The organism is Streptomyces sp. URMC 126 (assembly GCF_051386555.1).
Lineage (GTDB): Bacteria > Actinomycetota > Actinomycetes > Streptomycetales > Streptomycetaceae > Streptomyces.
Genome location: NZ_JBPQTX010000010.1, coordinates 1 through 50,395, shown reverse-complemented (window position 1 = coordinate 50,395; position 50,395 = coordinate 1). Strand labels below are relative to the sequence as shown.

27 protein-coding genes and 1 pseudogene are annotated in these 50,395 nt (G+C 74.4%); 8 read left to right on the top strand and 20 right to left on the bottom strand.

The window, feature by feature from the left end; translation table 11 throughout:
- The 3 genes from ACSNOK_RS02715 to ACSNOK_RS02705 form a co-directional block, all read right to left on the bottom strand.
- Positions 1-1,249 (bottom strand): polyketide synthase (locus ACSNOK_RS02715; RefSeq protein ID WP_436778905.1); only part of this gene is annotated, 1,249 nt, incomplete at its 3' end.
- Positions 1,246-1,500 carry an MbtH family protein gene (locus ACSNOK_RS02710; protein ID WP_436778904.1) on the bottom strand — a complete coding sequence of 85 codons (255 nt, stop codon included), beginning with the start codon at positions 1,498-1,500 and terminating at the stop codon, positions 1,246-1,248. The genes ACSNOK_RS02710 and ACSNOK_RS02715, both read right to left, overlap by 4 nt.
- A 75-nt stretch (positions 1,501-1,575) precedes the next feature.
- Positions 1,576-2,982, bottom strand: coding sequence for a hypothetical protein (locus ACSNOK_RS02705; RefSeq protein ID WP_436778903.1), 1,407 nt, complete (start codon positions 2,980-2,982; stop codon positions 1,576-1,578).
- 281 nt (positions 2,983-3,263) lie between these two features.
- Between ACSNOK_RS02705 and ACSNOK_RS02700 the strand changes: the two genes are divergently transcribed.
- A complete protein-coding gene (locus ACSNOK_RS02700; protein WP_436778902.1) occupies positions 3,264-4,502 on the top strand; it encodes a cytochrome P450 in 1,239 nt (412 codons plus the stop codon).
- On the opposite strand, the gene ACSNOK_RS02695 is transcribed toward ACSNOK_RS02700, so the two are convergent.
- Positions 4,442-5,302, bottom strand: coding sequence for a YqcI/YcgG family protein (locus ACSNOK_RS02695; RefSeq protein ID WP_436778901.1), 861 nt, complete (start codon positions 5,300-5,302; stop codon positions 4,442-4,444). The two genes, ACSNOK_RS02700 and ACSNOK_RS02695, sit on opposite strands and share 61 nt — an antisense overlap.
- Positions 5,303-5,595: 293 nt before the next feature.
- Here ACSNOK_RS02695 and ACSNOK_RS02690 point away from each other — a divergent pair, with 293 nt between their 5' ends.
- Together ACSNOK_RS02690 and ACSNOK_RS02685 are read left to right on the top strand one after the other, a co-directional pair.
- On the top strand, positions 5,596-7,188 hold the full coding sequence (locus tag ACSNOK_RS02690; protein WP_436778900.1) for a methyltransferase: 1,593 nt from the start codon (positions 5,596-5,598) through the stop codon (positions 7,186-7,188).
- Between the two features lie 472 nt (positions 7,189-7,660).
- A complete protein-coding gene (locus ACSNOK_RS02685; RefSeq protein WP_436778899.1) occupies positions 7,661-8,455 on the top strand; it encodes a LuxR C-terminal-related transcriptional regulator in 795 nt (264 codons plus the stop codon).
- Positions 8,456-8,505: 50 nt separating this feature from the next.
- Here the strand turns inward: ACSNOK_RS02685 and ACSNOK_RS02680 are convergent, their stop codons facing one another.
- Positions 8,506-9,279: a thioesterase II family protein gene (locus ACSNOK_RS02680; RefSeq protein ID WP_436778898.1), complete on the bottom strand. Its 774-nt coding sequence runs from the start codon at positions 9,277-9,279 to the stop codon at positions 8,506-8,508.
- Between the two features lie 341 nt (positions 9,280-9,620).
- On the opposite strand from ACSNOK_RS02680, the gene ACSNOK_RS02675 reads away from it, so the two are divergent.
- From ACSNOK_RS02675 to ACSNOK_RS02665, 3 genes are read left to right on the top strand one after another with little or no spacing between them, the layout of a single operon-like run.
- The gene (locus tag ACSNOK_RS02675; protein WP_436778897.1) at positions 9,621-13,088 is read left to right on the top strand and encodes a non-ribosomal peptide synthetase; all 3,468 of its coding nucleotides are present in this window, start codon (positions 9,621-9,623) and stop codon (positions 13,086-13,088) included.
- Positions 13,085-17,326 carry a type I polyketide synthase gene (locus ACSNOK_RS02670; protein WP_436778896.1) on the top strand — a complete coding sequence of 1,414 codons (4,242 nt, stop codon included), beginning with the start codon at positions 13,085-13,087 and terminating at the stop codon, positions 17,324-17,326. The genes ACSNOK_RS02675 and ACSNOK_RS02670 overlap by 4 nt, the downstream gene beginning before the upstream one ends.
- Positions 17,327-17,328: 2 nt before the next feature.
- Positions 17,329-24,960 carry an SDR family NAD(P)-dependent oxidoreductase gene (locus ACSNOK_RS02665; protein WP_436778895.1) on the top strand — a complete coding sequence of 2,544 codons (7,632 nt, stop codon included), beginning with the start codon at positions 17,329-17,331 and terminating at the stop codon, positions 24,958-24,960.
- A 271-nt stretch (positions 24,961-25,231) separates the two neighbouring features.
- Here ACSNOK_RS02665 and ACSNOK_RS02660 read toward each other — a convergent pair whose 3' ends face one another.
- The 9 genes and pseudogenes from ACSNOK_RS02660 to ACSNOK_RS02620 form a co-directional block, all read right to left on the bottom strand.
- Complete coding sequence (locus tag ACSNOK_RS02660) at positions 25,232-25,978, bottom strand: HNH endonuclease family protein (protein ID WP_436778894.1); 747 nt, start codon at positions 25,976-25,978, stop codon at positions 25,232-25,234.
- A 58-nt stretch (positions 25,979-26,036) separates the two neighbouring features.
- Complete coding sequence (locus ACSNOK_RS02655) at positions 26,037-26,423, bottom strand: hypothetical protein (RefSeq protein ID WP_436778893.1); 387 nt, start codon at positions 26,421-26,423, stop codon at positions 26,037-26,039.
- Positions 26,424-26,572: 149 nt separating this feature from the next.
- Positions 26,573-26,803 carry a hypothetical protein gene (locus ACSNOK_RS02650; RefSeq protein ID WP_436778892.1) on the bottom strand — a complete coding sequence of 77 codons (231 nt, stop codon included), beginning with the start codon at positions 26,801-26,803 and terminating at the stop codon, positions 26,573-26,575.
- A gap of 708 nt (positions 26,804-27,511) precedes the next feature.
- Positions 27,512-28,075, bottom strand: a pseudogene (locus ACSNOK_RS02645) (TerD family protein); the annotation flags it as partial.
- A 315-nt stretch (positions 28,076-28,390) separates the two neighbouring features.
- Positions 28,391-28,678 carry a YciI-like protein gene (locus tag ACSNOK_RS02640; RefSeq protein ID WP_436778891.1) on the bottom strand — a complete coding sequence of 96 codons (288 nt, stop codon included), beginning with the start codon at positions 28,676-28,678 and terminating at the stop codon, positions 28,391-28,393.
- A 41-nt stretch (positions 28,679-28,719) separates the two neighbouring features.
- Positions 28,720-29,280, bottom strand: coding sequence for a hypothetical protein (locus ACSNOK_RS02635; RefSeq protein WP_436778890.1), 561 nt, complete (start codon positions 29,278-29,280; stop codon positions 28,720-28,722).
- 259 nt (positions 29,281-29,539) lie between these two features.
- The gene (locus ACSNOK_RS02630; protein ID WP_436778889.1) at positions 29,540-33,862 is read right to left on the bottom strand and encodes a hypothetical protein; all 4,323 of its coding nucleotides are present in this window, start codon (positions 33,860-33,862) and stop codon (positions 29,540-29,542) included.
- Between the two features lie 368 nt (positions 33,863-34,230).
- On the bottom strand, positions 34,231-34,755 hold the full coding sequence (locus ACSNOK_RS02625; RefSeq protein ID WP_436778888.1) for a cupin domain-containing protein: 525 nt from the start codon (positions 34,753-34,755) through the stop codon (positions 34,231-34,233).
- Between the two features lie 40 nt (positions 34,756-34,795).
- Positions 34,796-36,991, bottom strand: coding sequence for an MMPL family transporter (locus tag ACSNOK_RS02620; protein WP_436778887.1), 2,196 nt, complete (start codon positions 36,989-36,991; stop codon positions 34,796-34,798).
- 226 nt (positions 36,992-37,217) lie between these two features.
- On the opposite strand from ACSNOK_RS02620, the gene ACSNOK_RS02615 reads away from it, so the two are divergent.
- On the top strand, positions 37,218-37,754 hold the full coding sequence (locus tag ACSNOK_RS02615) for an ester cyclase (RefSeq protein WP_436778886.1): 537 nt from the start codon (positions 37,218-37,220) through the stop codon (positions 37,752-37,754).
- Here ACSNOK_RS02615 and ACSNOK_RS02610 read toward each other — a convergent pair.
- The 5 genes from ACSNOK_RS02610 to ACSNOK_RS02590 are packed head-to-tail and all read right to left on the bottom strand — an operon-like array spanning position 37,695 to position 47,754.
- Positions 37,695-38,501, bottom strand: coding sequence for a thioesterase II family protein (locus ACSNOK_RS02610; RefSeq protein ID WP_436778885.1), 807 nt, complete (start codon positions 38,499-38,501; stop codon positions 37,695-37,697). The genes ACSNOK_RS02615 and ACSNOK_RS02610 overlap by 60 nt on opposite strands.
- A complete protein-coding gene (locus ACSNOK_RS02605) occupies positions 38,498-39,934 on the bottom strand; it encodes a flavin monoamine oxidase family protein (protein WP_436778884.1) in 1,437 nt (478 codons plus the stop codon). Before ACSNOK_RS02605 ends, ACSNOK_RS02610 begins: the two co-directional genes overlap by 4 nt.
- Positions 39,931-41,703 (bottom strand): AMP-binding protein, encoded by a 1,773-nt coding sequence (locus ACSNOK_RS02600; RefSeq protein WP_436778883.1) that lies wholly within the window; start codon positions 41,701-41,703, stop codon positions 39,931-39,933. The genes ACSNOK_RS02605 and ACSNOK_RS02600 overlap by 4 nt, the downstream gene beginning before the upstream one ends.
- Complete coding sequence (locus ACSNOK_RS02595; protein ID WP_436778882.1) at positions 41,690-43,036, bottom strand: flavin-containing monooxygenase; 1,347 nt, start codon at positions 43,034-43,036, stop codon at positions 41,690-41,692. The genes ACSNOK_RS02600 and ACSNOK_RS02595 overlap by 14 nt, the downstream gene beginning before the upstream one ends.
- Positions 43,030-47,754: an amino acid adenylation domain-containing protein gene (locus ACSNOK_RS02590; protein WP_436778881.1), complete on the bottom strand. Its 4,725-nt coding sequence runs from the start codon at positions 47,752-47,754 to the stop codon at positions 43,030-43,032. Before ACSNOK_RS02590 ends, ACSNOK_RS02595 begins: the two co-directional genes overlap by 7 nt.
- A gap of 509 nt (positions 47,755-48,263) precedes the next feature.
- Here ACSNOK_RS02590 and ACSNOK_RS02585 point away from each other — a divergent pair.
- Entirely contained in the window at positions 48,264-49,136 is an 873-nt protein-coding gene (locus ACSNOK_RS02585) for an alpha/beta fold hydrolase (protein WP_436778880.1), read from the top strand.
- Between the two features lie 96 nt (positions 49,137-49,232).
- On the opposite strand, the gene ACSNOK_RS02580 is transcribed toward ACSNOK_RS02585, so the two are convergent.
- The gene (locus ACSNOK_RS02580; RefSeq protein ID WP_436778879.1) at positions 49,233-50,363 is read right to left on the bottom strand and encodes a SagB/ThcOx family dehydrogenase; all 1,131 of its coding nucleotides are present in this window, start codon (positions 50,361-50,363) and stop codon (positions 49,233-49,235) included.
- Positions 50,364-50,395 lie beyond the last annotated feature (32 nt).

Below are 50,395 nucleotides of genomic sequence, written 5' to 3'. Positions count from 1 at the left end.
CCCGGGGGCTGATGCGGAAGGGGGTGGAGGGGAAGTCGATGTCGGGGTGCGGGGTGTCGCTGTGCAGGGCCGGCGGGATCTCCTCGTGGTGGAAGGCCAGGAGCACCTTGATCAGGCCGAGCACGCCGGCCGCGGTGTCGGTGTGGCCGATGTTGGGCTTGAGGGTGCCGAGGGTGCAGTAGCCACGCCGCTCGGTGCCGAACGCCTCGGTGAGGGCGGCGACCTCGATGCCGTCGCCGAGCGGGGTGCCCGTGCCGTGGGTCTCGACGTAGGAGACGGTCTCGGGCTCGGCGCCGGCCACGGTGAGGGCCTCGGTGATCACGTCGGCCTGGCCGCGCACGCTGGGCGCGGTGAAGCCGGCCTTCAGGGCACCGTCGTTGTTGACGGCCGTGCCCAGCAGCACCCCGTACACCCGGTCGCCGTCGGCGAGGGCGTCCTCCAGCCGCTTGAGCAGCACCACGCCGGCGCCGTCGCCGGGCACGGTCCCGGCCGCGTCCGCGGCGAACGCCCGGCAGTGCCCGTCGGGCGAGTTGACGCCGCCGGGGGTGTGGACGTACCCGGCGTGCTGCGGGAAGTAGACGGTGGCGCCGCCGGCCAGGGCCATGTCGGACTCGCCGTCGAGCAGGCTCTGCGCGGCGAGGTGGACGGCGACGAGCGAGGACGAGCAGCCGCTGAGCACGCTGACGCTGGGGCCGCGCAGGTCGAGCTTGTACGAGACCCGGGGGGCCGTGAAGTCCTTCTCGTTGCCGAGCAGCGCCTGGAACTCCCCCACTTCGCGCAGGTAGCGGGGGTTGGCGGACAGGTGGCGCTGCCAGTACGAGGTGGGGCCGCCGCCGCCGAAGACGCCGATGGAGCCGTCGAAGCGGGAGGCGTCCCAGCCGGCCGACTCCAGCGCCTCCCACGAGCACTCCAGGAACAACCGCTGCTGCGGGTCGAGGAGTTCGGCCTCGCGGGGGGTGTAGCCGAAGAAGGCGGCGTCGAACAGCTCGACGCCGTCGAGTACGGGCCGGCGGCGGACGAGCCGGGGGTCGGCGAGCAGGTCCTCGGGGACGCCCGCCGCCGTGAGCCGCTCCGGGGTGAACGTGGTGTGCGCCTCGCGCCCGGCGGTGAGCAGCTCCCAGAACTCCCGCGCGGAGGCGGCGCCGGGGAAACGGCCGGCGAAGCCGATGACGGCGATCCGGTCGCGGTCCGGGCCGGGAGCGGTGTCGGCGGCGGGTGCGGTGCCGGGGACGGTGTCGGGCCGGGTCACGGGGCGTCCGTCCCGTCCGGCGCCGGGGCGCCCGCCGGAGCGCCCGCCGGGCCGTCCATGCGCCGGCGCAGCGACGCCGGGCGCATGTCGGTCCAGACCTCCTCGACGCGGCGCAGGCAGTCCTCCCGGCTGCCGGTGGTGCCCTCGTCGCGCCAGCCGGGCGCGTTGTCGCGGTCCGCCGGCCAGAGCGCGTACTGCTCCTCGTCGTTGACGACCACGCGGAAGCGGTCGCCGCCTTGTTCTTCTGTCACCGGAAGTGTCACCGGAAGTCCTTCGCGCAGTGCCGGGCGGGCGTTCGGAGGGCGGTTCGAGGGGGTGAGCTCTCGTCAGACCTGGGCCAGCAAGTCCTCGGAGATGACGGGCTGGTGGTAGGTGCAGGTGCCGGAGAGGACCATCGAGCCGTGCAGCCGCTCGGCGGGGATGAGCAGTTTGTCGCCCTCGTTCATGGGGATCTGCTGGTCGACGTTGTTCCAGAAGTGCATCTGCCCGACCTCGACGACGACGAGCCGGTGGTCGTCGTGGACGTGGGTGGTGGAGGTCTCCTCGTGGGACTCGACGAAGGTCTCCAGGTCGACCTCGATGTTCCGCTCGCGGATGAGGGCGTCGAGCTTCTCGGCCTTGACCCGGTACTCGTCGAGGCGGTCGGCCCAGTCGAGCTGGACGGCCAGGTCCTCGTCGTGGACGGCGGCGAGCCGGCGGGCGTCCTCGAAGCCGCGGTGGAAGGCGGTGACGGCCTCCTCCCCGAACCGCTCCGCGAGCGGGCCCACCAGGGCGGTGACCAGGGTGGCGAGCTCGTCGGCGGACGGGCGGGGGGCGTCGGCGAAGTAGGCGGGGTGCTCGATGCCGAGGCCCTCGCGGACCAGGCCGGCGCGGGCCGGGGCGGTGACCGCCTCGTCGAGCCGGTGGTGGGTCCAGGCGCCCAGGAACTCGCCGAACCGCGCGTGGTCGTGGGCGACCCGGTGGAGGTGGTTGGCGGTGCCCAGGGACGAGGAGAGGAGGAACTGCCAGTAGGCGTACGGCTCGGCGCTGAGGCCCGCCGCCGTCAGCAGCCGCCGGTAGAGGGGGGCGCGGCCGGCGCGGTCGCGGTAGTCGTCGAGGAGCAGTCCGCGCAGGGCGGGGTGGGCGGTGTCGTAGTCGCCGAGCAGGTTGCGGCCGACGGCGCTGAGCGCGGCGGGGTGCGACGCGGTGAGCTGGACGACGGAGAACAGCGCGGCCTCGCGCCGGTGCCGGCAGCCCGCCGCGACCTCCAGGGCCCGGCCGGGGCGGGCCAGCCGCTCCTCCAGGGTGGCCTGGACGTGCCGGACGAGGGCGTCGACGCCGGTGCCGGCGGGCTCGGGCCGGTCCTCGTCCAGCCAGGTGAAGAGGTGGTCCTCCAGGACCACGGCCGCCTTGCGGCCGAGGATCCGGTTCTCCGCGCTGCGGAACGCGGCGGCGTCCTGCCGGCTGGGGTGGTCGTCGCCGCCGGCCGGGAAGAAGAGGAGGTCGGCGTCGTAGATCGTGCGCAGCATGCGGTGGCCGAGCAGTCCGCGCAGGCGCAGCGCCTCGTCGGCGGGCAGCGGCTCGCCGTAGTCGAGGAATCCGAGGTCGTGCGGCCGGACCGGGCGCCGGAAGGGATTGTCGTGGTTGACCATTTCCGCCGCCGTCGCGCTGCGGAAGGGAGCGTTCGCCGCGTATTGGCGGACAATTCCGTTGGGGTCGTCCGGCGTGCTCCTGATGCGCGAGACGGGGCTCATGCGTTTCCCTTTCCTGGGACTTCCCTGGGACTTCGGCACTTCGTGGGACATCGGCACCGGTGGGTGGCGCACTGCTCGCGCGCGACCTCAAGCGCTGGGAATTCAACCAGCGTCGTGGATTGGCGTCGTCCAACCAGGGTTGGAAACCCCTTCCTCCACCCGGAGTTGACGCCCTGCGGTGGTGTGCCGGGGACCGGCCGCCGGTTATGGTGGCTGCGCCGCCGGGATGCGAACCGGGCGCGCGAAATCCGAGGGGCGACAAGGGGAAAGGTGTGGAACGCATGACCGAGACCGTGACCGGACCACCGCCCGGTACGGCGGACGGCGGACGCGCGCTGCGCGACTGGCTGGCCGCGCGGCGCCGGGAGAATGTGGTGCTGCGGGACGAGGCGACGGGGACCTACCAGGTTTTCGGTTTCGCCGAGACGCAGCGGATGCTGAAGGACGCGGAAACCTTTTCCTCGGATTTCGGCCGGCTGGTCCCGGCCACCCCGGTCACCGTACGGACGCCGGAGGGCGAGCGGACGGTGCCCAGCCTGCTCCAGGGGCACCTGAGCGTGACCGACCCGCCGCGCCACGGCAAGCTGCGGAAGCTGGTCTCGCAGGCGCTGACGCCGCGGGCGGTGCTGGCGCTGGAGGGCAAGATCGAGGAGATCACGGCGGGGCTGCTGGACGCCATGGCGGGCCGTGACGAGGTCGAGATGGTGGAGGCGTTCTTCAACCCGCTGCCGGTGACCGTGATCGCGGAGCTGCTGGGCGTACCGGCGGAGGATCACGCCATGTTCCGCGGCTGGGCCGACGCGCTGGTCTCGGCCCACCACGACACCGGCGCGGTGGACTCGGCGCGGCTCCAGGTGCCGGACGCGATGAACCACCTGCTGCTGGAGATGGAGTCGTACATCCTCGACCACGCGGCCCGCCGGCGCCGGCACCCGTCGGACGACGTGCTCAGCCGGCTGGTGGCCGCCGAGGTGGAGGGTGAACGGCTGAGCGAGAGCGAGGTGTTCACCATCACGCTGATGCTGCTGCTCGCCGGGCACATCAGCACCACCCTGCTCCTGGGCAACAGCCTGATCTGTCTGAACGACAACCCCGAGGCCCTCGCCGCGCTCCGGGCGGACCCCAAGCGGGTGCCCGCCGCCCTGGAGGAGGTGCTCCGCTTCAGCCCGCCGGCCCCGCTGGCGTACCGGCTGACCACCCGGGAGACCACCCTGGGCGGGGTGGACATCCCGGCGGACACCATGGTCGCCTCCTGGGTCCTGTCGGCCAACCACGACGAGCGGCAGTTCGCGGACCCGGAGACCTTCGACATCTCGCGCAGCCCCAACCCCCACCTGTCCTTCGGCCACGGCATCCACTTCTGCATCGGGGCGCCGCTGGGCCGGATGGAGGCCAGGATCGCGCTGACCAGGCTGCTGGAGCGCTGCCCGGAGCCCCGGTTCGCCGAGGCCCCGGTGCCCTACGAGTCGCCGACCATCTTCGGCGTCAAGCGGCTGGTGCTGTCGAAGCCGGTGGCCTGACCGGCGGGGATCTCGGGCCCGCTGCCGTGCCGGAAGGGGCAGCGGGCCGCGGGGGCGCCCGGCCCGGGCTCCGGCTCGGGCTCGTCGGGGAGGAAGTACTGCCGCCACTCGCGGTTGTCGGGGTCGCCGTACGAGCCGAGTTCGGGCGCCGCCTCGACGGCGTCGTAGCGGCTCAGCCGCTTGCGGATGGTCCGCCGCGCCGCCGCGCCGGGCGGGGTGTCGGCGCCCAGCTCCTCGAAGACCCAGCGCGGCTGGAAGGTGATGAAGAAGGCGGGGCTGTGCCGGCTGCGGCGCAGCACGTGCGCCGGGGTGTTGCAGACGACGAAGATGGACGTGCCGCCGAAGGCGAACTCCCACCAGGGGTCGTCGGTGTCCCGCGGCACCTCCGCGGGCCAGGGCTCGTGGTCGTGGTCGTGCAGGTACTGCAGAACCGCCCAGAACCGCTCGCGGTACTGCTCCAGCGTCCGGGTCACGCCGTCCGGCCGGAAGAAGACGATCAGGGAGGTCTCCCGGCCGAGTTCGCGGTACCTCTTCAGGTATTCGGTGAGCAGGCCGGTCATCGGCGCCCAGGCGTCCTCGTCGTCCAGCGATTCGACGAATCCGTACCGCAGGCTGTCCCTCTTCGTTCCGGCCACGGCGAAGGTGCACGGAAAGGGAGAGGTTTCCGAGAGCAGCGTCCGCTGCAATTCCTCTATGTGTGCGGGACCCCATGCCGGGGTTTCACCAATGACGTTGTCCGACAATTCAGTCTCACCCCGACGGTTATGGTTCCGCGGCAGGCTGCCCCTCACCCAGGGCATCGGTCGGCGAGGACGCTACCAGCGCCGTCGGGGCCCGGTCGTCCAACCTGGGTACGCATTGTCCCGTGCAACCAGGAGTGGACAAAGGGGTGTTGACCGCGTTCCGGCCGGACGCGGAACACCGTCCTCGACGCCTTCCGGGCGGGAAATCCGCCGGTTAGCATGTGCGCCGATCCTCTCGGCCGGGCTTTTTACCGGTCCGGTTACCGGTCCGTCCGGCCGGGAACACACCGCCATCTGTTATCCGCCGGCGCACCCGCAGCGGGCGCGCCCGGCCGGAAAAGGAGAAGCACATGTCCGCTCCCGTCCCGGCGACGCCCGCCGCCCCGCGCACCGAAGGCCCCGTAGCCGAGATCACCGAGGAGAGCCTGCGCGCGCTGGAGCGGGCCCTGGAGGCCCACCCCGGTGTCGAGCGCTCGGTGGTCCTGGCCGACGAGCACGCCGACGGGACCCGGACCCGCACCGCCTATGTGCTGCCGCGCCGCAACGAGGCGGTGGCCGCCGACGGCACGGAGCTCGGCCGGCAGTACGTGGCGGAGTGGCAGGGGGTCTACGACCACGTGTACGCGCAGCCGGAACCGGAGGACCCGACGTTCGACATCCGCGGCTGGCTGAGCAGTTACACCGGCGCCGAGCTGTCCGAGGAGGACATGCGCGACTGGGTCGACGGCACGGTCCGCAGGATCCGCGGGCTGGGCGCCCGCCGGCTGCTCGAAGTGGGCTGCGGTACGGGCCTGTTGCTGCACCGGCTGGTCGGCGGGACCGACCGGTACCTGGCGAGCGACATCTCGGCCGGCGCCGTCGAGCGCATCCGCGCCTCGTTCGGGGGGCGCCCGCCGGAGGGTCTGGAGCTGTTCCAGGCGCCCGCCGACGACCTGTCGGCGGTGCCGCCGGGCTCGGTGGACGGCTTCGTCGTCAACTCCGTCTCGCAGTACTTCCCGGACGAGGAGTACCTGGACCGCGTGGTGCGCGGGGCGGTGGACGCCGTCGCCGAGGGCGGGTTCCTCTTCGTCGGCGACATCCGCTCGCCCGCCGTGAACCGGGCGTTCGCCGCCGGCCTGGAGCTCTCCCGGGCGCCGGAGCGGGCTCCGGCCGAGAAGGTGCAGGTCCTCGTCGAGCGGCGGTGCTGCACCGGTACCGAACTCCTCATCGATCCGGTGTACTTCGCCGGTCTGGCCGGCCGGCTGCCGCGGGTCGCGCACGTGGCGGTGCTGCCCCGGCGCGGGCGGCGGGCCACCGAGATGAACCGGTACCGCTACGACGCGGTGATCCGGCTGGACGCGGTCCCGGGCGGCGAGCCGGTGGAGCCGGCGTGGGAGCCGTGGTCCGCCGTGGGGAGCGTGGCGGAGCTGCGGCGGCGGCTGGCGGAGGAGCGGCCGGCGGCGCTGGGCCTGCTGGGCGTGCCCAACGCCCGTATCCTCGCCGACCGGATGGCCGCCGAGCTGCTGGCGCGGCCCGGGCGCCCGGCGACGGCCGGCGAGGTGGTCCGGGCTGCGGCGGAGGCGGCCCGCGGCGCGGTGGAGCCGGAGGACCTGTGGGAGCTCGGCGAGGACGCCGGCGCGCCGCCCTACACCGTCCGTCTGAGCTGGGCCCGTTCGCTGCCCGACGGCGCGTTCGACGTCGCGCTGGTGCGGACGCCGGACGGCGGCGGCCCCGCGCCGGAGGTGCGGTTCCCGGCCGAGCCCGCTCCCCCGCGCCGGCCGGTGAGCCGGCCGTGGTACGGCAGGGTGGAGAACCTGCACCCGGCGAAGCTGCGCGCCCATGTGCGGGAGCGCCTGGCCGACGAGGCGGCCGGGCCCGGCCGTCTCGTGCTGCTGGAGGACCTCCCGCTCACCGCGGACGGCGCGCCGGACCTCGGGGCGCTGCGGTCCCTGCACTGGGCGTGAACCGGCCGTTCCCGGACGGCCGTCGGCCGCTTCCCACCGCGCGCCGGCGCATTGTGCACACGGGCCCGCGGCTCGTCAACGCACTTTACGCACTTGTGGGCATCCGGGGTGGCGATCGCCCTTTGCGGACATCTGTCCCGGTCGCCCTCCTGGGGGTGGTTCGTCGGCCGGGACAGCGGGAACGGCTTCTCCGCCGGTGGCCGAATATCGATTGCATGTAGCGGCCATTGGCAATGGTTATCATCTCGTAAAGCCCGTTCAAAGACAGCGTTCCGGCCAAAAGTCGGCCATGCGACTCAGCGACCCCCCGCCAAGAGCAAATGGAATTCACGCCAATCTATGACCGCAATGATCCGGCCCCTTGGAACCCGCACAAGCTCGCCTACGCTGTCACCGGTAATGGGTTTTCCCGGCTCCGCGCGGTGACGCGCCGGTTTACCTGCGACGACTCGTCTGATGGGGGAACGTGACAATGGGGGGCGTTGGTGCCGTACGCGGTGTGGCCGGACGGGTGGAGAGGTGCACGGCGCGGCCGGCCGACCGCGGTCCCGGCGGCGGAAGCGGAGGCGGCGGCAGGCGCTTCGGGCTGCTGCTGGGCGACGAACAGCCGCTGGTCCGCCGCGGCCTGCGCGCCCTCTTCGAGGCCGACCCCGCGTTCCATGTACAGGGCGAGGCCGGCAACGGCGACACGCTGCTGGAACAGGCCCGGATCCACCGGCCCGACGTCGTGCTGATGGACGCTGACCTGCCCGGTCCCGACGTCCTCGGGGTGGCCCGCCGCCTCGTCGAGGACCACACCGGCCGCTGCGCCGGCGTCGTCCTCCTCACCTCCGCGACCGGGCTGACCGAGAGCCGGATCCTGGGGGCCGCGCGGGCGGGCGTCCGGGGGTTCCTGCACAAGCGCGAGTCGTCGGAGGAGATCGTCGCCGGGGTGCGGTCCGTGGCCCGCGGCGGCGTGGCGATGAGCGAGCACATCGTCGGCCAGGTGCTGGCGGCGCTGCGCTGCGACCATCCCGCCGCGGCGCTCCGCCCGGCCGGTGAACTCGCCTTACTCACACCGCGCGAGCTGCAGATCTTCCGGCTGGTCGCCCAGGGGCTGACCAACCAGCAGATCGCGGACGTGCTGGTGCTTTCCGAGGCCACGGTGAAGTCGCACTTCAACCGCATCTGCCGCAAACTCGCCCTGCGCAACCGGGTGGACGCGGTCATCCTCGCGTACGAGATCGGCGTCGCCGGCGGCGTGGCCGAGCAGCGCTCCACGGCCTGACCGCCGACGGCCGCCGCACGGGTCCCGCCGCCCGGGTCCCGTCGGCGGGGTCAGCCCGCCAGGGCCGCGCCCGCCGGCCCGAGGAGGCCCGCCACCTCGGCGACGATCTCGTCCAGCCGGTCCTGGAGGTAGAAGTGACCGCCGGGGAAGGCGCGCAGGGTGAACGCGCCGGAGGTCACCTCCCGCCAGCGCGGCATCTCCTCCGGCCGGACGTGCGGGTCCTCGGTGCCGCAGAACGCCGACACGGGCGCCGTGATCCGCGCGCCCGGCACCGGCCGGTACGTCTCGATCAGCCGGTAGTCGTTGCGCACGACGGGCAGGAACAGGGCGCGGAAATCCGGGTCGTCGAGGATCGCGTCGGACGTTCCGGCGAGCGCGCGCAGGTCTTCCACCAGGTCCTCGTCGGGCAGCAGATGCGCCCGGGACTCCGGTGCCGCGTGTGGGGCGGGGCGGCCGGAGACGCACAGCCGCGCCAGCCCGCCCGGGCAGGCGGCCTCGATCCGCCGTGCCACCTCGAAGGCGACGGCCGCGCCCATGCTGTGGCCGAAAAGGGTCAGCGGGCGTTCGGCCGACAGCGGCAGCGCCGCGGTGACGCTGTCCGCCAGCGTCGCCATGTCGGGCACCAGCGGGTCCTCGAACCGGTCCTCGCGGCCCGGGTAGCGCACCACCAGCAGCTCGGCCTCCGGCGACAGCCGCTCGACCCAGCCCCGGTAGGCGCTCGCTCCCCCGCCGGCGTGCGGGAAGCAGACCAGGCGCGGGGCGCCGGGCCGGGCCGGGTGCCGTCGCGTCCACCGTCCGTCCGCCGTGGTGGTCCGGTCCGTCATGCTCGCTCTCCCGCGCTCCCGTGGCCGGGCGCCGCGGTGCGTACCGCCCGGCGGCCGCGGCCGTGCGTACCCCGTACTCCGAAAGCGCGAGCGTACAGATCGCGCCGAGCCGGCGGCAAGCTCCGCGGGAAGAGGGGAAACCACGGTTGGAGGCCGTAATGGCTACCGGGGTTGGACGACGTCCGCGCGGTCCGCTGTTACGTTCGGCCGAGGCCACAGGAGTGGTACCGGAACCCCGGTGACCGCCTTTTCCCCGGAATTCCCCCGGAAATTCGCCCCGCGTCCGTCCGCGGGGTCCGGCCCGCCGTGCCGCGGCCCGGAGCGAGAAACAGAGGACCGCAGTGACGCGTACCGAGGACCAGTCCGACCCCACTGCCGAGACCCGACGACGGGAACTCGCCGCACTGCTGCTCGCCGAGGCCGGACTGGCCGGCCCGGACCCGTCGTTCGCCCCGGTCGCCGGGCGCGCCGAGGACGGTCGGGACGACGCCGACGGGAGCACGGCGCCCCTGTCGTCGGCCGAGCGGCGCATGTGGTTCCTGCGGCGGTTGCGGCCCGACGGCGTCGCCTACAACCTGTGCGGCGGCATCCGTCTGACCGGGCCGCTGGACCGGGCCGCCCTCGGCGCCGCCCTCACCGCCCTGTCGGCCGCCCACGACGTCCTGCGGACCGTCTACCCGGCGGACGCCGACGGCTCCCCCGGCCGCCGGGTGCTGCCCCCGGCGCCCGTCCCGCTGCCGCTGACCGACCTCGGCGAGGTGCCCGCCGGCGAGCGGGCGGACCGGGCCCGGGCGGCCGTGTCCGAGGAGGGGCGCCGCCCCTTCGACCTGGACGGCGAACTGCCGGTGCGCTTCCGGCTGTTCCGGTTCGCCGACGACGACCACCTGCTGTCCCTGACGGTGCATCACATCGCCTTCGACGACCTGTCGTGGGGCAGGGTGCTCGACGAGCTCGCCCACCGCTACGCCGAGGCCGCGGGCGCCGGGCCCGCGTCCGCCGCCCGGCCCCGCGTCCAGTACGCCGACTACGCCCGCTGGGAGGCGCGCCGGCTGGCCGAGGGCGCCTGGGAGGACCAGCTCGCCCACTGGCGCGAGCGGCTGCTGCCCCACCCGCCGGCCCTCGCCCTCCCCGCCGACGGGGCCCGCGGCGACGCGCCCGGCCCGGCGGACGCCGGTACGGACGGCGTACGGCGTGACGCCCGGCTCGGCCCCGAGGCCGCCGGGGCGCTGCGCGCCCTCGCCCGGGAGTCCGGCGTCACCCTGTACACCGCGCTGCTGGCCGCGTACCAGACGGTGCTGCACCGCTGGACCGGCGAGGACGACATCGCCGTCGGATCACCGGTGGTCAACCGAAGCAGGGCCGAATTCGAGGACGTCGTCGGCAACTTCGGCAACACCGTGGTGCTCCGCACCGACCTCTCCGGCGACCCGGCGTTCCGTACGCTGCTCGGCCGCGTCCGGGACGTGTGCGCCGACGCCTTCGCCCACCAGGACGTGCCGTTCGACCGCGTCACGGAGGCGCTGCGGCCCGCCGGTGCGGTGGGCCGGACCTCCCTGTTCGACGCGGTGTTCTCGTTCGTCGCGGCGGAGCCGAGCCGGACTCGCGCCGCCGGCGTGCTGTTCGAGGAGCTGCCGCACCACAACGGCACGGCCCGGTTCCCGCTGGTGCTGGAGGCCCGGGAGGCCGGCGGGGACATCGTCCTCGGGCTGACCGCCCGCGCCGGACTGTTCTCCCCGGCCGCCGTCGAACGGCTCCTCGGTCACCTGGTGGAGCTGACCCGGGGCGCGGCGCTCGGCCCGGACCGCCGGCTGAGCGAACTTCCCCTGCTCACAGCGGAGGAGCGGCGTCTGGCCCTGACCGTGTGGAGCGGGACGGGGACCGAGCCGGCCGAGTCCCGGCCCCTGCACCGGCTGGTCGAGGAGCAGGCCGCCCGGACCCCGGACCTCGTCGCGGTGGTCGCCCGGGACGCCCGGCTCACGTACCGCGAGCTCGACGATCGGGCGGAGGAACTCTCCCTGCGGCTGCGGGCGTCGGGCGCCGGGCCGGAGCGCGTGGTGGGCGTGCACCTGACCCGCTCGCCCACCCTGGTGGTGGCGCTGCTGGCGGTGCTCAAGGCGGGTGCCGCGTTCATGCCGCTGGAGCCGTCCTGGCCGGCGCTGCGGCGGACGGAGGTGGCCCGCGCCGCCCGGCCCGTCCTGGTGCTGACCGACGCGGCGACCACCCCGGCCCCGCCGCCGTTGGACGTTCCCGTCCTCGACCTGGCCGAGCCGTGGGTGCCCGCCGCGCCGATGCCCGAGGCGGTGGTCGACATGGAGAACGTGGCGTACGTCATCCACACCTCGGGCTCCACCGGCGCCCCCAAGGGGGTGATGATCCGTCATCAGGCCATCTCCAACCGGATGGTGTGGCAGTCCCGGCTGCTCGGCATGACCCCGGACGACCGGGTGCTGCACAAGGCCCCGATGGGCTTCGACATCTCCGTCAACGAGATCTTCCTGCCGCTGGTCAACGGCGCCCGCCTGGTCCTGGCCGACCCGGACGCGCACGGTGACATCGGCCACCTCGCGGAGGTGATCGAGCGGGAGGGCGTGACCTTCCTCTACATCGTCGCGTCCATGCTGGACGTCCTGCTGGAGCGGGACGACATCTCCCGCACCGCCCGCTCCATCCGCCACCTGTGGTGCGGCGGCGAGGCGCTCACCCCGGCGTTGTACCGGCGGTTCCGGGAGCGGCTGGACGCCACCATGTACCACGGCTACGGGCCCGCCGAGGCCACCATCGGCGTGAGCTGCCGGGTGTTCGACGAGCGGGCGGACGGCGCGTCCGTCTCCCTCGGGCGCCCCAATCCCAACGCCCGGCTGTACCTGCTCGACCGGGCGCTGCGCCCGGTCCCGGTGGGCGTTCCCGGCGAGCTGTACATCGGTGGCATGCCGCTGGCCCGGGGCTATCTCGACGACCCGCGCAGGACGGCCGAGGCGTTCGTCCCCGACCCGTTCGCCGTCACCCCTGGCCAACGGCTCTACCGCACCGGCGACTTGGGCCGCTACCGTCCGGACGGCGAGATCGAGTTCCTGGGCCGGGCCGACGACCAGGTCAAGGTGCGCGGTTTCCGCGTCGAGCTCGGCGAGGTGGAGGCGGCGCTCACCGCCCATCCCGCCGTGCGGCAGAGCGCGGTGCTGCTGCGGACGGGCGCGCCGGGCGGCGACCGGCTGGCCGCCTGGTGCGTCCCGGAGGCGGGGGCGGCGGCGCCGACCGTCGCCGCGCTGCGCGACTGGCTGGCCGCCCGGCTCCCGCACTACGCGGTCCCCGGCGAGCTCCGTGTGCTGCCGGCCCTGCCGCTGACGGCCGCGGGCAAGACCGACCGCAAGGCGCTGCTCGCCCTGGCCCCGGCGGTCCCGGACGAGTCGGCGGCCACGCCGTTCGTCGGGCCGCGCGACGCCCTGGAGCGGGACGTCGCCGCCGTCTGGGCCGAGCTGCTGGGCCGGGACGACATCGGCGTCCGGCACAACTTCTTCGACCTGGGCGGGCACTCCCTGCTCCTGGTACGGGCCCAGGCCCTGTACCGGAACCGGCTCGGCCACGACATCCCCCTCGTCGAGCTCTACGACCACCCCACGGTCGCCTCGCTCGCCGCCCGCATGTCCCGCGGGACGACGGCGGGGGACGAGACGGGGGACGGCGACGGGCCGGAACTGGACCGGATCCGGGCGCAGGCCGAGCGCCGGCGGCAGACAGCGGCACGGCGCGCGGCGGCGGCCGGCCGGACGGCGCGACAGCGGGCGCAGGCGCCCGGCGAAAGGACGCGGTGACCACCGTGAACAGCGACGTGGCAGCGGACGGACTCGACGAAGGCGCCGGCACCGACATCGCCGTCGTCGGCATGGCCGGGCGTTTCCCGGGCGCCCGGGACCTGGACGCGTTCTGGACGAACCTGACGGAGGGCCGGGAGGCGGTCGCGCCCCTCGACGACGCGACGTACCTGGCGGCGGGCGGCGACCCCGCGCGGCTGGACGACCCGTACCTGGTGAAGGTGGCGTCGGTCGTGGACGGCATCGACGAGTTCGACGCCGAGTTCTTCGGCTACCCGCCGGCGGAGGCCGAACTCCTCGATCCGCAGCAGCGGTTGTTCCTCCAGTGCGCCCACCACGCCCTGGAGCGCGCCGGGTACGGGCCGGGCACCACCACGGGCCCGGTCGGCGTGTACGCCGGGGCCGTGCAGAGCCGCTACTTCCTCGACCACGTCCACCCCCGGCTGCGCGGCGCGGACAGCGTCACCCTGCACCACGCCCAGCTCGGCAACGTCAACAGCACGCTGGCCACCCGCGTCTCGTACGAGCTGGGGCTGACCGGGCCCAGCCTGTCGGTGCAGACCACCTGCTCCACCTCGCTGGTGGCGGTGCACCTGGCCTGCCAGGACCTGCTGTCCCACCAGTGCGACACGGCCCTGGCGGGTGGCGTCTCCCTCAACCCGGCGCTGCGGCAGGGCTACCGGTACGTCAAGGACGGCCCGTTCTCGCACGACGGGCACTGCCGGCCCTTCGACGCCGACGCCACCGGCATGCTCGCGGGCGAGGGGCTGGGCGTCGTGGTGCTCAAGCGGCTGGCGGACGCCCTGGCCGACGGCGACCACATCCACGCCGTGATCAAGGGCAGCGCGGTCAACAACGACGGCGACCGCAAGGTGGGCTTCGCCGCGCCCAGCGCCGCCGGGCAGGCGGAGGTGATCGTCGCCGCCCAGGCGGTGGCCGGGGTCGACGCGGATTCCATCGGCTACGTCGAGGCGCACGGCACCGGCACGCCGGTCGGCGACCCCATCGAAGTGGCCGCGCTCACCCGCGCGTTCGCGTCCTCGACCGACCGCCGGGGCTTCTGCGCGCTCGGCTCGGTCAAGGGCAACATCGGGCACACGGACGCGGCGGCGGGCATCGCCGGGTTCATCAAGGCCGTCCTGACCCTCGAACACCGCACGATCCCGCCGACCTTGCACTTCCGCTCCCCCAACCCGCTGCTCGGCCTGGAGGACGGCCCGTTCCACGTCCCCACCACCACCCGGGCGTGGGAGAGCGACGGCCGGCCGCGCCGGGCGGGCGTCAGCTCGCTGGGCATCGGCGGCACCAACGCCCACGTCGTCCTGGAGGAGGCGCCCGCGCCGCCGCCCCGGCCCGCGCCGGCGCCGGCGGACGGGGACGCGCTGCTGACGCTCTCCGCCCGCACCCCCGAGGACCTGGCCGCCCTCGCCGAGGACCTCGGCCGGCACCTCCGGGACCGCCCCGGGCTGCCGCTCGCCGATGTCGCGCACACCCTCGCCGCCGGCCGCCGCGCCCGCCCGCACCGGCTCGCGCTGACCGCGTCGGACACCGCCGAGGCGGCCCGCCGGCTGCTCGCCGCGCCTCCGGCGGCCGGGCCCGCCGGCGCCGACCGTCCGGTCGTCTTCCTGTTCCCGGGCGCCGGCTCCCAGCATCCCGGCATGGGCCGCGGCCTGTACGAGGCCGAGCCCGTCTACCGGCGGGAGATCGACCGCTGCGCCGGCGTCCTGCGCCCGCTGCTCGGCCGCGACCTGCGGGACATGCTGTACGGCGAGGCCGCCCCGCCCGCGCCCGGCGCGCCCGAGGGCGTCTTCCCCACGCTCGTCGCGACCGAATACGCCCTGGCCGTGCTGCTGATGTCGTGGGGGATCCGGCCCGCCGCGCTGCTCGGGCACAGCCTCGGCGAGTACACGGCCGCCTGTGTGGCCGGCGTACTGGCCCCCGAGGACCTGCTGCCGCTGGTGGTCCGCCGCGAGGAGCTGTTCGCCCGGGCGGCCGGGACCGGCGGCATGCTGGGCGTCTCCCTCGGTGAGGACGCGGTCCGGCCGTACCTGGCCGGCGGCCTCTCGCTCGCCGCCGTCAACGGGCCCGCGGCCTGCGCGCTGGCCGGTCCCGAGGAGGCACTGGCCCGCGCCGAGGAGCGGCTGACCCGCGACGGCGTACGGCACCGCCGCATCCGCTTCGCCGCCGCCGCACACTCCGCCCTGCTCGACCCGGTGCTCGGCACCTACGCCGAGGCCGTCGCCCAAGTGCCGCTCAAAGCACCGGAGATACCGTACGTATCCAACCTCACCGGCACCTGGATCACGCCCGGGCAGGCCACCGACCCGGCCGCCTGGGTGCGGCACACCCGCGAGCCCGTCCGCTTCGGCGCCGGCCTCGACACCCTCCTCGCCGAGGGGAACCCGGTGCTGCTGGAGGTGGGCCCCGGCCGGGCCCTCACCGGGCTGGTCCGCGCCCGGGGCGGCGACGACGCCGTCGTGCCCGCCATGCGCCACCCGCAGGCGGCGGAGCCCGACCACCGCACGCTGCTGGACGCGGTCGGGCGGCTGTGGACCCTCGGCGTCCCGGCCGACGTCGCGGCCGTGCACGCCCGCCGGTCCCCGCGCCGCGTACCGCTGCCCGGCTACCCGTTCCGCCGCTCCCGGCACTGGATCGACGTCCACCGGCCGGACGGCGAGGCGGCCCCCGGGCTCCGGCCGGCCGCCCCGGCGCCGTTCCCCGTCCCGCTGGCGGCGGAGCTGCCCCGGATGGTCCTCGCCGAACAGCGGCTGCGGGCCGAACACCCGCCGCTGCGCGACCCGGAGGACCTCACCGCCGGCCTCGACCGGCTGGCAGCCGCCCACGTCTGCGCGGTGCTCCGCGACGCCGGGGTGCCGCTCGCCCCCGGCGCCGTCCTGGACCGGGAGGACGTCCACCGGGCGTTCCGCACCGTCCCCGCCTACCGGCGGTTCCTCGACGCCCTGCTGGCGATGCTCACCGACGACGGGATCCTGCGGGAGGACGGCGGACGGCTGCGCGTCACCCCCGCCGTCGCCGACGTGCCCGAACCGGCCGCGCTCTCCCGCGAGATCCTCGCCGGCCACCCCGGGCGGGCCGAGGACCTGGCGTTCCTGGAGCACTGCGTCCGGCACTACCCCCGGGTGCTCGACGGCACCACGGCCGGCACCGAGGTGCTGCTCCCCGACGGCGACGACGCCCGCCAGCGCGCCCTCATCGACCGGCGCCTCGCCTACAGCGACATTCCCCTCTTCCGCCGCCTGATCGCCGAGACCGTCGCCCGGCTCGCCGCCGAGGCGGGCCGGCCGGTGCGGATCCTGGAGATCGGCGCCGGACGCGGCTACCTCACCTGGGAGGTCGCCGAGGCGCTGCGCGGCCTTCCGGACGTCACGTACCACTTCACCGACCTGGGCCGCTCGTTCGTCCTCGACGGGCAGCGGCGGGCGAAGGAGGACGGGTTCACCGGCATGGAGTTCGGCGTCCTCGACATCACCAAGGACCCGGCCGCGCAAGGTCTCCCGCCCGGCGGCTTCGACGTCGTCCTCGCGTTCAACGTCCTGCACGCCACCCCCGACCTGCGGCGGGCCGTGCGCAACGCGGGCGAACTGCTGGTGCAGGACGGCGTGTTGATGCTGCTGGAGGCGTCCCGGCAGCAGCGCTGGTCGCTGATGACGACCGGCCTCTACGAGGGCTGGTGGTACTTCGACGACGACCTGCGCGACGGCTCGCCGCTCGTCACGGCGGACCGGTGGACCGGGCTGCTCGACACGGAGGGCTTCGCCGACGTCACCGCCCTCCCCCGGGACGGCGGGGCGGACCACACCTTCGTCGCCGCCCGCCGCGCCCGGAAAACCGCCTCCCCGGCCCCCGCTCCCCCCGCGAGCCGGGCCTTCAACCGGCGGCCCGCCCTCTCCGTGCCCTACACCCCGCCCGGCACCGACCGGGAGAAGGACGTCGTCCGGCTGTGGGAGGACGTCCTGGGCATCGACGGCATCGGCGTGCACGACAACTTCTTCGACCTCGGCGGGGAGTCGCTGCTGGCCATGCAGCTGTTCGCCCGGCTGCGCGACTCCACGGGCGTCGAACTGTCGCTGCAACGGATCTTCGACGCGCCGACCGTCGCCGAGCTCGTCCCGCTGCTCGACGCGGCGGCCCCCGCGAGCGCGGCACCCCGCATCCGGCCCAGCGCCCGCCGCGCCCGGACCGCCGCCGGCACCACCCGCGACCACAGGACGGAGTAGCCGTGCCCCCGGCCGAGACCAGCCAGCCCAGCCAGCCCAGCACCGCCCCCACCACGCCGGAGGGCCCGGACACCCTGCTCTTCCCGGCCTCCTACGCCCAGCAGCGGATGTGGTTCTTCCACCACCTCGACCGCGGCAACCCGTACTACAACATCCCGCTGGCGCTGCGGCTGACCGGCGAGGCGGACCCCGCCGCGCTCCAGGCCGCGCTGGACGGCGTCGTGGCCCGCCACGAGATTCTGCGCACGACGTTCACGGAGCGCGACGGCGAGCCGCGGCAGCTGGTGGCGCCGGCCGGACGCGTCCGGCTGGAGACGGCGGAGTGCGCGCCCGAGGACGAGCACCCGTGGGCCCTGGAGTGGGTGGGCCGGCCGTTCGACCTGACCACCGGCCCGCTGTTCCGCGCCGCCCTGCTCACCACCGCGCCCGACCGCCACCTGCTGCTGCTCTGCCTCCACCACATCGTCACCGACGGCTGGTCGCTCAACGTCCTCACCCGCGAACTCGCGGCGTTCTACCGGGAGTACCGCACGGGGGAACCGGCCGGCCTCGCCCCGCTGGAGATCCAGTACGCGGACTTCGCCGAGTGGCAGCGCGAACAGCTCGACGGTGCGGCCCTGGAACGCCGCCTGGACTACTGGCGGCGGCAACTGCGCGACGCCCCGGCGGCGTTGGACCTCCCCACGGACCACCCCCGGCCGCCCGTACAGTCCTTCCGCGGCGCCCGCGTCGACTTCGAGCTGCCCGACGACCTCGCCCGCGCGCTGCGCGCCACCGGCCGGGCCCACGGCACGACGCTGTTCATGACGCTGCTGGCCGGGGTGACCGCGCTGCTGCACCGCTGGACCGGGCAGGACGACATCCTCGTCGGCTCCCCCATCGCGGGCCGCGACGTACCGGAGACCGAGCCGCTGCTCGGCCTGTTCGTCAACACCCTTGTACTGCGCGGCGACCTGTCGGGCTCGCCGACCTTCGCCGACCTGCTGGCCCGCACGCGGCGCGCCTGCACCGGCGCCTACGACCACCAGGACGTACCGCTGGACAAGCTCGTCGAGGTGCTGCGGCCGGAGCGCGACCCGGGCCGCAACCCCTTGTTCCAGGTGATGTTCGCCCTCCAGAACCCGCCGCGCATGGATTTCCCCCTGCCCGGCGCCCGCCTGCGCGCCGAGCCGCTGCCGCGCCACTCCACCCGTTTCGACCTGGAGTTCCACCTCTGGGAGGACGGCGACCGGCTGCACGGCTCCCTGGTGTACGGCACCGACCTGTTCGACCCCGAGACGGCCGCGCGCACGCCGGACCGGCTGCGCCGCCTGCTGGCCGCCGCCGTCCGGGCCCCGGAGACGCCCGTCGCGGACCTCCCCTTCGCGGACACGGAACCGACGACTCCGGTACGCGCCCCCGCCGATCCGGACACGACCGTGCCCGCCGCCTTCGCCGAGCGGGTCCGGCGCGCGCCGGATGGTATCGCTGTGACGGGGGGCGCGGCTGAGCGCGCCGGGGCCGGCGCCCTCGGGGGCGCCGCCGAGGAAGACTCGGGCGAACGGGATGCCGTCGTCGACACGGGCGATGCGCTCGTGCGCTCCGCCGCCGAGGAAAGCCGGTACGCCCAGGGCGCCCACGCCACGGCCGAGGCGCTCGCGCGCCCCGCCGAACGGGACCGGCGTGCCGCCGCCGTCACGGACGGGGCACGCGCCGGGTCCGCCGCCGAGGGCGACCGGAACGCGCCGGGCGCCGCCGCCCCGGCCGGCACGCTGACGGCCGCCGGGCTCGCCGAGCGCGCCGACGTCCTGGCCGGACGGCTGGCGGCCCGGGGCATCACCCGCGGCACGCGCGTCGGCCTGCGCCTGCCACCGGGCGCCGACGCCGCGGCGGCCACGCTCGCGCTGCTGACCCTGGGCGCGGTCTGCGTGCCCGTCGAACCGGAGTCGCCGGACGGACCGGCCTGCGACTGGCTCGTCGCGGCGGGCGCGAGGACACTCCTGACCGACCGCGCGTGGACGCTCCCGACGCAGGTGACGGCCGTCGAACTCGCCGCGCTCAAGACCGACGCCCCGGAGACACCGCAGGACCGACCCGCCGGACCGAACGACGACCACCCGCCGACCACACCGGAGCCCGGCCTCACGACGCCCGACGTGCCGACGACCGTACCGGCCGACGTCTCCACGCCCCCCGCAGACGACGACCCCGAGACCCCCTCGACCTCAACGGCCGGGCCGGACCGGGACGCCCCGGCGTCCGCGCCGGCCGCCACACCCCCGACCGCCGGGACGGGCGGCAGCCATCCGGCGGCCGCGCCGGAGACCGGTCCCCTCACGCTCGGCGCCGCCGGGCCGGGGGTGCCGCGGCACCCGGCGACCGCACCGGTCGGCGTCTCCACGACCGCCGCCGGCGACGACCCCGAGACCCCCTCGTCCTCAACGGCCGGGCCGAACGGGGACGCCCTAACGTCCGAGACGAACGACGGTCACCCGGCGACCGCACGGGCCGATGTCTCCACGAGCGCCACCGGCGACAGCCCCGAGACCCCCTCGACCTCAACGGCCGGACCGAACGGGGACACCCCGGCGTCCGCGCCGACCGCCACTCCCCCGACCGCCGGGACGGGCGGCAGCCACCCGCCGGCCACACCGGAGACCGGCCTCACCACGCCCAACGTGCCGAATGACCCGGCAACCGTACCGGCCGACGTCTCCGCGATCACCGCGCCCCCCGGTCCCGAGGCCCCCGCTTCCCCGGCCGCCGCCCACCGCGCCGAAGCCGCCCCTCGCCCGTTCTCCGGGCCGCGCGGCGCCGACCCCGCGTTCGTCCTGCGCGGTGCCGCCGGGCCGGTGGAGTACGGCCACGCCGCGTTGTGCGCGACGCTGGACCGGCTCCAGGATCTCGGTCGGCTCGGGGCCGGCGACGCCGTGCTGTACCACCGCACCGCGCCGCTGCCCGACGCCGTGCACGCCCTGCTGTGGCCGCTGCTGTACGGCGCGGCCGTGTACGCCGCGCCCGGTGTCGGGCCGGGGCGGGTGGCGGCGGCCGTCGCGGGTGGCGGGGTGTCCGTCGCGCTGCTGCCGCCCGCCGCGCTGGACGAAGCGGCCCGTGCCGAGCGGCCGTCGGACGACCGGCTGCGGCTGGTGCTGGTCGACGGCGGGCGGCTCACCGCCCGGCTCGCGGACCGGTTCCTCGCCGCCCGCCCGGAGACCGTCCTGCACCGGCTGTGGGTGCTGCCCGAGGCCGCCGGCTGCGTGGCGGCCCTGCGCTGCCGCCCCGGCCTCACCGACGCCGAACTCGCCGCCGGGCGGGACGACCACCGGCCCGTCGTCGTCACCGACGAGCGCGGCCGGCCGCTGCCGAGCGGCGTCCCCGGCCGGCTGTCCGTCCACCGGCCGGGCGCCGCCGCCCCCGCGCCCACGCCGTGGCGCGGGCGCCGGCTCCACGACGGGCGGCTCGCCGTCGCCGACGACGCGCCGCCGCGCGTGGACGGGTACGCCGTCGACCTCGCGGCGGTCGAGAACGCCCTGCTCGCCGACGAGACCCTGGCCGGCTGCGCGGTCCTGCCCCGGACCACCGCCGACGGGGTCGAGGAGCTCGTCGCGTACGCCGTGCCCACCGGACCGTTCTCCGCCCGCCGGGCGCGCGAGCGGGCCGCCGCCCTGCTGCCCGCTGCCCTCGTACCGCGCGCCGTGGTGCCCGTCACCTCGCTGCCCCGCGACCGTTCCGGCCGCCTCGACGCCGCCGCGCTGGCCGCGCTGCCCGTCGTGGACGAGGACGCCGCCCGGGCATGGGAGCGGGAGCTGACGGCGTCCGGCGGCCCGGCCGTCGCCGTCCTGGTGGAGGAGGCGGCCCCGGAGCCGGAGGAGCGCGTCCACGTCCCGTTGCCCACCCCCGAGGACCCGCGGGAACCGGCCGGCGACGGGGAGGAGCCGCGCCCGGCCGCGCCGGCGGACGGCGGGCGCCCGGCCGTGGCCGCGGGCCCGCCGGCCGTGACGCCGTCCGTCCGCACCCTGCCGGAGGCCCTGCGCCGCGCGGCCCGCGAGAACCGGGGCGGCATCGTGATCGTCGACCGGCGCGGCGCCGAACAGGAGCTCTCCTACCCCGACTTGGCGGCGGACGCGGCCCGGGTCCTGGGCGGCCTGCGCGCCATCGGGCTCCGCCCCGGCGACCGCGCCGTCCTGCAGTGCCCCGGCCACCGCGATTTCCTGACCGCCTTCTGGGCCTGCCTCCTCGGCGGCTTCGTGCCCGTCCCGCTCGCCCCCGCCGAGAGCTACGCCGAGGACACGTCGGCCGTCGAACGTCTGGCGGGCGCTTGGGAGTTGCTCGGCCGCCCCCTCGTCCTGGCCGGGGACGAGACGGCCGACGGGCTGCGCGGGCTGGCCGCCCGCCGGGGCTGGGGGACCGCCCTGCGCGTCGGCGTCCTGGACGAGCTGCGCCGCCACGCGCCCGACCCGGACGAGCACCCCTGCGCACCCGACGACGTCGCCCTGCTGCTGCTCACCTCCGGCAGCACCGGCACCCCCAAGGCCGTCCCGCTGCGCCACCGCAACGTCCTGGCGCGCTGCGCCGGCACGGCCGCCGCCAACGGATTCGGGGCCGGGGACGTCACGTTCAACTGGATGCCGCTCGACCACGTCGGCGGGATCGTCATGTTCCACGTACGCGACGTCTACCTGACGTGCCGTCAAGTGCACGCGCCCACCGGCTGGGTGCTGGAGGACCCGCCGCGCTGGCTCGACGTCGTCCACCGGCACCGGGTGACGCTCACCTGGGCGCCGAACTTCGCGTTCGGCCTCGTCAACGACCGGGTGGCGGACGCGGCGGGGCGCGGCTGGGACCTGTCCTGCCTGCGCTTCATCCAGAACGCGGGCGAGGCCATCATGCCGCGCGTCGCCCGCCGCTTCCTCCAGGCGCTCGCGCCGTACGGCCTGCCGGCCACCGCCATGCGGCCCTCCTGGGGCATGTCCGAGACGTCCTCGGCGGTCACCTACTCGGACGCCTTCACCCTGGCGACGACCTCCGACGCCGACCCGTTCACCGAGGTCGGCCGCCCGCTGCCGGGCACCACCCTGCGCATCGTCGACGACGCCGGGGAGACCGTGCCGGAGGGCGTCCCCGGCCGCCTCCAGGTCAGCGGCCCGACGGTGACCTCCGGCTACCACGACAACGAGGAGGAGAACCGGGCCTCCTTCACCCCCGACGGCTGGTTCGAGACCGGCGACCTGGGGGTGATCCGGGACGGCGCGGTCACCATCACCGGCCGGGCCAAGGACGTCCTCATCATCAACGGCGTCAACCACTACTGCCACGAGATCGAGTCGGTGGTGGAGGAACTGGACCGGGTGGAGAACTCGTTCACCGCGGCCTGCGCGGTCCGGGACGCGGGGGCGACCACGGACGGCCTCGCCGTCTTCTTCCACCCGGCGCCCGGCGCGGACGTCGCCGCCACGGTCCGCGAGATCCGCTCCCTGCTGGTCCGGCGGACCGGCCTCAACCCGCGCCATATCGTACCCGTCCGCAAGGAGGACGTGCCCAAGACCGAGATCGGCAAGATCCAGCGGGCCGCGCTGCGCCGCCGCTTCCACTCCGGCGGCTTCGACGCCGCCCTCGCCGAGGTGGACCTGCTGCTGGGCGACGAGCGCACCACCCTGCCCAACTGGTTCCACGAGCGCGTCTGGCGGCCGGCCCGCCCACTGCCCGGCCCCACCCCGCAGAGCGCGGGCGGCACGGGCGGCACGCTGCTGGTACTGGCCGACGACGCGGGCCTGGCCGACCGCCTGCTGCCGGAGCTCGCCTCCCGAGACCGCCGCACCGTCCGCGTCGACCGCGCGGAGCCCGGGACGGAGTTCGCGCGCCTCACGCCTGACCGTTTCCGCGTCCGCCTCGACCACGCCGAGGACCACGGCCGCCTCCTGGACGCCCTGGCGGCGGACGGCCATACGGTGACGGACGTCCTCGACCTCACCACGTACGCCCCATCGGCCACCGACGCCACCACACCGGTCCCGGCGGAGACCGCGGCCCTCGTCCACCTCGTCCAGGCGCTCGCCGCGCGGCGCGCCGAGGACGCGCGGACGCGCCTGCGCGTCGTCGGCCGCCACACCCAGCACGCCGCGCCCGGCGACGTGGTGGACGCCGACCGGGCGGCCCGGCTGGGCCTGCTGACCAGCCTCGCGCAGGAACTGCCGTGGCTCGACTGCGCGCACCTGGACCTGCCGGAGGCCCCGCCGGAGACTCATGTGCCGGACATCCTCGCCGAATTGGCTGCCCGCCGGGGCGACACGGAGGCCGCCGTCCGCGACGGCGTCCGTCTCGTGCCGCGCCTGGCGGCCCTGTCGCCACCGGCCGGCCCGCCGGCCCCGGGGCCGTTCCGACGCGGCGGGCTCGTCGTCGTCACCGGCGGGCTGGGCGGCCTCGGCACGGAGATCTGCGCGCACCTCCTGGACGCGTACGACTCCCGCCTGTTGATCCTCGGCCGCACCGAACTCCCGCCGGAGGACGCGTCGGACGCCACCGCCGCGTCGGACACCACCGGCGCCCGGCGCCTGGCGGCGTACCGCGCGCTGCGGGCACGCAGCGAGCACGTGCTCTACGCGACGGCCGACATCACCCGCGCCGACGAGGTACGGGCCGCCCTCGGTGAGGCGGCCACCCGCTGGTCCCTGGCCCCGACGGCGGTGCTGCACCTGGCCGGCACGTTCCGCCAACGCCCGTTCCCCGAGCAGACCGTCGAGGAACTGGCCGAGGTCCTGGCCCCCAAGACACTCGGCACCCGCGCCCTGCTCGACGCGCTGGGCGACGCGGCGGACGACACGGCTCTCATCGCCTTCTCCTCCGTGAACGGCACCTTCGGCGGCGCCATGGTCAGCGCCTACGCGGCGGCCAACGCCCACCTGGACGCCCTGGTCCGCACCGGCCGGGAGCGGGGCCGGCGCTTCGCCTCCGTCGCCTGGAGCCTGTGGGACGAGACCGGTATGAGCGCCGGCCGCGACCTGGCCGAGCCCGGCCGGGCCCGCGGTTACCGCCCGATCGGCCGCGCCGAGGGCGTACGGTCGTTCGTCCACGCGCTGCGCCTGGACCGGCCGCACGTCCTGGTCGGCCTGGACCCGGCCCGCCCGTGGATCCGCGGCGCGCTGGACGCCCCGGCCCGCCCGGCCACCACCCTGACCGCCTACACGGAACCCGAGCCCGCCACAGCCCCCACTCCCACCGACCGGTACGGAACGCCGGTCCCCGTACGCCGGGTGACCCTCGACCGCCTGCCCCGCACCCCGGACGGCACGGTGGACCGCGCCGCGCTCCGACGCGCCGACCGCCCGGGCCCGGAGACGGCCCCGGCGGGGAAGACACAGCTGCTGGTCGCCCGGGTGTGGTGCGAGGTACTGGGCGTGGACCGGGTGGGCCCGGACGAGAACTTCTTCGACCTCGGCGGCCACTCGCTCCTCATGGCCCGCGTCCACGGCACACTCCAGACCGCTCTGGACCGCGAGTTCTCCATGGTCGACCTCTTCCGCCACCCCACCGTAGCCACCCTCTCCGCCTTCCTCGACGCCCCGGTCGCGGCACCGCCCGAAGCCTCCCGGAATCCGGCCCGGGACCGGGCCGCCCGCCGCCGCGCGGCCCGGACGACGGGACGCGGACGGCGCTGATCCCGTGCCGCCGGCAAGGGAGCGCGCCCGTGGCACGGCGGCGCGCTCCCCGTGGCGAACACGGGCGCGGTCACGTCTGCTTCGCCCTTCAGAACGCTCCCGGCCTCACGGCTCTGCGGACGCACGGCGAACTCGCGCGGGTGCCGACCGCAGGGCCGTCCTGGCCCTGTTCGTCACCGGGCTCGGGCCGGAGGACGCACGGTCGCTGAGCGAGCCGCTGGAGGCGCGGGACGGATGCGGGCGCCCGTAGCGCACCGCCACCGCCACGCGGCTAGTGCTTCAGCGCGACCCCGGGGCTCTTGGCGGTGGGCACCTCGTGGGCCGGGCAGGTTGTGAGGACCCTGCTCATGGCGGCGTGCTCCTTGGGGGTCACCCACAGCTTGTACTGCCGCTTCACGGCGATCTGCCGGGCGACGTAGTCGCAGGTGTAGGCCGTGTTCGCGGGGAGCCAGTCGGCGGCGTCCTTGTCGCCCTTGCCCATGTTGGCCGGCCCGTCGGCGGCGACCAGGTTCAGCGGGTCGTTGGCCAGGGCCTCGCGGCGGGCCCGGGACAGCTTGCGCGCCCCCGTTCGCCAGGCGTCGGAAAGCGCCACGACGTGGTCGATCTGCACGTCCGAGGACCGCGCGCCGCGCCGGAAACGGATGGTCTTGCCCGTGTAGGGGTCCGCGAGGGTGCCGGAGGTGACGGTGCACTTGGCGGGGCCGTCGAGCTTCGGGTCGCGCAGGTCCCGTCGGAGGATGTCGTTGCGGGTGTCGCAGCCGTTGCCGGAGCCGGGCGCGTCGGTGCGGTCCGACCACGCCCGGCCGAACTTTCCGCGGTCGTACCCGGCTTTCGACTCCGCTTTTTTGACCGGCAGTTCGGCCAGCGCCGCCCGCACGGAGCCCGGCTTGGCGTCATCGGGCCCGCCGTCCCCGTCCCGCGAACACGCCGTCAGCAGCACGGGCAGCAGCAGGAGCGCGGCGACGGCGCCGCGGCGACGGGGGTGGGGGTAAGGGCAGGGGCGGGGCTGGGACGGCACCGAGGCCTCTTTTCGTACGTCGAGTGGTGTGCCATGGGCAGGCCGGCTTCGCGCCCGCTCAGGAAGCGCGCTTCCCGGATGACGGGTTCCTCGGCCTCCTCGGTCCGGACGGGGACCCGGTTCCCGCCTCGCGGCGGAGGAGCCGCTTGCGTCGTCCGCCGCCCATGGCGAAGGTCAGCCAGCGGTCGGCGCCCCGGGCCGCCAGGAAGCGCCGGCGCTCCCGGCGTGAGCGCGGGCGCCTCGTCTCGCCGCGCGGCGCGTTCTGCGACGCGTGCGCGGTGGAGGCGAGGCGCCGGCCCGCCCGTGCGAGGTCGGCGAGGACGTGGTCGCGGTCCCGTTCGCCGCGTCCGGCGAGCAACTCCGTGTAGAGACCTTCGATTTCCGCCACGGCCGCGCCGATGAGCAGGTCACCGCCGCCCGCCGGTGCCGTTCTGTCCCGCGCCATCCGCAGCCCCCTTCGGACGAGTGGTCGCGACGCATCACGGCGACGAGCGGTCGCCGGGTCGCGCCCAGGACTTGCCCGGCTGCGCAACCGGGCAACCACACGTACCGGAGATCGTCTCGCCGCCCGTCTACCCCGCGGAGGCGTGGGGGTCAGGGGCTGACCGGGTCGAACCCGTAGCGCAGGGGCTCGTCTTCCACGCGAATGTCGCGCCGGTAGACATACAGCGCGTCCACGCGGACGTCATCCGCGGCATGCTCGACGACGCACGGACGGGTGACCTGCACCACCGCCGGCCGCCCCGCCACCTTGATCCGCACGCCGTCGGCCGGCCCGCCGGCCAGCACCGCCGTCTCCGGTCCCCACACACCGTCTCCCGCCATGGGGATACTTTACGCATTGCGCAAGTATCGGAGAAAGGGCCGTCAGTCCTCGTAGTAGTTGTTGACGATCACGTCCGGCTCGTCGTCGTCGAACGCCTCGTTCAGCAGCGCGCCGCCGACGAGACCCGCCGCGCCGGCCCCGATGAGCGCGCCGGTGCCGAACCGCCGGCCGCCCTGCTGTCCGCCGCCCTGCTGCGGCTGCGCGTCACCGTGCGGAACGGGATAGCCCTGCTGGTGCGGCTGGGGGTATCCCTGCTGCACCGGCTGCGGGTACCCCGCCTGCGGCTCGGTGTAGTACGGGGGCGGCGTGGTCTGCACGCGGTGGGCGCAGCCGCCGCACGCCTGGACCGGCCGGGGCACGCCCCACTGCGGCGACCAGGAGACCGTCGTCATGCCGGGGCCGTGGGCGGGGTCGAAGAAACACGTCACGGAAGGACTCCCTGTCGGTGGCTGGGGTGCCGCGATGGTCGGCGCGGTGTGCGCCGACGGCGGCGTGGAGACGAGCGTCGGGGTCGGTGCGGGTGGTGGGGTGGGGGTGACCGGGGGGACGGTCGGCGGAACGGTCGGTGGAGCGGTCGGTGCGGCCGTCGGCAGGTCTTCGGCGGTCTTCCGCTCCCGCGCGTGGCCGGCGGGCGCGGAAGCCCCAGCGGGCCCAGCGGGCCCGGCAGGCCCGGCAGGCCCGGTGGGCTCCGCCGAGGTGTCCCGCAGTACGTCCACGCCGTAGTCCGAGGCGATGCCCGCGAGGCCCGACGCGTACCCCTGCCCCACCGCCCGGAACTTCCACTCCGCGCCGTGCCGGTACAGCTCGCCGAAGACCATCGCGGTCTCGTCCCCGGCGTCCCCGGCCCCGAGCTCGTAGCGGGCCAGTTCCGCGCCGCCCTCGCGGTCGGTCACCCGGATGTGGGCGCCGTGGACCTGCCGGAAGTCCTGGCCCCGGGCGTCGGCCTCGTAGAGGGACACCGGGAAGACGATCTTCATCACGTCGGCGGGCACCCGGCCGAGGTCGACGTGGATCCGCTGGACGTCACCCGCCGGACCGGCGTCCCCGCCGTCCCCGGCGTGCCGGACCGCACCGTCCGGGCTGGTGAGGTTGTTGAAGAAGACGAAATGCCGGTCGGAGAGCACCTTCCCGGACCCGTCGCACAGCAGCGCGCTGGCGTCCAGGTCGCAGCCCGGCGCCGCCCGCCAGCCCAGTCCGACCGTGACCGCGGTCAGGCCGGGGGCCCGCGCGCTCAGCGAGACGTTGCCGCCCTTGGTCAGGGGCACACCCATCTCCGTTCCCTCCACCACCGCCCCGGGGCCCGCGCGTTCGCCGCGGCGGGCCTGCCCGGGGCTCATCCGGTTTCCCTGTTGGCACGATGTGTGACGGGCGGTTCCGGAACGGCTCCGGCGCGGCGCACGGCGACGCGGACAGGACGTCTCACCTGGGGGTACGCCTCACCTGTGGGTACGTCATATCGCCCCGGGCCGACGCCTTGTCACCACCCGACGCGCATACTTTAGCGCTTGCGCAATAGGGCAACTTACGGGGTGGCCGGTGCCCGCCGTTCTCCCCTCCCAGGGGCGGCCACGAGCCGCCCCGCCACCTCACCCCGCCGTGCCGCCCACGACGACGGTCCACGGCCGCACGGACCACCCGGTGACCAGCCCGTGCCGCACGTACGGGTCCCGTTCCGCGAACTCCTCGACGACCGACGGGTCGTCGACCCGCCACACCAGCAGCGCCCGGTCCACGGGCCCGTCCAGGGCGCCGCCCAGGATCAGCGCGCCCTTGTCGTGCGCCTCCCGCGCGAGCCCGAGGTGCTCCTCCCGAAGGGGTGCCCTGCGCTCGACGTAGTCGTCGACGAGCGAGTACTCCAGCACGTAGTACGCCATGGTCGTCCTCCGCCGTTCGGTGGCCGGTCCCCCGCCGCAGCCTACGTCGCGGGCGGGACCCGCCGGTCGTCCGTACGACCGGATCCGGCTGCTCCGCGCTCCGCCGCCAGCCGGCTCGCGAGCAGCGCCACCGCCAGGGCGATGAAAGTCCAGAACACAGGTGTCCAGAAAACGTCGTCGACGGGCCCCCAGAAGGCCAGTGCCGCACCGGCCGCGGCGAGGGCCGTCTGGATAACCGTCCCGGCCCGCCGGCCCCGGAGGACGAGGGCGTGGCCGAGCCAGGCCAGCCCGCACAGCGGCGCGCCGAGCACGAGTGTGAAGACGGCCAGGAACAGCGACGCGGGCACGCCCACCAGCCAGATGACGGTGATCAGCCAGGCGAAGAAGCAGGACGCGACGGCGGGGCCGGGGACCGCCCGGCCGGCCCGCCGCCGGAGGACGAGATGGCCCCAGGCGGCCAGGGCGGCCACGGACAGCACGCCCAGCAGGACGGCGGCGACGCGGGCCGGGTGGCCCCCGGCGTCCCAGAGCAGCGCCGGGACGGCCACCAGCATCGTGATCGCGAGGACCGGTACCAGTCCCGCCAGCCCGTTCTTCCCCATCGCCCCACCACGCCTTTCCGCGTTCCCGCGTTGCCGGTCCCCGCGTCGCCATTCCCGCGCCGCCGGCCCCCGCGTCGCCGTTCTCACGCAGCCGTTCCCGCGCCGCCGGTGCCGGACGCGGTCCGGGTGCCGCGGGAGTCCGTGAGCTCCGGACTTCGCGGCACCCGGCCGCCGTTCGGCCCCCGGAGCGAACCGCCCTGGGTCATGTCACCGATGCCGGACGCGCCCTGTCGGACTGTCGGCCTCTCGGCCTATCGGACTAGTCGAACACGTCCTCGTGGGCCTTGTTGTCACAGTAGATGCCGGCGCCCGGCCGCTTGGACGGCGGGTCGCCGATCACCGGCAGCGGCTCCTTGATCGCCCAGGGGTTGCCGCCCCGTCCCCGGGTGGTGATGTCGCAGATGCCGAACGCGTTGTCGTACTTCAGGTCCGGGACGTTGGAGAACTTCTTCCAGTCGCCGCTGTGCACCGGACCGCCGGACGGCCGGCCCTCGTTGTCGACGACCTTGCCGTCGAGGTACAGCCACAGGTCGGGCATGAAGCTGCTGTACACCAGGCCGCGCTGGGGCGCGGTGCCGGCGCCGTCCGCCCGCTGGGTGGACCGGACCGAACCGTCGGCGCAGAAGGCCATGCTGACGTTCTGCCAGATCGGCGGGGCGTTGCCGATCTGGGAGCCGGCGACGTTGCTGGGGCCGCGGTACCGGAAGAACATGCTGTAGATGTCACCGGCCATCCGGCCGACTTCCTCGGGCACGTTGCCGTTGCCCTTCACCGCGTCCACCCAGGCCGACGCGTTGGTGTCGACGGACGACTGGGCGATCATGGCGCGGAAGCCGTGGACGCCACCCATGACGCTGCGCGTCTCGACGCACTTGCCGTCCTCGACGATCTTCGGCGCGCGGACGTTCGAGATGTACGCCTGGCCGGGGACGTTCCCCGTGCCGATCGGGTCCACCCGCGTCTTGTCGCCGCTGTAGACGTTGGCGTCGATCTCGTCGAAGCGGAGGTCGGGCGGCGCGATGCCGTAGTCCTTCTGGACGGCCAGCATGAAGTCGCGGACGAACGGCGCGATGTGCGCGTCACCGACGATCTGCTGGGTGCCGACGTCCTCGGACCCCTCGATGACCTTCCCGTCGTCGCCGACGAGGAACGCGACGTCCATGTGCGTCTTCAGCTTGTAGTCGTGCTTGCTGGCGAACGCCTTGTCCGGGTCCACGGAGGGGTTCGGGCGCGGGTTGGCCATCGCCATCCAGATGGGCTGGGACATCGACGGCGCGCCGCTGCCGGGGACCGGGCCCTTGCCGCCGGCGGCGACCTGGTCCCGCCACCGGCGGGCGGCGGCCTCGGTCTCGGGCATGACGCAGCCCTTGTTCGCGGTCGAGCACTTCGGCAGCTGCAGGATGCCGCGCTGGGTCTTGTCGGGGTCGTCCCAGACCTTGCCGCCCTCGGTGAGGCCCATCGCCCAGTCGTACATCGTGGTCATCGTCCGCAGCGGTGTGTTCATCAGCCAGGGGAGGTTGGTGTTGGTCTCCTGGTTGGGGTCGAAGATGGACACCGCGTCGAAGCGGCGCTCCTTGTAGGTGGCCTTGATCGGCGCGATGGCGACGGCGTCGAAGGCGATGTCCTGTTCGCCCTTGCCGTCGTCGGTGACCGAGCTCAGCCGCACCTTGGGGGCGCCGTTGAAGAGGAACGCGCCGATGGTGACCCACCGGTTGCCGTCGCCGGGCTGGCTGACGATCCGGGTCCTGGTGCCCTTGGCCGTCTCGATCTCGTACCGCGCCCTCTTGGTCTGCGCGCCGTGGTCCGGGAGGTGGACGAGGACCTTGGCCGCGCCGTTCACCGTCTGGTCGAACGCCCAGGTGCCGACGACCTTGAGCCGGCCGCGCTCGTCACCGGCCTTGCGGGTGTGCGCGAACCAGAAGTGCCCGGCGTAACCCGCCCCGAGCTGCTGGAAGTCCATCCTTCCGGCCGGGGTGTCGAAGTCGAGGGTGAAGGTTCCGTTGGTCTTCCGCGGCGTCGGGCAGTCGGGGCGTACCACCGGGGTGCCCGGCGGGACGTCGTCGACGACCATGGCGTTGTCCGGCAGCCCCTCGGTGGTGCACCTCGGCGGGTAGGCGGTGCCGTCGGCCTCCTCCTTGTAGGTGTCGTCGAAGCGCAGGATCTCGTTGCCGCACTGCTTCTTGTCGCAGTCCTTCCACGAGACCTTCTGGTTCCACCAGCACTTGAGGTCCACGCGGTTGCAGGCTCCCAGGCCGGGCTGGTTCTTGTCGTCGGGCCCGATCCTGCTGGGATCGCACTCGTTGGCCGTGGTGCAGAACAGGTTCTCCGGCGGCTTGACCTGGGTGCGGTAGGCGGGGATGGTCCACCAGGCGGGACGGAAGCCGTGCACCAGCTTGCCGGGCGACTCCAGGGCCTCCAGCGGGCGCGCCGCCCAGCCGAGGACCTTCTCCTGGTACGGCCAGTCCTGCGGGTGCGCGGCCTGCGAGTAGTCGTCGCCGCCCGCCCCGTTCTCCAGGAAAGGGGTGCGGTTGGCCTTCCACAGCGGGTTGGCGGGGTTGTTGGTGAAGCCGACGCCCCACAGGCCGCCGTTGTCGCCCGCCTTGGCGCGGGGGTAGTAGCCGGAGTTGTAGGCCCAGAGGGCGAAGAACCAGTTTTCCAGCCACTTGGGGTCGCCGTTGTTGACGGTGAGGCCGTCCGCGCGGGTGGCGTTCCACTTCTCGACCAGGATGTTGACGCCGGCGGCGATGTTCGCCGTGTAGTCCAGCGCGACGGCCTCCTGCTGGAGCGTGGACAGCGGCTTCTCGTCCTTCTTCTCCTTGCCGTGCATGCGCATGCCGTCGGTCACCTGGGTGATGCCGTAGCCGCAGTCGGCCTCGGACCAGTTGATCCACCACGGGTCGTTCTGCTGGCCGTCGGGCGAGTACTGGACGCCGTAGTAGTTGCCGATGAGCGGGTTGCCGGTGACGCCCGGCACCACGACCCGGGAGGCCTGCCACATGTTGGACTCCTGCGCGGTGATGCCGAGCATCACCTGCGCGGGTATCCGCCCGCCGCCGTCCAGCCCCCTCAGGGGGAAGAGGCTCTGCGGCTGGTAGGCGCCCATGCCGAGGTTCTTCCAGTTGGCGGGGCGCGAGATGTGCTTGTTCAGGTTGTTGGTGATGGCCTGGTCCACCGCCCACTCGACCTGCCGCGGCTTGGGCTGCATGGCCTGCTTGGCGGGGTCGTTGCGCGGCACCGAGCAGTAGCGCTCGGGTTCGGCGGTGCCGGCGAAGGAGTTGCGCGCCTTGGCGCCCTTCGGCTTCCCGCCGCCGGGGCCTCCCAGGACGGGCGACGGGGCGCTGCCCTGACCGGGCCGGCCGATGACGGTCCGCTCGGGGGCCACCCGGAACCCGGCCTTCTTGCCCGTGCCGTTGACGGTCAGGCCGATGTCGACCGGGCGGGGCGCGGACGCTTCCTCGGGGCTGACGCGGGAGTCCTTGCCGTCGGCCCAGCGGACGTCGGTGACCAGGGCCTCGCCGCGGGTGGTGGCGTGGGCGTCCTTCGGGACGTCGGCGCGCCACACCGGGCGGGGCAGTTCGCCGGCGGCCTGTGTGGCACCGGTGATGAAGACCTTCCCGTCGGCGCTGCGGGTGACGTCCATCTTCGTCAGCGGGCCGCGGGCGAGGACCGGCGGGCGGGTCCGCGCGCCGTCCGCGGCGGCGATCTCCTTCGCCGTGACGCGCTTGACGACGCCCTGCGTCCGGTCGTCCGGTGTGCCGGTGGCGGACCGCGGGCCGGCGGCGGTGCGGTCGAGGTAGACCACGCCGCCCTCGGCGTCCGGCTTGAGCTGGAACGGGACGCGGTCCGTGCGGGCGATCACCCGGCGCGCTCCGGACCCGTCGATCCGTACCAGGCGGGCCGCGTCGGCGGCGACGATGCTCCCGCCGACCGGAACGGCCGATGTCACCTGTCCCTTGACCTCGATGGTCCGGCCGCGCTTGCCGGCCGCCGCGTCGACCTCCACGAGGCGGGTGGCGTTCTTCTTCTCGCCGCCGGCCTGGGTGAGCACCGCCGTCTCGCCGGTGCCGCAGCCGGGGCTGAAGTAGGCCAGCGACGCCTGGCGGTCGAGCTTGGTCACCCGGCCGGTGGTGAGGTCCACGACGGCGGTGAACGCGCCGCGGGCCATCAGCTCGGACTTGTTGGTGAAGGTGCGCGGCGCGTAGGCGACGACCGCCCGCCGCCCCGAGCCCGTCACGCAGGCGTTGCCGATCCACATGTCGGCGTCGAAGCCGGGTTCGGAGAGCGTGGCCGCGGTCTTCCAGGCGTAGCCCGCCTTCTTCTCCGCGACGAGCACGTGGAAGCCGGTGCCGTCGCCGGACGTCGTCCAGGCCCGGTCCCCGGAGGCCCGCCACCCGTCCCCGAGCGTCGCCGCGCGCTCCCCGGCCGGGACGGCCGCCGGATCACTCCCGCGCTCCGCCCCCTGCCCGGCCGCCGGCCCGACGGTCCCTTCCCCCGACGCCCACGCCCCCGGCGGTAACTGCACGACCGCCACCCCGACGGCGAGCGTCGCGGCGGCGGCCATGGCCCGTCTGAAACGTTTCAATCTCACACATCCTCCACTGGTTCACCAGAGCTGTGCCGAGGCTCAAGTGACCTATGTGACACCTGAGTTGGCGTCACTGTACAGGCGGAGGCGGGAACTCACGGGTGGCGACGGACGTTGTCCCGTCGTCCGGCCGTGCCGGCTCCCGGAGCGAGACGTTCACCGTCCGGGGGCCCGGCCGGCGGGACGCCGGGCCCCGCCGGGCGCGCGCCGCGTCAGGGGGCGGAATCATCCTCGTGCCACGACGGGACGTTCGGGGACTCCCGGAGAGCACGCGGAGACGCCGGGAAGACGGCCCGGAGACGCGGCACCCGGAGACGGGCCGCGACGGCTCAGGGACGCGGCGCCAGGCGGCGGTCCGCGGCGGCTCAGGGGCGCGGCGCCCGCAGCCCCAGCACCTTGGCGGCGGTCGCGAGGACAGTGGTCACGGCGCGGAGGACCGGGCTGTGCAGACGCATCGCGTCGGTGTGTTCGGTGAACAGGATCGACATATAGGTGAGCGTCTTCAGACCGCTCATCTTCGTGATCTTCCCTTGCCGCACCAGGAGCCCCATGCGGTCGAGGTACTCCTGGAAACTGCCGGACGGCTGGTGCACATTGCGGATGACGACGGGCTCGTCGAAGTTGTTGCGGTACGTGTGGACATGGCCGGGCCGGACGATCAGCTCCTCGCCGGGTCCCCGGGTGTGCCAGGTGCCGTCCAGGAAGATCTCGACCCGGCCGGACTGTACGTAGAACTCGTCGGTCTGCGCCGGGTGGGTGTGCGGCGGGGTGGCGGTGCCGTGCCGCGGCACCGTCATCTCGATCTCGAACCCCTCGGTCGCGGGGGAATCGGTGCGTTTGGTGTAGCGGATGTGGGTGCCGTCGGGAAGGGTGAAGGCGTCCAGTGGCATCTGCGCTCCTGCCTTTCGCGGTCTGGTGGTTCGCTGTCGGTCAGTCACCGGGCACGGCCGGGTCGCGCGGGGTGTCGCCGTCGGCCCGGGCGGGAGCGGAGAGGGTGGCGCCGGGGCGGCCCGCGGGGTGCGGGAGGGGCGTGCCGTCCGATTCGTCGAGTCCGATGCGCCGGTGGAGGAGGCGCAGCGGCCGCGGGGCCCACCAGTTGGCCTTGCCCATCAGCTCCATCAGCGCGGGCACCAGCGTCGAGCGGACCAGGGTGGCGTCGAGCAGGACGGCGAAGGCGACGCCCAGTCCGATCTCCTTGAGGAAGACGATCTCGGAGATGGAGAACGCGACCATGGCCACGCAGAACATCAGGGCGGCGGCGGTGATGATGCGGCCGGTGCGTTCGACGCTGACGGCCACGGCGTCGCGGGTGCCGAGTCCGGAGTCGTGCGCCTCCTTGATCCTCGACAGCAGGAACACCGTGTAGTCGGTGGACAGTCCGAGGACCATCGCCATGATGAGGATCGGCTGGGTGGTGTCGAGGGCGCCGACGCTGTCGTAGTCCAGGACGCCCTCCAGCCGGCCGTCCTGGAAGACGAAGACCAGGGCGCCGAAGGCGGCGGCCACCGTCAGGCCGTTCATCACCAGGGAGACCAGCGGCAGCGTCGCGGAGCCGGTGGCGAGGAACAGGAAGAGCACCGTGGCGAGCACCACCACGAGCACCGCCCACGGCAGCCGGTCGGCGAGGCTGCTGCCCTGGTCGACGAAGCGGGCCGACTCGCCGCCCACGAGGAAGGGCGTCGGCGCGTCGAGGCCGCGGATGTCCCGCACCAGCCGTTTGCCGTCGTCCGACAGGGGGGCGGAGGCGGGCCGCACGGTGATGAGGGAGGTGTGGTCCGCCAGCGGCACGGGAGGGCTGACGAACGCCGTGTTCGGCAGCTCCTTGATCCGCGCCACGAGGGGGGCGGCCGCCCGGGCGTCGTCCTCCACGACGACGTAGACGGCGCGGGAGAGGGCCGGGCCGAAGTCCTCGCGCAGTGCGTCGGCGACGGCGCGGCTGCTGCGGGTGTCGGGCAGGACCCGCTCGTCGGCGATGACGAACTTCGTGCCGAGCGAGGGGAGTCCGAGCACGATCAGGGCGGCGAGGCCCGCGAGGGCGATCCGGGCGGGGCGGCGCATGACGAACGAGGCGAGACGGTACCACCCGCCGGAGCGGCCGGCGTGGGACTCGGAGTCGGCGCGCCTGCGCAGCCGGGCGGGGGCGAGCGCGTCGACGCGGTGGCCGAGCACGGCGAGCACGGCGGGCAGGACGACGAGGGTGGCGAAGACCGCGAGCAGGGGGACGGCGATGCCGGCGATGCCCATGGAGAGCAGGAAGTTCTCCTCGAAGACGGTCAGCGAGGCGAGGGCCCCGGCGACGGTCAGGGCGCTGAACACGATGGTGCGGCCGGCGGTCCGCAGGGTGACGCGCAGGGCGTCCTGGTGGGTGTCCGCGCGGGCGCGTTCCTCGCGGTAGCGGCTGATGAACAGCAGGCTGTAGTCGATGGCGAGGCCGAGGCCGAGGCCGGTGACCAGGTTGAGGGCGAAGATCGAGACGGTGGTCAGCTCGGTGAACACCCGCAGCGTGAAGTAGGTCATCACCACGGTGACGCCGGCGACCAGCAGCGGCATCAGCGCGGCGACCAGCCCGCGGAAGAACCACAGCGCCAGCAGGAACAGGACGGGGAACGCCAGCGTCTCGGCGGTGAGGAGGTCGTCGGCGGAGGTCTTGTTGATCTGGGCCTGTGCGGTGTCGATGCCGCCGACCGCCGCCCAGGGGGTGTCGGCGAACGCGTCGAGGACGTCCTGCGCGACGTTCTGCCGTTCCTTGATCGGCACTTGGCCGAAGTTGGCGACGACCACGGTGGCCTTGCCGTCCTTGGAGACCAGGGTCCGGCCCTGGGGGTCGAGCAGGCTGGAGACCCGGGCGATCTGGCGGTGTCCGCGCAGCTCGCCGACCACACGGGAGACGCGGTCCCGGGCCTCGGCGCCGTCGGTCCCGCCCGGGGCGTCCACGATCACGGTGATGCCGGGGTTGGGGTTGAAGTGGGCGGTTCTCTGGACCAGTTCGTCGGCGCGGACGCTCTCCGACGAGGGGTTGGTCGCGTCGTAGGGCGTCACGTGGTCGGAGACGGAGAGGCCGAACGCGGCACACCCCGCGATGAACAGGGCGCCCACCCACAGCACCCATCGAGCGTGTCTGATCACGAAGTGATTCCGCACCCCGCCCCTCTCCCCGTTCGCATGCCCTTTTCCCGTCACCTGTCGGTCCGCCTTCCCATCATGTGCAGAGCCTGGCCGGTCGGAACCAGATCGAATCGAGCCGAAGTGCGGCCGCCCGCCCGGTAATTCCCGCGGCTCGCCGGTTTCCCTTCCCCTGGGCCGTATCCGTGTGCCACTCTTCCCGGGAAAGCGGAAACGAGGGAGGTACGGAATGCCGGACCCGTCGCGGAGCGCAGATCAGCGGGGTGCGGATCAGCGGAGTGCAGATCCGAAGGAACTGGCGCGCCGGTCTTTTGCCGTCATCAATGCGCACGATCTCTCGAAGGCCGACTTCTGGCGTGACGACACGGTCTACCACGTCGTCGGCAGCGGGGTGTACCGGGGGGAGACAGCGATCCGCCGGTACTTCGCCGAACTGCTCTCCGCACTGCCCGACTTCCATCTCGAGGTGGAGCGGGAGATAGCGCAGGACGGTTGCGCGGTGGTGGTGTGGAATGGCTTCGGTACGTTCCGCGGCACCCCTCTCCAGGGAATATCGGCCACCGGCAGGAGGATTACCCTGCACGGTGTGGACGTCATGGAGACGGATGGCGGCTTTATTCGCTCCAATACGATTCATATGGATGGTCTGTCCTTGGCCAGGAATATCGGTCTGCTGCCGCCCGACGGGTCGGCAGCAGACCGCGCGCTAAAATCGGGATTCAATCTGCGGACCAAGGCCCGCCGCCTGTTGTCGTCCCGTCGGTAGCCGGCGGGACAGCGCCTCGGCGAACGCGCGGGGGTGACGGCTCGGGAAGAAGTGGCCCCCGGGGACCCAGTCGAGCGTGCAGGCCGCCGCGGTGAGCGCGTGCCAGGCGGCGAGCCCGCCGGGCCGGGTCTCCGGGTCGTCCCGGCTCCCTATCACCGCGATCGGATACCGGAGCGGCGGGGCCGGCCGCGGCCGCCAGTGTTCGACGGCCGCGAAATCGGCCCTGAGCATCGGTTCGAAGACCGCGAACACGGCCGGATCGTCGAGGACTTCGGCCGGTGTCCCGCCCATCCGGCGCAGGTGCTCGGCGAACAGCGGCGCCGGCAGGTGCGCCACCGGCCGCCGGCGGGCGGGGTGCCCGGGCGCGTCCCGGGCGCAGGCCACCAGGGCGCACGGCTGCCGTATCGGGAGCCGTGCCAGCCGGACGGCCACCGCGTAGGCCAGGGCCGCGCCCATGCTGTGCCCGAGCAGGGCGTACGGGTGCGCGCTCCCGGGCCACGACGCCAAACGGCCGGCGATCTCGTCGGCCGTTCCGTCGAGCGAGCGCCGCGGTTCCTCGCCGAGGCGGCTGCCACGGCCCGGCAGGTGTACGGCCCACACGGCGATGTCCGGCAGCGGCCCGGACAGGTGCCGGAACGCCTCGGGGCCCGCCCCGGCGGGCGGGAAGCAGAGCAGGCCGAGGGTTTCGGGGCCGGGTGGCGGGCCGGACAGCCGGCGGAACCAGAGCCCGTCGTCGGCCGCGGTCACGACACCGCCTCCGCTTCCCCGGGCCCCGGTTCCGGTGCGGCGCGCCGTTCGCCGGCCAGTGCCGCGAGGATCCGCCGCGCGGCCCGCTGCCCGGAGGCCACGGCGCCCTCCATCCCGCCGAAGGACTGCCAGGTCGTCTCCGCCCCCGCCCAGTGCACCAGCCCGTCGGGGGTGCTCATGTCGGCGAGCGGGCCGGTGATCAGACCCTGGTCGGCGAGGCCGAAGTAGCAGCCCCGGGCATAGGGGTCGGCCGTCCAGTCCTTCTCCACATAGCGTTTGACCTGCCGGGCCGCCGGACCGTACACCCGGGCGAGGGAGGTGAGCACCGCCTCCTCGCGCTCCCCGGCCGGCAGCGCGGCGAACGCGTGGGCCCGGTCGCCCGGGACGAAGCCCGCGAGGACGCCGTGCGAGCCGTCCAGCGGCGACAGGTCGAAGGTCGAGGTGACCGGCGGACGGTCGCTGACCATCTGCCCGTTCAGCCCCCGCTCGCGCCAGAACGGACGGTCGTACACGGCGAAGACCTTGACGATCGCGCCCATCGGCAGGCCCCGCAGCGCGCGGACCCGGGCGGCGGGCAGCCCGGGCGTGAAGTCGATCTCGGCGGCCAGGGCGGGCGGCACCGCCACCACGGCCCGGCGGGCCCGGACCGTCGTCGTGTCGGTCTCCGCCTCCACCCAGGAGGCCGTCTGCCGGACGCGGCGCACGGCGTTCCCGAGCAGCACCCGGCCGCGCAGCCGGTCGGCGAGGGCGTCGGCGACCCGGTGGGCGCCGCCGAGGAAACGGTCGGCCATCAGCCCGCCCCTGACCCGCGTCAGGGCCTCGAACCCGCCCAGCGAGTCGATGTAGGAGAGAGCCTGCAGCAGGGTGATCCGGTGCGGCTCGGCCCCCCAGACGGTACGGACCGCGAGGTCCACCAGGGCGCGCCCGCGGCCCGTGCCGATCCGGTCGTCCAGCCACCGGCCCAGGCTCTGCCGGTCCCAGGCCTGGGCATGGGCGGCGAGCCACGGCGCCTCCCGGGGCAGGGTGCGGGCCAGCGCGTCGAGTCCGGCGGTCGCCCGCCCGGCGGCCACCAGGTCGGGCAGGGGGACGGGCGGCAGCCCGGCCCGGAACCGGCGCACCCGCCCGCCGTAGTCCAGGAGCCGGGCGCCCCGGTCGTAGGTGGGGTGCGAGCCGATGCCCAGCTCGGCGGCGAGCGCGGCCAGCCGGTGCTTCGAGGGGCCGAACCAGGTGCCGCCCAGGTCGAGCGAGACCCGCTCGTCCAGCGGCTCGCCCAGCACCCGGCCGCCGACCCGGTCCCGCGCTTCGAGGACCAGCGGCTCGCGGCCGGCCGCGCGCAGGGCGTGGGCGGCCGTCAGGCCGGCGAGCCCGGCACCGACGACCACCACGTCCGCCTCCGCGGACGCCCGGCCGCCGCCCTTCCCGCGGGCGCTCACCGGCCCACGCTCGCCAGCTCGGGCAGCTCCCCGGCGAAGAACAGCTGCCGGCACCGGGCGCGCCGGGTCTTGCCCGAGGAGGTGCGGGGGATGGCCTGCCGGGGCACGATGACCACCCGGTCCGGGGCGTGCCCCAGGCGTTCCCGCAGCCTGGTCATCACCTGTCCGGCCAGCCCGGCGGCGTCGGCGCCGCCGCGGCCGATCTCGGCGACCACCACCACCCGTTCGGTGTCGGGCAGGCCGAAGGCGGCGCAGACCTGGCCCACCCCGTCCACCTCGGTGGAGAGGTGTTCGTACTCCTCCGGGTAGAGGTTGCGGCCGCCGGCGATGATCACGTCCTTGATGCGTCCGCAGACGACCAGTCCGTCCTCCGTGAGGTATCCGAGATCGCCCGTGTGGAGCCAGCCGTCCCGGATCACTTCGGCGGTGGCGTCGGGGGCGTTCCAGTACCCGCGCATCACCGAGGGCCCGCGCAGGCACACCTCGCCCACCCGGCGCGGGCCGAGTCCGCTCCCGTCGTCGCCGGTGATCCGGACGCGGACGCCGGGGATGGGCGGTCCGCACACCACGAGCTCCCGGGCGTCCGGGGAGCCGGCCGGGACGGGTTCGGCCACCCGGTCCGCGGCGAGCCGGGCGGCGGACACCCGTTCGCGGACCATGGGCCGGTCGTACGGGCTGATGGCGACGGCCAGGGTCGCCTCGGCGAGGCCGTACATCGGGGTGATCGCCTGGGGGCGCAGACCGTGGGCGGCGCCCGCCTCGGCGAAGGCGTCCAGGTTGGCCGGCCGGATCGGTTCGGCGCCGTCACCGCACACGCGCAGCGCCGACAGGTCCAGGTGCCGCGGGCGTTCCGCCATGCCGCGGGCGGCCAGCCCGTAGGCGAAGTCGGGGGCGACGGTGTGGGTGGCGCCGTAGCGGGAGAGCGCGTCGACCCAGGAGTCCGGCCTGGCCAGGAACTCCTCGGGCGGCTGGAGCACGAGCCGGGCCCCGCCGGCCAGCGCGGCCAGCGTGGAGATCAGTCCCATGTCGTGGTAGAGCGGCAGCCAGTGGACGACCACGCCGGGCGGCCCGTCGTCCATGCCCAGCGTTCGCCAGGCCGCGGCCGCGTTGGTCATGATCTGACGGTGCGTCAGTGTGACGGCCTTGGGGGTGCCCGTGGTGCCGGAGGTGAACTGGAGGTAGGCCACGTCGTCCGGCGCGCGGCCGGCCGGCGCGGGGGCCGGGCCCTGGTGTGAGACCAGGTCGGAACAGGAGACGAGGGGCCGGTCCGGCCGGTCCGCGCGCCCCAGGCGCCGTGCCACGAAGCCGTGGAAGGCGTCGGAGACCACCAGGCACCGGGCGCCGACGTGGTCCAGGCGCCGCTCGGTCTCCGCCATCAGGTCGCCCAGGTCGGCCAGCCGGTGGGGCAACGGCACGATCACCGGCACGGCGCCGGCCCGCCACACCCCGAAGAGGGTGCAGAGGAACGCCGACGACGTCGACGACATGACGGCCACCCGGTCGCCGCGCCCCACGCCCCGGAGGGCGAGCGCGGCGGCGACCCGCCGGGCGGTCGCGGCGAGCACCGCCCCCGGCAGCGGAGTCTCCTTCAGGTCCTTGTCGACGAGCAGGAGTCCGGGGCCGCCGCGGGCCGCGCGCTCCAGGACCTCGGGGACGGTGGCCGCCCCGAAGACGTCCTCGGGGCGCGGATGGCCGGTGGCCGGCCCGTCCTCGGCCGCCGCCTCTTCCCGTGCGGCCGTTCCGGCCGGCACGACGTCACTCGTGTGCATCGCTGTCCCCCTGAGTATCCGCCGGCCGAGCGGCCGGCTCCCCCGTGGACCGGGGCGGTGTGGCCCCGCTCCGCTGTGCGCGGCGCGCCTTCGGGCGGGCCGCGGTCTGCCGGTCCAGGTAGTCCGCGACCTCCCGGGCCAGCCGGGGCGCGTCGCGGCGCACCCGGCGCAGGTTGCCGCTGAACGGGTGGGTGTAGCCCATGAAGAAGAAGCCCGGCGCCCCCGGCAGCGGTCGGGCTCCGTCGGCGACCGGGTCGCCGTCCCCGTCGAGTACGCCGAGGTGTCCCACGAGGGCGTCGAGTCCGCGCCGGTACCCGGTGGCGGCGATGACCACCTCGGGCCGGATGCGGCCGCGGTCGCCGAGGACGACCTGGTCGCCCTCGAAGGAGACCACCTCCGCGACGGGCTCGATCAGCCCGGCCCGGAGGGCGCCGAGGAACCCGGTGTCGATGACCGGGGTGACGCCGCTGACGCGGTACTGGCTGTACAGCCCGGACCGGGGGGCCGGCAGGCCGTACTTGGCCAGGTTGCCGACCGTCATCCGGTTGACCGGGCCGAGGAGGAGGTCGCCGAGGCGCGGCGGCAGCGTCTCCACCATGGCCGGGCCCAGCAGGGTCGGCACGCCGAGCAGGGAGCGCCGGACGACGTGCGGTGGGGTGCGCACCGAGAGGCGGGTGCGGCGGACGCCGCCGCGGGAGACGATCGAGGCGATCTCCGCGCCGGAGTTGCCGGTCCCCACCACGAGGACGTCCCGTCCGGTGAACGGCGCGGCGTTGCGGAAGGCGGAGGCGTGCAGCACCCGTCCGGTGAAGCCGTCCAGGCCCGGCCAGTCGGGGAGGAAGGGCACCCGGTTGTATCCGGTGGCGACCACCACCACCGGGACCTGCCACTCCCCGTCCGAGGTGGCCACGCTCCAGCCCTGCGCGGCCCGGTCCACCCGCTTGACCTCGACGCCGTGCCGGACCTCGATGCCGTGGTGGGTGACGTAGCGGCCCAGGTAGTCCAGCAGTCGGTCGCGGGTCACCCAGGTGCCGTCGGCGCGGGAGAACGGCATGCCTGGCAGGAACGACATCCAGTTCGGGGACTGCAGGCGCAGCCCGTCGTAGTGGTCGTGCCAGGGCGCGGCGAGCCGGTCGGTCCGTTCCAGGACCACGGTGCCGACGCCGCAGCGTTCCAGCATGGCCGCGGCGGACAGGCCGCTCGGCCCGGCGCCGATGACCACGGCCTCCAGGGCCCGGCGGCCGGGGGCGGTCGCGGGGCGGCCGCGGCGGCGCCGCACGGTGTTCAGCGGCGGGAACCGCTTCCCGGCCGGTTTGCTCGCCCGGATCAGCATGACGCCTCCGTCTCCGCGGCCAGGCGGTCGAGTTGGGTGCCGAACGACCGGGCGAGGGACTCGATCGTGGCCCGGGTGTGCAGGTGGGTGCTGTAGTTCCAGACGAGCCGGATCTCGCCGCCTTCCGACAGCGCCATCAGGTCGATGATCCGGGGGCGCCGGCCCGCTCCGCTGCGGTGGTAGCCGAAGGACTCCTCCACCGGCCGGGCGTCGCCGGTGAAGTACTCGCTGACGTCCCCCCAGAAGTTGAAGCCGACGTCCGGTGGGGCCAGTCGGGCGAGCCGGGCGCGGATCCCGGGGTCGGGATGCAGGTACCGGAGGATTCCGTAGCCGGCGCCGCGATGCGGCACCTCCCGCAACTGGTCGCGTACGGAGAGGAGTTCGGCGAGCGGTCCGGCGCCGTCGGTGCGGCGCAGCAGCATCGGCGAGAGCGTCGAGAGCCGGGTGACCGTCCGGGCGATGTCGAGGTCGCCGAAGACGGGTTCGCGGCCGTGGCCCTCCAGTTCCACCATCAGCTCGCCGCCGCCCGTCCACGCGGTGACGGTCCGCAGCAGGGCGGTGAGCAGCACCTCGCGGACCTCCACCCCGTGCCGGCGGGGAAGGGTGGTGAGCACGGTCTCGGCGGTGTCGCCGGTGACGGTGGCGAACAGCCGCTCGGCCGAGGACTGCACGTTCTCGCCGTGCGAGTCGACGGGGACGGGCTGCCGAGGGTGGTCCACGAACCGCGTCCACAGGGGCAGTTCGGCCGCGAGCTCCGCGCTCGCCGCGTGCTCGGCCAGCCGCTCCACGCACCAGGTGACGGGCGCGGTCTTCGGCGGCAGCACCACCTCCCGGCCGGATTCCAGCTGGAAGTAGGCGGTGCGCAGGTCCTCGTAGAAGACGCGGGACGAGTAGTAGTCCATCACCAGCCAGTGCGCGCTGACCAGCAGCCGCGGCGGGCGGGCCGGGCCGAGGTCGAAGCAGGTGAGCAGTACCGTGGGCCCGTCGGCCAGGTCGAGACTGCCGTTGCGCTCGGCGACGTGCCGGCGGAGGACGTCCTCCAGCCCGGCGTCGGGCACGTCGCTCAGGTCGACGGAGGCGACGAGGGAGGCGGCGAGCGCCTCCTCGCCGGCCAGCCGGCCCTGCCACACCCCGTCGACGCGGCGGAACCGGGTCCGCAGGGCGTCGTGGCGGCGCAGCACCTGCCGCAGCGCCTCGGCGAGCAGGGTGGGGTCGACGGGGGTGTCCAGGACGAAGACGGGCCACATGCCGTTCCAGTGGTCCATGTTCTCGTAGGACTGCTCGAAGAACCACTGCTGACTGGGCGTCAGGCCGACGGGCCCTTCGACGAGGCCCTGCGGCGCCTCGTTCGCCGGCGCGGTGCGGGCGAGGGCCGCCTGTTCGGCGACGGTGCGGTGGGCGAAGAACTCCTGCGGGGTGAGGTGCAGGCCCTCCTGGGCGGCCCGGGCCAGCACCCGTACGCCCAGCAGGGAGTCCCCGCCCGCCTCGAAGAAGTCGTCGTGCCGGCCGATGACGGTTCCCGGGGGCAGGACGGAGGCCCAGGCGCCGGCCAGGGCGCGTTCCCGCTCGTTCGCGGGCGGCTCGGCGGCGGTCTCGGCGGGCTGCGCGGGTTCGGGCAGCGCGGCGCGGTCGACCTTGCCGTTGGGGCTGAGGGGCAGCGTCTCCAGGGTCACGAACCGGCCGGGGACCATGTACGAGGGCAGGTGCCGGGCGGCGAACGCCCGGAGCTCGTCGGCGGCCGGGGGCCGGTCGGGGAGCTGGGGGACGACGTAGGCGACCAGCCGCCGGGCGCCCCGCTCCGGGCCGACGGCCGCGGCGACGGCCGCCCGGACCGCTTCGTGCCGGGCCAGTACGGCCTCGATCTCGCCGAGTTCGATCCGGTGCCCGCCGATCTTCACCTGGAGGTCCTCGCGCCCGAGGAATTCGAGGGTGCCGTCGGGCAGGTACCGGCCGAGGTCGCCCGTGCGGTACAGGCGCTCGCCGGTTTCGGGGTGGACGGGGAAGCGCTCGGCCGTGCGCTTCTCGTCCCGCCAGTAGCCGGCGGCCAGCCCGGCGCCGCCGATGTAGAGCTCGCCCGTCACGTGGTCGGGCCGGGGGCGGAGTTGTTCGTCGAGGACGTGGAAGGTCTGGTTGCGCAGCGGGGTGCCGTAGGGGATGCTCCGCCAGGTGGGCGACACCCGGTCGACGGGGTGGGCGATCGACCAGACGGACGCCTCGGTGGCCCCGCCGAGGCTGATGATCTGGGGCTCGCCGGGGGACACCGCGCGGATGCGGTCCGGCAGGGACAGGGGTATCCAGTCGCCGCTGAGCAGGACGAGGCGCAGGGAGTCCGGGAGTTTGCGGCCGCGGCGCTCGGTGTGTTCCGTGAGCAGCTCCATCAGGGCCGGCACCGTGTTCCAGACCGTCACCCCGTGGGCGGCGAGGAGACCGGCCCAGCGGGCGGGGTCGCGGGCGTCCTCGGGCGCGGGCAGGACGAGCGCGCCGCCGGCGCCGAGCACGCCGAAGATGTCGTAGACGGAGAGGTCGAAGCCGAGCGACGACAGGCCGAGCACCCGGTCCCGTTCGCCCACGCGGAAGCGCCGGTTGATGTCGTCGACCGTGTTGACCGCTCCCGCGTGCGGGATGACGACGCCCTTGGGCTCGCCGGTGGAGCCGGAGGTGAAGATGACGTAGGCCGGGGCGTCCGGGTCCACCGGCACCTCGGCGCGCCGGGCCGGCGGGGTGGGCGGGCGTTCGTCGACGACGACTTGGCGCAGGCCGGCGGGGATCTCGGTGCCGGGCCGGGTGACGGCGACGGTGGCCTCGGCTGCCGCCAGCAGCCGTGCGACGCGCCGCGGCGGGAGTCCGGCGTCCACCGGCAGGTAGGCGGCGCCGGCGCGGAGGATGCCCAGGACGGCGACGACCTGTTCCCAGCCCTTGTGCATCACGACGGCGACCGGCCGGCCGGGGGCCACGCCGAGACCGGTGAGGTGGTCGGCCAGGGCGGCCGCGCGCTCGTCGAGTTCCCGGCGGGACAGGGTCCGCCCGGGAGCGATCACCGCGGGTGTCCCGCCGTGCTCGCGCAGCCTTCGGTCGACGGCGGCGTGCAGGGCTTCGACCGGGCGTGGGCCCTCGGTGGCGTTGACGCGCCGGCGGACGGCGAGTTGCCGGTCCGGAAGCGGCACGGCGGCCGGGCCGTGCGCCCGCTCGGGGTCGTCGGCCAGGGTCTCCAGCAGGTGGCGGTAGGCGGCGAACATGTCGTCGAGGACCCCGGGCGGGAAGGCGTCCTCGACCGCGTCCCAGCTGACGCTCAGCTCGTCGCCGAGGGAGACCACCTGGTTGTCCAGATACACCTGGGGCGTCCGGGACACGGCGTGGCGCTCGGTGAAGACGATCCCCTCCAGGTCCTCGACACCGTTGCCGCGGCCCTGGATCAGGCTGGTGAAGACCACCGGCATGACGGCGCGCCGGCCGCCGCGGGCCATCTCCCGCTGCACCCTGACGCCGCTGAACTCGCTGTGCTCCAGGTCCTGGCGCAACTGCCGCTGGAGTCCGGCCGCGGCGTCGGCCAGCGCCGGCGTGGCCCCGAGGTCGCAGGCGAGCAGGATGGTGCTGGTGAAGTCGCCCACGGTGGCGGGCAGGTCGGGGTGCCAGTAGGGGCGGTCCGCGAGCGTGACGTTCACGGTGAACCGCGGCGTCTTCGACCAGGTGCGCAGCACGGCGGCGTAGGCCGTGCACAGCAGCGCCGAGGAGGTGACGCCGAGGTCCGCGGCCCGTGCGGAGAACCGGCGCCAGCGCTCGGCGTCCAGCCGGAACCGGCGGCGGACGAACCGGGGCGCGTCCGTGCCGGGCCACTCGACGAGGGGCAGGTCGGGGGCGGCCGGGAGTTCGGCGAGCCGGCCCAGCCAGTAGTCCCGGGCCTTCGCGTGGCGCGGCGTCGTCCGACGGGCCTCGCGAGCGGCGACGTAGTCCCGGAAGGTGACGCCGAGGGGCGGGAGTTCCGCCTCCGGTTCGAGCATCAGCCTGATCCACTCGCCGAGCAGCAGCCGGATGCTCCCGGCGTCGGCGAACAGCAGGTCGACGCCGAAGTACAGCCGGACCAGGTCGGGGGCGAGGGTGTGGGTGCGCACCTCGTACAGCGGCCAGGTCTCCTGGTCGAACCGCCGGCCGGCGAGCCGTTCGCGGGTCTCGGCCAGGATCCGGTCGCGCTCCTCGGCCGGGAGCCCGGAGAGGTCGGCGTGGGGAACGCGGTAGGGCTCGCGGACAGGGAGTACCCGTTGGCGGCCGTCCGCGTCCATGACGGCCCGGAGCATGTCGTGCCGTTCGACGAGCCGCCGGAACGCGGCCTCGATCCGGTCGGCCGGGACGGCCGTGATGTCGAGTTCGAGGAAGAAGTACGCGGACCGGCCGCCCGCCTCGAAGCCGCGGCCGCCGAGCCAGTACGCCTGCTGGACGTCGGTGAGCGCGAAGGGCTCGAACCGTTCCTCCGGAGCGGGTCTGATCGGTTCCTCGCCGGCCGCCGGCCCCCGCGCCGCGGCCTGTCCGGCCACGGCCCGGGCGATCTCCCGGAGGGTGCGCGGCCCGAAGAAGAAGTCCAGGGGGATATCGGCGTCCCAGCGCGCTTCGAGAGCCGAGCGAAAGGCCGTGGCGGCCAGCGATTCGAGGTGGAGGGGCTCGTCGGGTCCGATGGTTTCCGGCCGTCCGGTGCAGCCCGGGTAGAGGTGCGCGAGTGCGCGCAATATATCCGACTCTCGGTTTCCGTGAATGTCCGTGCTGACGATTTCTTCGTGCATGGATCCCCGTTGTCCCGTCGTCGATTCCCTGCCACTGGCAGAGGCTGTCATGACTGCGGGTGGCACATACTTTCAACCATTGCCGACATGTGTCAAGAATATTTCTTGCACCCACTTCCACCTGCGGCTTCCTGGCTAATACATGATCGGAAAGCGCTTTGGAATACCGGGATCCGAATGCGGAGAAAATGGGATTGATTCCCGAAGGAAAAGTGAGCTGGCGATTGATCAAGGCGCTCACCTGGCCCCTTTCCAGGACCGGACAAAAAGATCAGGGCCGCTTCGTTCAATGACACCGGACCGCCCCGGCTGCGGCGGAGCGAACACCCCCGATGTGGAGCACAAGGGACATAACGATCGGCGATTCGGAGGCATACGATCCGGCCATGGATAATTCGCTAAAAAGACGCCGCCAACGCTGAAGTATTTTCGGCGGGGTGCTAGGTTGCGAAGCCATGGGAATGAAGAAAGCCTGTGGTATCGCGTACCGTCGTACCGGTAGCGGAGAACCGCTCCTGCTCATTCATGGGACCGGCGGATCCCACGCCGTCTGGAATCCGGTCCTCGACCTGCTCGCCCACGAACGCGACGTCGTCGCGGTCGACCTGCCGGGCTGCGGAGCGAGCCCACGGCACGCCCTCCGCGGCGCGCTGACCAACGCCTCGGTGGCCGGCCTGCTCAGGGAATTCGCCGAGGAGATCGGCCTGGAACGCCCCCATGTGGCGGGCGCCTCGCTCGGCGGCCAGGTCGCGCTCCTGCTCGGCGCCCAGGGGTTCGCCCGCTCGGTCGTGGCCTTCTCCCCCACCGGCTTCTACACCGCGGGCGAGGCACGCCGGCTGCGGCTGGTCGTCTCTTCCCTGCGCCTCTCCGCCCGGCTCGCCCTGCCCCTGGCACCCCTGCTCGCCCGCAGCGCCGCGGGCCGCCAGGTCCTGCTCGGCACCAGCTACGGGAAGCCCGCCGCCGTCCCCCCGGAGGCGGCCCTCGACACCGTCCGCTCCCTCGCCCTGAGCACCAGCGTCGGCGACATGCTCCGCCGGGCCAACCGGGAACTGCCGGGCGGCGGACTGGCCTCCACCCCGGAGGCCGCCGCCCACCCGAACGTGGGGATCGTCGAGGGGCTCGCGGACGTACCCCTCACCATCGCCTGGGCGGAGAAGGACATCTTCCTCCCGGCGCGGATGGCGGCACGCGCCCGCCGCGCGTTCCCCCACGCGCGGCACGAAATCATCGCCGGAGCGGGCCACTTGACGACGTGGGACGCTCCCGCCCGGGTCGCCGACCTGCTCCTGGAATCCTCCTTGGCGGCCACCGGCGCGACCGCGCCCTGAGCGGGCCGCGCGTCCCGGGAAAGGGGCACCCCCGACGGTCCGGTCCGGACCGTCGGGGGTGCCCCGGGGACGTGCGAGACAGGCGGCGCGGCCCGGTCAGCGGGCGGGCGTGACGCCGTCCTCGGCGGGATCCGGGTACAGCGTCGCCCGGCGGAAGGCGTCCAGCCCCGCCGGGGGTTCCGGGGTCGCGGGGGCGGTCGGGAGGCCGGTGGCCAGGGCGTAGAGGGCCGTTTCCCGGATGCCGTCGATGCCCAGGGCCGCTTCGACGTCCGTGTCCCGGAAGGCGGCCGTCTGGAAGGGGCCCAGGCCGAGGGCGGTGGCCGTGAGGGCGAAGGTCTGGCCGAGGTGGCCGGCGTTCAGGAGCATGACGCGGTAGGCGCGCGGGGCGCGGTACTTGCTGCTCATGCGGTCGACGACGGCGGTCACGAACACGGTGACCGGGGCCTCCGCGATGGCGGACTGGTCCCAGCACAGGTGGGCCGCCTGTTCCCGGGTGAAGCCGGGGTCCAGCAGTTCCAGGGAGTGTTCCACGCAGTTGTAGTGGTAGAGGCCGGGGGTGATGCCCTCGACGGCGAAGACGCCGACGTACGCCTCCAGTTCGTGACGGGAGCCGCCGGCCGCGCTGGTCCGCTTCATGAGGGCGCCGAAGTCCTGGCCGTCGAGGAACTCGCTGGGACCGAACACCATGGCCAGGAGGGCGGCCAGCGAGGGCAGCGGCAGGGCGGCCGGCGCGAAGGCGCGGTGGGTGCGGCGCGCGTACAGCGTCCGGACGTATCCGGCGTCCACGTCGAGGGGGGCGCGGGGCAGCAGGACGCGGTCGGCGTCGGGGTAGTTCTTGAAGAGGGCGGAGCGGCGGCCGGCGCGGAAGTCCTCGTTGACGGACGGGGATTCGCTGTAGTCGGCGTCCTTGCTGGCGTAGTGCAGGACGGCGGCCTCCGGCGACCAGCTCTCCCAGTGCTCGGCCAGCCGCTCGTCCGGCCCGTCCTCGCCGGCGGAGACGAGGAACCCGTAGGTGTGGAGCTGCCGGACGGCCGCGCGGCAGGACTCCGGGTCGTGGTCCGGGAACGCGGCCACGGCGTCGTCCTCGGTGGACCAGTCCGTGAAGGCCGCGAGGATGTCGGCGGCCACGGGCGCGACGGACATGTGCGCGCCGGTCAGGTAGTTCTGGACGACGAAGGAGCCGTCACGCCAGTAGCAGACGAGGGCGTGGGCGCGCCGGAGCTTCACTGCGTTCTCCTCGGGAGCTGTCTCTTATACAC

Excerpts from the sequence above, each read along its gene's own strand:
- ACSNOK_RS02695 (WP_436778901.1), bottom strand. The coding sequence starts at position 5,302 with ATGCCCTGGGTGAGGGGCAGCCTGCCGCGGAACCATAACCGTCGGGGT.
- ACSNOK_RS02600 (WP_436778883.1), bottom strand. The coding sequence starts at position 41,703 with ATGCACACGAGTGACGTCGTGCCGGCCGGAACGGCCGCACGGGAAGAG.
- ACSNOK_RS02650 (WP_436778892.1), bottom strand. The coding sequence starts at position 26,803 with ATGGCGGGAGACGGTGTGTGGGGACCGGAGACGGCGGTGCTGGCCGGC.
- ACSNOK_RS02625 (WP_436778888.1), bottom strand. The coding sequence starts at position 34,755 with ATGCCACTGGACGCCTTCACCCTTCCCGACGGCACCCACATCCGCTAC.
- ACSNOK_RS02585 (WP_436778880.1), top strand. The coding sequence starts at position 48,264 with ATGGGAATGAAGAAAGCCTGTGGTATCGCGTACCGTCGTACCGGTAGC.
- ACSNOK_RS02615 (WP_436778886.1), top strand. The coding sequence starts at position 37,218 with ATGCCGGACCCGTCGCGGAGCGCAGATCAGCGGGGTGCGGATCAGCGG.
- ACSNOK_RS02705 (WP_436778903.1), bottom strand. The coding sequence starts at position 2,982 with ATGAGCCCCGTCTCGCGCATCAGGAGCACGCCGGACGACCCCAACGGA.
- ACSNOK_RS02700 (WP_436778902.1), top strand. The coding sequence starts at position 3,264 with ATGACCGAGACCGTGACCGGACCACCGCCCGGTACGGCGGACGGCGGA.
- ACSNOK_RS02680 (WP_436778898.1), bottom strand. The coding sequence starts at position 9,279 with ATGACGGACCGGACCACCACGGCGGACGGACGGTGGACGCGACGGCAC.
- ACSNOK_RS02690 (WP_436778900.1), top strand. The coding sequence starts at position 5,596 with ATGTCCGCTCCCGTCCCGGCGACGCCCGCCGCCCCGCGCACCGAAGGC.
- ACSNOK_RS02685 (WP_436778899.1), top strand. The coding sequence starts at position 7,661 with ATGGGGGGCGTTGGTGCCGTACGCGGTGTGGCCGGACGGGTGGAGAGG.
- ACSNOK_RS02635 (WP_436778890.1), bottom strand. The coding sequence starts at position 29,280 with ATGGGGAAGAACGGGCTGGCGGGACTGGTACCGGTCCTCGCGATCACG.
- ACSNOK_RS02595 (WP_436778882.1), bottom strand. The coding sequence starts at position 43,036 with ATGCTGATCCGGGCGAGCAAACCGGCCGGGAAGCGGTTCCCGCCGCTG.
- ACSNOK_RS02655 (WP_436778893.1), bottom strand. The coding sequence starts at position 26,423 with ATGGCGCGGGACAGAACGGCACCGGCGGGCGGCGGTGACCTGCTCATC.
- ACSNOK_RS02640 (WP_436778891.1), bottom strand. The coding sequence starts at position 28,678 with ATGGCGTACTACGTGCTGGAGTACTCGCTCGTCGACGACTACGTCGAG.